This window comes from Streptomyces sp. 840.1, from assembly GCF_003751445.1.
Lineage (GTDB): Bacteria > Actinomycetota > Actinomycetes > Streptomycetales > Streptomycetaceae > Streptomyces.
On sequence record NZ_RJUU01000001.1, the window covers coordinates 4,887,374 to 4,942,579 of the forward strand.

At 71.4% G+C, this 55,206-nt stretch carries 57 protein-coding genes (2 of these 57 only partly in view); 37 read left to right on the forward strand and 20 right to left on the reverse strand.

Annotation, left to right across the window (positions count from 1 at the left end; genetic code table 11):
• Together EDD93_RS22325 and EDD93_RS22330 are read left to right on the forward strand one after the other, a co-directional pair.
• Positions 1-350 carry the 3' portion of an alpha/beta hydrolase gene (locus tag EDD93_RS22325; protein ID WP_123526834.1) on the forward strand. It extends 778 nt beyond the left edge of the window, so the window shows 350 of its 1,128 coding nt (coding positions 779-1,128); its start codon lies off the left edge, out of view; it ends in the stop codon at positions 348-350.
• A 185-nt stretch (positions 351-535) separates the two neighbouring features.
• Positions 536-1,846: a hypothetical protein gene (locus tag EDD93_RS22330; protein WP_123526835.1), complete on the forward strand. Its 1,311-nt coding sequence runs from the start codon at positions 536-538 to the stop codon at positions 1,844-1,846.
• 82 nt (positions 1,847-1,928) lie between these two features.
• Here EDD93_RS22330 and EDD93_RS22335 read toward each other — a convergent pair whose 3' ends face one another.
• The gene (locus tag EDD93_RS22335; protein ID WP_123526836.1) at positions 1,929-2,342 is read right to left on the reverse strand and encodes a VOC family protein; all 414 of its coding nucleotides are present in this window, start codon (positions 2,340-2,342) and stop codon (positions 1,929-1,931) included.
• Between the two features lie 106 nt (positions 2,343-2,448).
• On the reverse strand, positions 2,449-3,339 hold the full coding sequence (locus EDD93_RS22340; protein WP_123526837.1) for a neutral zinc metallopeptidase: 891 nt from the start codon (positions 3,337-3,339) through the stop codon (positions 2,449-2,451).
• Between the two features lie 331 nt (positions 3,340-3,670).
• Between EDD93_RS22340 and EDD93_RS22345 the strand changes: the two genes are divergently transcribed.
• The 3 genes from EDD93_RS22345 (at position 3,671) to EDD93_RS22355 (ending at position 6,783) form a co-directional block, all read left to right on the forward strand.
• Positions 3,671-5,269, forward strand: coding sequence for an ABC-F family ATP-binding cassette domain-containing protein (locus EDD93_RS22345; RefSeq protein ID WP_123526838.1), 1,599 nt, complete (start codon positions 3,671-3,673; stop codon positions 5,267-5,269).
• Between the two features lie 341 nt (positions 5,270-5,610).
• The gene (locus EDD93_RS22350) at positions 5,611-5,832 is read left to right on the forward strand and encodes a helix-turn-helix domain-containing protein (RefSeq protein WP_007263382.1); all 222 of its coding nucleotides are present in this window, start codon (positions 5,611-5,613) and stop codon (positions 5,830-5,832) included.
• Positions 5,833-5,991: 159 nt separating this feature from the next.
• Positions 5,992-6,783 carry an enoyl-CoA hydratase/isomerase family protein gene (locus EDD93_RS22355; protein WP_123526840.1) on the forward strand — a complete coding sequence of 264 codons (792 nt, stop codon included), beginning with the start codon at positions 5,992-5,994 and terminating at the stop codon, positions 6,781-6,783.
• A 4-nt stretch (positions 6,784-6,787) separates the two neighbouring features.
• Here the strand turns inward: EDD93_RS22355 and EDD93_RS22360 are convergent, their stop codons facing one another.
• Entirely contained in the window at positions 6,788-7,540 is a 753-nt protein-coding gene (locus EDD93_RS22360) for a hypothetical protein (RefSeq protein WP_123526841.1), read from the reverse strand.
• A gap of 93 nt (positions 7,541-7,633) precedes the next feature.
• Here EDD93_RS22360 and EDD93_RS22365 point away from each other — a divergent pair, with 93 nt between their 5' ends.
• From EDD93_RS22365 to amaP, 5 genes are read left to right on the forward strand one after another with little or no spacing between them, the layout of a single operon-like run.
• The gene (locus tag EDD93_RS22365; protein ID WP_123526842.1) at positions 7,634-8,110 is read left to right on the forward strand and encodes an Asp23/Gls24 family envelope stress response protein; all 477 of its coding nucleotides are present in this window, start codon (positions 7,634-7,636) and stop codon (positions 8,108-8,110) included.
• Between the two features lie 32 nt (positions 8,111-8,142).
• On the forward strand, positions 8,143-8,334 hold the full coding sequence (locus EDD93_RS22370) for a hypothetical protein (RefSeq protein WP_123526843.1): 192 nt from the start codon (positions 8,143-8,145) through the stop codon (positions 8,332-8,334).
• On the forward strand, positions 8,331-8,693 hold the full coding sequence (locus EDD93_RS22375) for an Asp23/Gls24 family envelope stress response protein (protein ID WP_123526844.1): 363 nt from the start codon (positions 8,331-8,333) through the stop codon (positions 8,691-8,693). Before EDD93_RS22370 ends, EDD93_RS22375 begins: the two co-directional genes overlap by 4 nt.
• A complete protein-coding gene (locus EDD93_RS22380; RefSeq protein ID WP_123526845.1) occupies positions 8,690-9,376 on the forward strand; it encodes a DUF6286 domain-containing protein in 687 nt (228 codons plus the stop codon). Before EDD93_RS22375 ends, EDD93_RS22380 begins: the two co-directional genes overlap by 4 nt.
• A gap of 5 nt (positions 9,377-9,381) precedes the next feature.
• Positions 9,382-9,960, forward strand: coding sequence for an alkaline shock response membrane anchor protein AmaP (gene amaP, locus EDD93_RS22385; protein ID WP_185092404.1), 579 nt, complete (start codon positions 9,382-9,384; stop codon positions 9,958-9,960).
• A 102-nt stretch (positions 9,961-10,062) separates the two neighbouring features.
• Here the strand turns inward: amaP and EDD93_RS22390 are convergent, their stop codons facing one another.
• The 6 genes from EDD93_RS22390 to EDD93_RS22415 form a co-directional block, all read right to left on the reverse strand.
• Complete coding sequence (locus tag EDD93_RS22390; protein ID WP_123526847.1) at positions 10,063-10,818, reverse strand: SDR family oxidoreductase; 756 nt, start codon at positions 10,816-10,818, stop codon at positions 10,063-10,065.
• A gap of 4 nt (positions 10,819-10,822) precedes the next feature.
• A complete protein-coding gene (locus tag EDD93_RS22395; RefSeq protein WP_123526848.1) occupies positions 10,823-12,634 on the reverse strand; it encodes a glycoside hydrolase family 15 protein in 1,812 nt (603 codons plus the stop codon).
• Between the two features lie 114 nt (positions 12,635-12,748).
• Positions 12,749-13,564 carry an SURF1 family protein gene (locus EDD93_RS22400; protein WP_123526849.1) on the reverse strand — a complete coding sequence of 272 codons (816 nt, stop codon included), beginning with the start codon at positions 13,562-13,564 and terminating at the stop codon, positions 12,749-12,751.
• A gap of 71 nt (positions 13,565-13,635) precedes the next feature.
• Positions 13,636-13,869 (reverse strand): hypothetical protein, encoded by a 234-nt coding sequence (locus tag EDD93_RS22405; protein ID WP_078852816.1) that lies wholly within the window; start codon positions 13,867-13,869, stop codon positions 13,636-13,638.
• 64 nt (positions 13,870-13,933) lie between these two features.
• Positions 13,934-14,941: a DEDDh family exonuclease gene (locus tag EDD93_RS22410; RefSeq protein ID WP_123526850.1), complete on the reverse strand. Its 1,008-nt coding sequence runs from the start codon at positions 14,939-14,941 to the stop codon at positions 13,934-13,936.
• A gap of 40 nt (positions 14,942-14,981) precedes the next feature.
• A complete protein-coding gene (locus EDD93_RS22415) occupies positions 14,982-15,626 on the reverse strand; it encodes a TetR/AcrR family transcriptional regulator (RefSeq protein WP_123526851.1) in 645 nt (214 codons plus the stop codon).
• A 124-nt stretch (positions 15,627-15,750) separates the two neighbouring features.
• Here EDD93_RS22415 and EDD93_RS22420 point away from each other — a divergent pair, with 124 nt between their 5' ends.
• The 5 genes from EDD93_RS22420 to EDD93_RS22440 are packed head-to-tail and all read left to right on the forward strand — an operon-like array spanning position 15,751 to position 20,721.
• Entirely contained in the window at positions 15,751-16,551 is an 801-nt protein-coding gene (locus tag EDD93_RS22420) for an acetoacetate decarboxylase family protein (RefSeq protein WP_123526852.1), read from the forward strand.
• Complete coding sequence (locus EDD93_RS22425) at positions 16,548-17,432, forward strand: SDR family NAD(P)-dependent oxidoreductase (protein WP_123526853.1); 885 nt, start codon at positions 16,548-16,550, stop codon at positions 17,430-17,432. Before EDD93_RS22420 ends, EDD93_RS22425 begins: the two co-directional genes overlap by 4 nt.
• A 10-nt stretch (positions 17,433-17,442) precedes the next feature.
• Positions 17,443-18,726 (forward strand): amidohydrolase family protein, encoded by a 1,284-nt coding sequence (locus EDD93_RS22430; RefSeq protein WP_123526854.1) that lies wholly within the window; start codon positions 17,443-17,445, stop codon positions 18,724-18,726.
• Entirely contained in the window at positions 18,723-19,982 is a 1,260-nt protein-coding gene (locus tag EDD93_RS22435; RefSeq protein ID WP_123526855.1) for an amidohydrolase family protein, read from the forward strand. The genes EDD93_RS22430 and EDD93_RS22435 overlap by 4 nt, the downstream gene beginning before the upstream one ends.
• Before the next feature lie 25 nt (positions 19,983-20,007).
• A complete protein-coding gene (locus EDD93_RS22440) occupies positions 20,008-20,721 on the forward strand; it encodes a VIT family protein (protein WP_123526856.1) in 714 nt (237 codons plus the stop codon).
• Between the two features lie 4 nt (positions 20,722-20,725).
• Here the strand turns inward: EDD93_RS22440 and EDD93_RS22445 are convergent, their stop codons facing one another.
• Entirely contained in the window at positions 20,726-23,812 is a 3,087-nt protein-coding gene (locus tag EDD93_RS22445) for an NACHT domain-containing NTPase (protein WP_185092405.1), read from the reverse strand.
• A gap of 158 nt (positions 23,813-23,970) precedes the next feature.
• Between EDD93_RS22445 and EDD93_RS22450 the strand changes: the two genes are divergently transcribed.
• Genes EDD93_RS22450 through EDD93_RS22460 form a run of 3 tightly spaced genes read left to right on the forward strand, consistent with a single transcriptional unit; the run spans position 23,971 to position 26,633 of the window.
• Complete coding sequence (locus tag EDD93_RS22450; RefSeq protein WP_123526857.1) at positions 23,971-24,864, forward strand: sterol desaturase family protein; 894 nt, start codon at positions 23,971-23,973, stop codon at positions 24,862-24,864.
• Positions 24,861-25,568, forward strand: a complete 708-nt coding sequence (locus EDD93_RS22455) for a lysoplasmalogenase (protein WP_123526858.1) — start codon at positions 24,861-24,863, stop codon at positions 25,566-25,568. The genes EDD93_RS22450 and EDD93_RS22455 overlap by 4 nt, the downstream gene beginning before the upstream one ends.
• 21 nt (positions 25,569-25,589) lie before the next feature.
• Positions 25,590-26,633, forward strand: coding sequence for a zinc-dependent alcohol dehydrogenase family protein (locus EDD93_RS22460; protein WP_123526859.1), 1,044 nt, complete (start codon positions 25,590-25,592; stop codon positions 26,631-26,633).
• A 315-nt stretch (positions 26,634-26,948) separates the two neighbouring features.
• Here the strand turns inward: EDD93_RS22460 and EDD93_RS22465 are convergent, their stop codons facing one another.
• Positions 26,949-28,484: a S8 family serine peptidase gene (locus tag EDD93_RS22465; RefSeq protein WP_123526860.1), complete on the reverse strand. Its 1,536-nt coding sequence runs from the start codon at positions 28,482-28,484 to the stop codon at positions 26,949-26,951.
• A 299-nt stretch (positions 28,485-28,783) separates the two neighbouring features.
• Here EDD93_RS22465 and EDD93_RS22470 point away from each other — a divergent pair, with 299 nt between their 5' ends.
• The 3 genes from EDD93_RS22470 to moaA all read left to right on the forward strand — a co-directional run bounded on the left by EDD93_RS22470 (position 28,784) and on the right by moaA (position 31,947).
• Positions 28,784-29,149 carry a DUF485 domain-containing protein gene (locus EDD93_RS22470; protein ID WP_123526861.1) on the forward strand — a complete coding sequence of 122 codons (366 nt, stop codon included), beginning with the start codon at positions 28,784-28,786 and terminating at the stop codon, positions 29,147-29,149.
• Complete coding sequence (locus EDD93_RS22475; protein ID WP_123526862.1) at positions 29,146-30,783, forward strand: cation acetate symporter; 1,638 nt, start codon at positions 29,146-29,148, stop codon at positions 30,781-30,783. The genes EDD93_RS22470 and EDD93_RS22475 overlap by 4 nt, the downstream gene beginning before the upstream one ends.
• A 174-nt stretch (positions 30,784-30,957) precedes the next feature.
• Entirely contained in the window at positions 30,958-31,947 is a 990-nt protein-coding gene (gene moaA / locus EDD93_RS22480) for a GTP 3',8-cyclase MoaA (RefSeq protein WP_123526863.1), read from the forward strand.
• An 18-nt stretch (positions 31,948-31,965) separates the two neighbouring features.
• Here the strand turns inward: moaA and EDD93_RS22485 are convergent, their stop codons facing one another.
• Complete coding sequence (locus EDD93_RS22485) at positions 31,966-32,205, reverse strand: hypothetical protein (RefSeq protein WP_123526864.1); 240 nt, start codon at positions 32,203-32,205, stop codon at positions 31,966-31,968.
• A 275-nt stretch (positions 32,206-32,480) separates the two neighbouring features.
• Positions 32,481-32,855 carry a DUF3099 domain-containing protein gene (locus tag EDD93_RS22490; protein WP_123526865.1) on the reverse strand — a complete coding sequence of 125 codons (375 nt, stop codon included), beginning with the start codon at positions 32,853-32,855 and terminating at the stop codon, positions 32,481-32,483.
• Between the two features lie 236 nt (positions 32,856-33,091).
• Here EDD93_RS22490 and EDD93_RS22495 point away from each other — a divergent pair, with 236 nt between their 5' ends.
• Complete coding sequence (locus EDD93_RS22495) at positions 33,092-33,370, forward strand: GlsB/YeaQ/YmgE family stress response membrane protein (protein WP_123526866.1); 279 nt, start codon at positions 33,092-33,094, stop codon at positions 33,368-33,370.
• Between the two features lie 140 nt (positions 33,371-33,510).
• Here EDD93_RS22495 and tyrS read toward each other — a convergent pair whose 3' ends face one another.
• The 3 genes from tyrS to EDD93_RS22510 form a co-directional block, all read right to left on the reverse strand.
• Positions 33,511-34,779, reverse strand: coding sequence for a tyrosine--tRNA ligase (tyrS, locus tag EDD93_RS22500; RefSeq protein ID WP_123526867.1), 1,269 nt, complete (start codon positions 34,777-34,779; stop codon positions 33,511-33,513).
• Between the two features lie 104 nt (positions 34,780-34,883).
• Positions 34,884-36,278: a metallopeptidase TldD-related protein gene (locus EDD93_RS22505; RefSeq protein ID WP_123526868.1), complete on the reverse strand. Its 1,395-nt coding sequence runs from the start codon at positions 36,276-36,278 to the stop codon at positions 34,884-34,886.
• 82 nt (positions 36,279-36,360) lie between these two features.
• Complete coding sequence (locus tag EDD93_RS22510) at positions 36,361-37,884, reverse strand: TldD/PmbA family protein (protein WP_123526869.1); 1,524 nt, start codon at positions 37,882-37,884, stop codon at positions 36,361-36,363.
• A gap of 244 nt (positions 37,885-38,128) precedes the next feature.
• Between EDD93_RS22510 and fabG the strand changes: the two genes are divergently transcribed.
• The 3 genes from fabG (at position 38,129) to EDD93_RS22525 (ending at position 40,248) form a co-directional block, all read left to right on the forward strand.
• The gene (gene fabG / locus EDD93_RS22515) at positions 38,129-38,848 is read left to right on the forward strand and encodes a 3-oxoacyl-[acyl-carrier-protein] reductase (RefSeq protein ID WP_123526870.1); all 720 of its coding nucleotides are present in this window, start codon (positions 38,129-38,131) and stop codon (positions 38,846-38,848) included.
• Positions 38,849-38,853: 5 nt separating this feature from the next.
• Complete coding sequence (gene fabI / locus EDD93_RS22520; RefSeq protein ID WP_123526871.1) at positions 38,854-39,621, forward strand: enoyl-ACP reductase FabI; 768 nt, start codon at positions 38,854-38,856, stop codon at positions 39,619-39,621.
• Between the two features lie 240 nt (positions 39,622-39,861).
• Positions 39,862-40,248 carry a hypothetical protein gene (locus EDD93_RS22525; protein WP_123526872.1) on the forward strand — a complete coding sequence of 129 codons (387 nt, stop codon included), beginning with the start codon at positions 39,862-39,864 and terminating at the stop codon, positions 40,246-40,248.
• A gap of 38 nt (positions 40,249-40,286) precedes the next feature.
• Here the strand turns inward: EDD93_RS22525 and EDD93_RS22530 are convergent, their stop codons facing one another.
• Positions 40,287-40,961, reverse strand: coding sequence for a FadR/GntR family transcriptional regulator (locus EDD93_RS22530; protein ID WP_123526873.1), 675 nt, complete (start codon positions 40,959-40,961; stop codon positions 40,287-40,289).
• 135 nt (positions 40,962-41,096) lie between these two features.
• On the opposite strand from EDD93_RS22530, the gene EDD93_RS22535 reads away from it, so the two are divergent.
• The 4 genes from EDD93_RS22535 (at position 41,097) to EDD93_RS22545 (ending at position 43,464) form a co-directional block, all read left to right on the forward strand.
• Positions 41,097-42,383, forward strand: a complete 1,287-nt coding sequence (locus EDD93_RS22535; protein ID WP_123526874.1) for an MFS transporter — start codon at positions 41,097-41,099, stop codon at positions 42,381-42,383.
• Between the two features lie 26 nt (positions 42,384-42,409).
• Entirely contained in the window at positions 42,410-42,520 is a 111-nt protein-coding gene (locus EDD93_RS40310) for an SGM_5486 family transporter-associated protein (protein ID WP_260147507.1), read from the forward strand.
• A 144-nt stretch (positions 42,521-42,664) separates the two neighbouring features.
• Complete coding sequence (locus EDD93_RS22540) at positions 42,665-42,871, forward strand: hypothetical protein (protein ID WP_123526875.1); 207 nt, start codon at positions 42,665-42,667, stop codon at positions 42,869-42,871.
• 74 nt (positions 42,872-42,945) lie between these two features.
• Positions 42,946-43,464, forward strand: a complete 519-nt coding sequence (locus tag EDD93_RS22545; RefSeq protein WP_123526876.1) for a histidine phosphatase family protein — start codon at positions 42,946-42,948, stop codon at positions 43,462-43,464.
• 183 nt (positions 43,465-43,647) lie between these two features.
• Here the strand turns inward: EDD93_RS22545 and serB are convergent, their stop codons facing one another.
• Positions 43,648-44,904, reverse strand: coding sequence for a phosphoserine phosphatase SerB (gene serB / locus EDD93_RS22550; protein WP_123526877.1), 1,257 nt, complete (start codon positions 44,902-44,904; stop codon positions 43,648-43,650).
• Positions 44,905-45,192: 288 nt separating this feature from the next.
• Here serB and EDD93_RS22555 point away from each other — a divergent pair, with 288 nt between their 5' ends.
• Entirely contained in the window at positions 45,193-47,850 is a 2,658-nt protein-coding gene (locus EDD93_RS22555; protein ID WP_123526878.1) for an FHA domain-containing protein, read from the forward strand.
• Between the two features lie 97 nt (positions 47,851-47,947).
• On the opposite strand, the gene EDD93_RS22560 is transcribed toward EDD93_RS22555, so the two are convergent.
• On the reverse strand, positions 47,948-48,685 hold the full coding sequence (locus EDD93_RS22560) for a transglycosylase SLT domain-containing protein (RefSeq protein ID WP_123526879.1): 738 nt from the start codon (positions 48,683-48,685) through the stop codon (positions 47,948-47,950).
• 450 nt (positions 48,686-49,135) lie between these two features.
• Here EDD93_RS22560 and EDD93_RS22565 point away from each other — a divergent pair, with 450 nt between their 5' ends.
• The 3 genes from EDD93_RS22565 to EDD93_RS22575 all read left to right on the forward strand — a co-directional run bounded on the left by EDD93_RS22565 (position 49,136) and on the right by EDD93_RS22575 (position 51,322).
• Positions 49,136-50,287, forward strand: a complete 1,152-nt coding sequence (locus EDD93_RS22565; protein WP_123526880.1) for a GAF domain-containing sensor histidine kinase — start codon at positions 49,136-49,138, stop codon at positions 50,285-50,287.
• Positions 50,280-50,924 (forward strand): response regulator transcription factor, encoded by a 645-nt coding sequence (locus EDD93_RS22570; RefSeq protein ID WP_123526881.1) that lies wholly within the window; start codon positions 50,280-50,282, stop codon positions 50,922-50,924. The genes EDD93_RS22565 and EDD93_RS22570 overlap by 8 nt, the downstream gene beginning before the upstream one ends.
• A 146-nt stretch (positions 50,925-51,070) precedes the next feature.
• Positions 51,071-51,322 carry a chaplin family protein gene (locus EDD93_RS22575; protein WP_123526882.1) on the forward strand — a complete coding sequence of 84 codons (252 nt, stop codon included), beginning with the start codon at positions 51,071-51,073 and terminating at the stop codon, positions 51,320-51,322.
• A 221-nt stretch (positions 51,323-51,543) separates the two neighbouring features.
• On the opposite strand, the gene EDD93_RS22580 is transcribed toward EDD93_RS22575, so the two are convergent.
• Complete coding sequence (locus EDD93_RS22580) at positions 51,544-52,323, reverse strand: hypothetical protein (protein WP_123526883.1); 780 nt, start codon at positions 52,321-52,323, stop codon at positions 51,544-51,546.
• Positions 52,324-52,522: 199 nt separating this feature from the next.
• On the opposite strand from EDD93_RS22580, the gene EDD93_RS22585 reads away from it, so the two are divergent.
• From EDD93_RS22585 to EDD93_RS22600, 4 genes are all read left to right on the forward strand, one after another.
• Positions 52,523-53,320 carry an ABC transporter ATP-binding protein gene (locus EDD93_RS22585; protein ID WP_123526884.1) on the forward strand — a complete coding sequence of 266 codons (798 nt, stop codon included), beginning with the start codon at positions 52,523-52,525 and terminating at the stop codon, positions 53,318-53,320.
• A gap of 115 nt (positions 53,321-53,435) precedes the next feature.
• On the forward strand, positions 53,436-53,867 hold the full coding sequence (locus tag EDD93_RS22590; RefSeq protein WP_123526885.1) for an NfeD family protein: 432 nt from the start codon (positions 53,436-53,438) through the stop codon (positions 53,865-53,867).
• A 155-nt stretch (positions 53,868-54,022) separates the two neighbouring features.
• Complete coding sequence (locus EDD93_RS22595) at positions 54,023-54,964, forward strand: SPFH domain-containing protein (RefSeq protein ID WP_123526886.1); 942 nt, start codon at positions 54,023-54,025, stop codon at positions 54,962-54,964.
• Positions 54,965-55,026: 62 nt separating this feature from the next.
• A protein-coding gene (locus EDD93_RS22600; protein WP_123526887.1) for a sulfite exporter TauE/SafE family protein crosses the window boundary here: on the forward strand, positions 55,027-55,206 show its start. The gene runs 588 nt beyond the window's last position; the window shows 180 of its 768 coding nt (coding positions 1-180); the start codon lies at positions 55,027-55,029; its stop codon lies beyond the right edge, outside the window.

Below are 55,206 nucleotides of genomic sequence, written 5' to 3' on the forward strand. Positions count from 1 at the left end.
ACTCCCCGGTCATGGACTGGGCCACCACCCTGCGCGCCCTGGCCGCCGCCCGGGGGGTGCCGTCCGCCCTGCTCCCGCTCGCCGTCCGGGCCGCACAGGGACAGACCGGGCTGAGCGGCGCCCGGCTCCTGGAAACCTCACTGCCCCGGACCCTGCACGTCCCCACCCTGATCTTCCACGGCCCCGACGACACCCTGGCACCCTGGCAGCCCTCCAGGGTGCTCGCCGCCCGGCGCCCCGACCTGGTCGCCCTGCACCCCGTGGCGCAGGCTCCGCATGCGGCGATGTGGAATGCCGACCCGGCCTACTACGAGGAGACGCTGCGACGCTTCCTCACGCCCCTGATGTGAGCTGATGTGCCGCTTCGGCCCGTTGGTACCGGACGGTGCGCACGCTTCGGGACACCGGTGATCCGGGTTCCGTTTGGGCTTTCGGGCTGTCAGAGGCAAGACTGCTCCCCGTGACGTCCCGTACCCCGCGCGACTCCAGGCTGCGACTTGTCCGCCCGCGACCCCTCGCCACCGCTCACAAGGCCGTGATCACCCGGCGCACCAGGCCGGCACCCCGCCCGCCCGAGGGCACCCCGCCCAGGGCGGAACTGGCCCGCCAGGCCAGGGCCGCGCTCGCCGACGCCGTGCGGATCGCCCGCTGGGCCGCCGGCGGCTCCCGTCCCGGCACCCCGCCGCTGGCCGCCACGGCCCTCGAACGGGCCTCCTCCGAGCTGCAGTTGTCCCCGGGCCAGGTGCGGTCCGGCTGGGACCGGGCCCGGCTGGCCGGCCTCGTCGAGCTGCACGGCGACACCGCACGGCCCGGCTGGCGGCTGCGCGCCTGGGACCGCGACGACTCCGCCGTGCTCCGCGGCTGGGTGGCGCTCTTCGACGCCTGGTCCCTCGTCCACCCCGCGCCGCGGGACATCGAGTCCACCGCGGTCGCGGAGGCCGTCGAGGCCGTGCCCCAGGTGCTCTCCCTCCTCCAGCTCTCGGCGGGTCCGGTCACCGTGCCCGCCCTGCTCGACCTGCTGGGCCAGCGCGTCGCCGAACTCCACGAGGAGCGCTGCGAGGTGCCGTACGGGCCGCAGCCGCTGCCCGTCCCCGCCGAGGCCGCGCCCCCCGCCCACCCGGAGGCGCTGGTCGCCCTCCTCCTCGACTGGGCCCTGGAGGGGCTGGCCGCCGTCGGGGCGCTCACCCTCGGCTCCGGGCACGCCACCCTCACCCCGCTCGGCAACTGGGCGGTCTGGGTCAAGCTGGAACAGATCTGCGTCGCCGCCCAGAGCCCGGCCGGGAACATCGAGCAGTCCGCCGCCGACATGCTGCTCGGCTGTGCCCGGCTCACCCCCGGACCGGCCCGTGCCGAGTACCGCGCCTGGCTGGCCGCCCGGCCCGTCGGCAGCGCCGTCGCCGAACTCCTCGCGGTGGCCCGCGGCGAGGACGCGCTGCTGCGCGGGCTCGCCTTCGAGGCGCTCCGGGTGGTCGGCGCACCCGCCGAGCCCGAGGTGCGCTCGGTGGTGGCCGACCCGTCGCTGCGCCCCTACGCGCTGCTGTGGCTCGCGGAGTACGACGGCGCCGACCCCGAGGACGCCCAGGACGTCCTCAGCCGCGAGGAGGCCACCTGGCTCTGGGTCGACACCGCGGCGGCCGTGGCCGACCACGGCGAGACCGCGCTGCTGGTCCGCCACCTCGACTCGGCCGTACAGGGCAGCGTCCCGGCCCTCCTCGACGAGGTACGGGCCGTCGGCCATCCGCGTACCGTCCAGGTCCTGGTGGCGCTGGCCGCGGCCCACCCCGACCCCGCGCTCGCCAAGGCGGTCCGCAAGGCGGCCTTCCAGGTGCACACCGGCGGCGCCTGAGCGAATGGTCCGGCCGGCCCGGGGGAGACCACCCCCGCCGGCCGGACCGCCCCGGACCGCCGGTGGCGCTCCGGGGCCCGGGTCAGCCCGGCGTCCCCGGGGAGTACGTACCGAAACTCCACACGTTGCCCTCCGCGTCCCGCGCCATGTAGTCCCGCGAGCCGTAGTCCTGGTCGGTGGGCGGCATCAGGATCTCCACCCCGTGCTCCACCGCCCGCGCGTGGTGCGCGTCGATGTCGTCGACCGTCACGTAGACACCGGCCGGCCCCGAACCCCGCATGGCCTTCGCGAAGACCCCCTCGCGCCCCTTGGAACCCAGCATCACCCTGCCGTTCCCGCAGGACAGCTCCGCATGCATCACGGTGCCGTCCTCGTCCTCGTACACCGCTTCCTCGGTGAAGCCGAGCGCCTCCGTCAGCATCTTGACCGCGGCCTTCGCGTCGTCGTAGAGCAACGTCGGAAAGACCGACGGAACACCTGTCGCCGAACCCGCCATCGTGCTCACCCCTTCTCGCCCGCTCAGGACCCCGCGCCTGGCTCGTGTGTGATCTGCGTCTCAGTTTTCCACCGGGCACTGACAACGCCCTCCCGTGCCGCCCGCGTCAGCGGAAGGTGTCGCAGCGGGCCGGGTCACCGCCGGTGAATCCGGTGGTGAACCACTGCTGCCGCTGCGCCGCCGAGCCGTGCGTCCAGGACTCCGGGGCGACCCGGCCCTGGAAGCGCTCCTGGATCCGGTCGTCCCCGACCGCCGCGGCCGCGTCGAGGCCGTCCCGGATGTCGGCTCGGGTCAGCTCGGTGACCAGCGGCCGGCCCGTGGGCCCGTCGGGCGTCGTCGTCGCGTGGTGCGCCCAGACCCCGGCGTAGCAGTCCGCCTGCAGCTCCACCCGCACCGCGTTGCTGTTCTCGCCGGTCCGCCCGTCCTGCGACCGGCCCAGCGTCCCCAGCTGGTTCTGCACGTGGTGCCCGTACTCGTGCGCGACGACGTACGCCTGGGCGAAGGGCCCGCCGCTCGACCCGAACGTGGTCCGCAGCTCGTCGAAGAAGCCCAGGTCGAGGTAGACCTGCCGGTCCCCGGGGCAGTAGAACGGCCCCACGGCCGAGGTCGCGGACCCGCAGGCGGTGCCGATCCGGTCGGTGAACAGCACCGTGCGTGCGTTGCCGTACGCCGCCCCGCGCCGGGCGAACTCCTGTTTCCAGTAGTCCTGGACGCTGTTGACCACCGCGACCGTCCGGCAGTCGTCCTTGGTGTTGGCGTCCCGGCCGGTCCGGCACGACTGCTCGACCTGGGCGGCCGACGACGCGGTCGCCGTCGTCCCCGAGTCGCCCGAGGAGAGGCCGAGCTCGTCGGGGCCCACGCCGAACAGCAGCCCCAGGATCAGCGCGATGACCGCCGCGATGCCGCCGCCCACGGTGGCCCGGCCGCCCGGGACGCGGCTCCCGCGCACATCCCGGACCTCGGACGTGTCCAGATCGGCGTCGTCGTCGAACTGCATGGCACCACCCTCCGCTCGGCGCGCGGCCGCGTACCGCCCTGCGCCGAGTATCAGATAGTTCACACCTCTATGCCCCTTATCTGCTACGGAGTGGAGCCGGTCGGCAGCACACGGCGAGACTTCGGCGGCCGGGGCGGGAGCAGGCGGAAAAGCGATTGGACACCGCCAGTAGACTGGTCCTCATGGCAACTCTCCTTGTGCGTATGCGTGAGTAGCGGCGTCCGAGTCGTGAATCGCTAGAGCCTGCTCGTCTGCATCAGGCCGGGCTCGCGTGCAAACGACAGGCCCCCTTCCGTACCTCCGCCGTCCATTCCGCCCTGGAGTTTTTCCCGTGATCACCGCCTCCGGCATCGAGCTGCGCGCCGGCGCCCGCATGCTTATCGAATCCGCCTCCTTCCGCATCGCCAAGGGCGACCGCGTCGGCCTCGTCGGCCGCAACGGGGCGGGCAAGACCACCCTCACCAAGTGCCTCGCGGGCGAGGGCACCCCCGCAGGCGGCACCATCACCCGCTCCGGCGAGGTCGGCTACCTCCCGCAGGACCCGCGCACCGGTGACCTCGACGTGCTCGCCCGCGACCGCATCCTCTCGGCCCGGGGGCTCGACGAGACGCTGCGCAAGATGCGCGAGAACGAGGAGCGGATGGCGAACGGCAAGGGCGCCACCCGCGAGAAGGCGATGAAGAAGTACGAGCGCCTGGAGACGGAGTTCCTCACCAAGGGCGGGTACGCCGCCGAGGCCGAGGCCGCCACCATCGCCGCGGCCCTCAGCCTGCCCGACCGGGTGCTCGGCCAGCCGCTCCACACGCTCTCCGGCGGTCAGCGCCGCCGCGTCGAGCTGGCCAGGATCCTCTTCTCGGACGCCGACACCCTGCTCCTGGACGAGCCCACCAACCACCTCGACGCCGACTCGATCGTCTGGCTGCGCGACTACCTCAGGAGCTACCGGGGCGGCTTCGTCGTGATCTCCCACGACGAGGAGCTGGTCGAGACCGTCGTCAACAAGGTCTTCTACCTCGACGCCAACCGGTCGCAGATCGACGTCTACAACATGGGCTGGAAGCTCTACAAGCAGCAGCGCGAGGCCGACGAGAGGCGTCGCAAGCGCGAGCGGCAGAACGCCGAGAAGAAGGCCGCGACGCTCAACGCCCAGGCCGACAAGATGCGCGCCAAGGCCACCAAGACCGTGGCCGCCCAGAACATGGCCAAGCGCGCCGACCGGCTGCTCTCCGGCCTGGATGCCGTACGCGTCTCGGACAAGGTCGCCAAGCTGCGCTTCCCCGACCCCTCCCCGTGCGGCAAGACCCCGCTGATGGCGGAGGGGCTCTCCAAGTCCTACGGGTCGCTGGAGATCTTCACCGATGTCGACCTCGCCATCGACAAGGGCTCCCGGGTCGTCATCCTCGGCCTCAACGGTGCGGGCAAGACCACCCTGCTCCGCCTCCTCGGCGGCGCGGAGAAGCCCGACACCGGCGACGTCATCGAGGGCCACGGGCTCAAGCTCGGCTACTACGCCCAGGAGCACGAGACCCTCGACCCGAACCGCACCGTCCTGGAGAACATGCGCTCTGCGGCCCCCGACCTCGACCTGGTCGCGGTCCGCAAGACGCTCGGCTCGTTCCTCTTCTCCGGTGACGACGTCGACAAGCCCGCCGGCGTGCTCTCCGGCGGCGAGAAGACCCGGCTCGCCCTGGCGACGCTGGTGGTCTCCTCCGCCAACGTGCTCCTGCTCGACGAGCCCACCAACAACCTCGACCCGGCCAGCCGCGAGGAGATCCTCGGCGCGCTGCGCACGTACAAGGGCGCCGTCGTCCTGGTCACGCACGACGAGGGCGCGGTCGAGGCGCTCCAGCCCGAGCGCATCATCCTGCTGCCCGACGGGGTCGAGGACCTGTGGGGTGCGGACTACCGGGACCTGGTCTCGCTGGCCTGACCCGGCGCGGCCGTCCATTGATCCACTCCCACTGGATCATTCGGCCTACGCGTGATCCATCATCTGCGTGAGTACGTCTCGTACCTCGGCGCGGCGCCCGGCAGATACCTGCCGGGCGCACCCATTTCCGGGCGGAAAACCCGCGCGGCCCTGACCTGGACGTTTTTCCCGGGGCGATCCCCGCAGGCCCCCCGTGGCCCGGCGGAATGCGAGATTCCGATCAGTCCGGCGCACTCCCGGGGCGTGAATCCGGTTGCACAGACCTTGCCGAATGGGTGGCCAGGAAGCGCGGGAGGGGTGATCATGAGAGTCCAGAGCGCACTTCCCACGAGGAGGCACGGGTGGCCGAGACTCTGAAGAAGGGCAGCCGGGTAACCGGCGCCGCGCGCGACAAGCTCGCGGCAGACCTGAAGAAGAAGTATGACTCCGGTGCGAGCATCCGGGCGCTGGCCGAGGAAACCGGCCGCTCCTACGGGTTCGTCCACCGGATGCTCAGTGAGTCCGGAGTGACGCTGCGGGGACGCGGCGGCGCGACACGAGGCAAGAAGGCCGCAGCGGCCTGACAGCCGTCGGCGGACCGGCGCGGATCGCCTGATCCGCTCCGGGGCCCACCGGTTCGGTGGTGGCCACCCGGTCGATCGTGCGGTCGATCGGGTGGTTACTGTTCAGTCACTTAGCTCTCTGCTGACTGCACTGACTGCACCCCGATCCGGAGGCGCTCCATGACCTCGCTCGACACTGTGCTCGACAAGGACGGCGTACGACTCACCGTCGACGACGCGGTTGCCACGGTGACCCTCACCAATCCGGCCAAGCGCAACGCTCAGTCCCCCGCTCTGTGGCGGGCGTTGACAGAGGCCGGACGGGCCCTGCCCGGCAGTGTGCGGGTCGTCGTGCTGCGCGGCGAAGGTGTGTCCTTCTCCGCCGGGCTCGACCGGCAGGCGTTCACCCCCGAGGGATTCGACGGCGAGCCGTCCTTCCTCGACATGGGGCGTGGCCCCGAGGCCGAGCTCGACGCGGTCATCGCCGAGTACCAGGACGCGTTCACCTGGTGGCGTCGCAACGACCTCGTGTCGATCGCGGCGGTCCAGGGGCACGCCATCGGTGCGGGCTTCCAGCTCGCCCTCGCCTGCGATCTGCGGATCGTCGCCGAGGACGTGCAGTTCGCCATGCGCGAGACCAGCCTCGGTCTGGTGCCCGACCTCACCGGCACGCACCCCCTGGTGCACCTGGTGGGGTACGCGCGCGCGCTCGAAATCTGCGCCACCGGACGCTTCGTGCACGCGGCGGAGGCCGAGCGCACCGGCCTGGCCAACCTCGTGGTGCCCGCCGGGGATCTCGACGGAGCCGCCTGTGATCTGGCCGGCGCCCTGCTGGCCGCCCCGCGCGACGCCCTCGTCGAGACCAAGGCGCTGCTGAGCGGCGCCCTCTCGCGGACGTACGAGGAGCAGCGCACCGCCGAACGGGCCGCGCAGGGCCGTCGGCTGCGCGATCTGGCCGGCAGCTCGGACTGACCCGTCACCCGGCCGGGGGCACGCCGCCTCCGGCCTTCGGGCCCCCCGGCGCACCCGGACCGGCCGGAGCGCCCGTCACCGCCGTGACCAGCACCGCGACCGGCGGATGCCCGTCCACCGCCTCCGTCACCGCCGCCCGCACCGCCAGCGCCACGTCGAGCGCGCGGTGTCCGTCGTCCGTGGCCAGCTCGACCCGGACGTGATCCGCACCCGTGTGCACCGCCGCGCCGAGCACCCGGGTCAGCGTGGAGACACCGGCCACCCCCGCGGCCGCCAGGCCCGCAGTCCCCTCGGGCTTCGCCGCGCGCACCCCGGCCGGCTCCGGCTCGGCCCGTTCAGGCTCGGTGTCCAGCAGCTCCGTCACCTGGAGGTCCACCTCGCCGACCACCAGCCCGAGCCGCCGCGAGGCCGCCGCCAGCAGTGCCGCGCGCAGTGCCGCCGCGGCGGCGGGCAGGGGCTGGTCGGCCGTCGCCGCCATGGTCGCCTCGATCCGCAGCGGGCCCGGCGGCAGCGCACTCGGCGGCGACGGCACCTGCGGAACGGGGGCCGCCCCCGGGTCGGCCACCGCGATCCTCAGCTCACCCAGCACCGGCCCCGGGCCGCGTACGGCCCGGCGGAGCACCGCTACCGCGGCCCGTTCCGAGATCCAGGCCCCGTCCGCCGGACCGCCCAGAGGGAGCAGTCGGCCCAGGCCGAGTCGTTGCCGAACCGCAGCCGTCCATCCATCGGCCCTGTTCGGGCTGTCAGCCGTCGTCATGGCCTCAGCCTGCCGCATCCACGGCGCGAGACGGGGCAAGCGCACTTAATGTGGGCAATGAAGTCCAATCCTGCCCCGAAGGGAAGAACGGCGATGACCGAGACCCCACAGCGGAACCGGCCCGAGAACCCCGACACGGACTCGGGCACGCCTCTGACCAAGCGTGGCGGGGGAGACCCCGCCACCCGCGGTCGCACCACGATCGCGGACGGTGTGGTCGAGAAGATCGCCGGAATGGCGGCACGCGACGTGGAGGGCGTGCACGCGATGGGCAGCGGCCTCTCCCGCACCTTCGGCGCGGTGCGCGACCGGGTGCCCGGCGGCGGCAAGTCCGTCACCCGGGGCGTGAAGGCCGAGGTCGGTGAGTCGCAGACCGCCCTCGACCTGGAGATCGTCGTCGACTACGGCGTGTCGATCGCCGATGTCGCCCGTGACGTACGCGAGAACGTCGTCGCGGCGGTGGAGCGGATGACGGGTCTCGAAGTCGTCGAGGTCAACATCGCGGTGAGCGATGTGAAGCTGCCCGACGAGGACGACGACGACGATCAGCCCGAGCCACGTCTCCAGTAGTCCTCCGGTCCGAGGTAGTTGAGGAGCGCACGATGAGCATGGCTGTGGTCGGCATGGTGGCGGGCATGGCGCTCGGATTCGCCGGATATTTCGGCGGGTTCGGTGCCTTCCTGCTGGTGGCCGCGTTGGGGGCGATCGGCTTCATCGCCGGTCGCTTCCTGGACGGTGACCTGGAGCCCGGCGACTTCTTCCGGAGTCGCGAACGCGGCGACCGACGGCGGTGACGGCCGTGTCGGGGGCGAGCGGCCCGGTCGCCGCCGCGGAACGGGGAGAGACCCGGATCGCCGACCGGGTGGTCGCGAAGATCGCCGCCCAGGCGGCGAAGGAGGCCGTCGACGAGCCGGCCGAGGAGGGCGCGTCGCCGCGCGCCACGGTCACGGTGCACCGTGACACGGCCCGGGTGCGGGTGAGCCTCGAGCTCGGGTATCCCAGCGACATCGGCCGTCAGTGCGGCGCGGTGCGTCAGCGGGTCGCGATGCGGGTAAAGGCGTTGGCGGGGATGGAGGTGCCCGAAGTGGCCGTACAGGTCGAGCGCCTGCACCCCACAGGAGCGAGCCTCGCGGCGCAGGGGAGGATCCGATGACCGAGCCCCAGAACCCGGAACACAGCACACAGCGCCTGCCCACGGTCGAGCCGGTGGAGCGCGGCGACGTACTCGAACTGGACCAGTCGGCGTCGTCCGCCGCCTACGACCCGGTCCCCGACAAGGAGCGGGGCGAGGGCGGCGGCGGGCGCTTCTGGTCGGCCCGCCGCGTTCCGGCGGGCATCCTCGCCCTGGTGGTACTCGGCGGCTCCGGGCTCCTGCTGTACGACGTGGCGGCGGTCCGGGCCGGGCACCCGGCGATGCAGTGGCGCCGCACGCTCGCCGACGAGCTGGCGCGGCGGCCGCTGGACGACGTCTGGGTGCTGACCGGTGCGGCGGTCGCGGCCGCGGCCGGCCTGTGGCTGCTCGTCCTCGCGCTCACGCCCGGACTCCGCGACCTGCTGCCGATGCGCCGCGACCGCCCGGATGTCCGGGCCGCGCTCGCCCGGACAGCGGCCGCGACGGTCCTGCGCGACCGGGCCGTCGAGGTGTCGGGCGTGCAGTCGGTCCGGGTCCGGATGGGCCGGAGGAAGGTGGGGGTGCGGGCCGTCTCGCACTTCCGTGAACTCGACGACGTACGGGCCGACCTGGACACCGCGCTCTCCACGGGGATCGGGGAACTCGGACTGTCCAGGCCGCCGCGCCTGTCCGTCCATGTCCGCCGTCCGGCGAAGAAGGGGTGAGCGGCATGATCGGGACCGTCAACCGGGTACTCCTCGGCCTCGCCGGACTGGTGCTGGTCTGTGTGGGCGGCGGAGTGCTGGCCGCCGCCACCGGGCTCTCCGTCCCGTCCTGGTGGCCCTGGTCCGGCAAGAACGACGTACTGCTCAGCGAGGCCGACCGGGAGCGCTGGCGCTCGGACGGCTGGTGGTGGCCGACGGTGATCGCGGTCCTCGCCGTCATCGTCGTGCTCGCCCTGTGGTGGCTGCTGGCCCAGCTGCGCCGGGCCCGGCTCTCCGAAGTGCTGGTGGACAGCGGCGACGGCGAGGGCGCCCTGCTGCGCGGGCGGGCCCTGGAAGGTGTGCTCGCCGCGGAGGCGGGCGGCCTGGACGGTGTGGCCCGCGCCCAGGTCGTACTGACCGGGAAGCGCAGCGCACCGCAGGCCAGGATCCGGCTGCTGATGGAGCCGCACGCGGCGCCGGACGAGGCGCTGGGCCGGCTGTCCGACGAGGCGCTGGCCCATGCCAGGGACTCCGCGGGGCTGGCCCGGCTCCCCGCCGAGGTGCGGCTGCGGGCGGTCAAGCACCGCGCGGCGCGGGTGAGCTGACGGGCGGCAGGAAGCAGGAACCCGAGGGCGGGCCGGAGACGAGGTCTCCGGCCCGCCCTGCGCGTGTCCGCGCCGTGTCTGCCACCCGTCCGGCCGTACGGGTCAGAAACCGTGCCGGGAGCCGCCGTCGACCGGGACCATGATGCCGGTCAGATACGAGGCGGCGGGCGAGAGCAGGAAGGCCGCCGTCCGGCCGAACTCCTGCGGGGTGCCGTAGCGGCGCAGCGGGATGTTGGCCTCGTTGGCCGTGCGCGAGGCCTCGGCGTTGCCCGAGAGCGCGTCCAGTTCACGGACCCGGTCCGTGTCGATCCGGGCCGGCAGCACGCCCACGACCCGGATGCCGCGCGGGCCCAGCTCGTTGGCCAGCGACTTGGCGAACCCGGCGAGGCCGGGGCGCAGGCCGTTGGAGATGGTCAGCCCGCCGATCGGCTCGTGGACGGAGCCGGAGAGCACGAAGCCGATGACCCCGCCGTCGCCCAGCGCCGCGGCGGCCGCACGGGCGAGGCGCACCGCGCCGAGGAAGACCGACTCGAAGGCCGACTGCCACTGCTCGTCGGTGTTGTCCGCTGCCGAGCCGGGCGCCGGACCGCCGACGCTGATGAGGATGCCGTCGAGCCGGCCGAACCCCTCCTGCGCGGCGTCCACCAGCCGCTGCGCCACGGACGGGTCCGCGTTGTCGGCGGCGAGCCCGACGGCGTCCGGGCCCAGGTCGTCGGCGGCGGCCCGGACGCTCGATTCGTCCCGGCCGGTGATGATGACCTTCGCGCCGTCGTCCACCAGCGCCTGCGCCGTGGCGTTGCCGAGCCCCCGGGTCGCCCCGGTGACGATGTACACACGGTCCTTCAGTCCAAGATCCATGGCTCTATCCTGCCGCCTCGCCCGCGGCCGTGTCCTCGGGGGGCAGCCCCTCGGCCAGCGCGACGGCCGTCCCCACCAGGCCGATGTGGCTGAAGGCCTGCGGGAAGTTGCCGAGCTGGCGCATGGCGGCGGTGTCGTACTCCTCGGCGAGCAGCCCCACGTCGTTGCGGAGCGTCAGCAGATGCTCGAAGAGTTCGGTGGCCTCCTCGGTGCGCCCCGTCATCCGCAGCGCGTCCGCCAGCCAGAACGAGCAGGCCAGGAAGGCGCCCTCGCCGCCCGGCAGGCCGTCGATCGAGGCGCCGTCGGTGCTGTAGCGGCGCACCAGCCCGTCGCTGCCCAGCTCGGCGCGGACCGCGTCCACCGTGCCGACGAGCCGAGGGTCGTCGGGCGGCAGGAAGCCGGTCCTGGCGATCAGCAGGGTCGAGGCGTCCAGGTCCCGCGATCCGTAGGACTGGGTGAAGGTGTTGCGCACCGGGTCGTACCCCTTCTCGCAGACCTCCCGGTGCACGGCGTCCCGCATCGCTCGCCAGCGGTCGGCGTCGCCGGTCAGCGACGGGTCTTCCTCCAGGCTGCGCACGGCCCGGTCGGCCGCCACCCAGGCCATCACCTTGGAGTGCACGAAGTGGCGGCGCTGGCCGCGGATCTCCCACAGACCCTCGTCCGGCTCGCGCCAGGTGGACTCCAGGAAGCCGAGCAGGCTGAGCTGGAGGTTCCAGGCGTGCGGCTTGTCGCCCAGTCCCGCGTCCCGGGCCAGCCGGAGCGAGTCGATGACCTCCCCGTACACGTCGAGCTGGCGCTGGCGCACCGCGGCGTTGCCGATCCGGACCGGGGCGGAGTTCTCGTAGCCGCGCAGCCACGGCAGCTCCGACTCGGGCAGTCTGCGCTCGCCCGCGAGCCCGTACATGATCTGCAGGTCGGCGGGGTCCCCGGCGACGGCGCGCAGCAGCCAGTCCCGCCAGGCGCCCGCCTCTTCCAGATAGCCGGCCGAGATCAGGGCGCCGAGGGTGAGCGTGGAGTCCCGCAGCCAGCAGAAGCGGTAGTCCCAGTTCCGTACGCCGCCGATCTCCTCGGGCAGCGAGGTGGTGGGAGCCGCCACGATGCCGCCGGTCGGGCCGAAGGTGAGCGCCTTCAGGGTGATCAGGGAGCGGATCACGGCCTCCCGGTAGGGCCCCTGGTACTTGCAGCGCGCCGACCAGGTGGCCCAGTCGGTCAGGGTGTTGTCCAGAGCCTCGAACGGATCGACCAGATCGGGGCGGGGCGAGTGCGAGGGATGCCAGGTCAGCACGAACGCCACCCGCTCCCCGGCGGAGACGCTGAAGGAGGAGCAGGTGGAGAACTGCTGGCCCCAGGTCTTGACCGGCGGCTCGCTGCGCAGCCAGGCGGAGTCGGGCCCGGCGACCGCCACCCGGTGGCCCTGCGAGCGGCGCACCCAGGGCACCACCGAGCCGAAGTCGAAGCGCAGCCGGAGCACCGAGGTCATGTCGACGGTGCCGCTGACCCCCTCGACGATCCGCATCACATCGGGTGACTCGTCGCGCTGCGGCATGAAGTCGATGACCTTGACCGTGCCGGTGCGGGTCTCCCAGAACGTCTCCAGTACGAGGGAGTCACCGGCGTAGGCCCGCCGGGTACAGGTGTCCGCTCCCTGCGGCGCGATGCGCCAGTGGCCGTTGTCCTCGTCACCGAGCAGGGCCGCGAAGCAGGCGCCCGAGTCGAAGCGGGGCAGGCAGAGCCAGTCGACAGAACCGTTCTTTCCGACCAGGGCGGCTGTCTGGAGATCGCCGATGAGGGCGTAGTCCTCGATGAGTGGTGTCACGTTCTGGCGTGTTCCCGAACATGGCCCCGGCTAAGCAGCCGTTGTGCGACGTGAGGCGGGAGTCACCCCGCCGGACGACGGCCCCGGTACGGGCCGACACCGGCCGACACCTCGTCAGGCCTTCGCGGGCTCGGGCTTCCCGGGCTCCGCCGCGGTGTCCTGCGCTTCGGCCGCCTCGGCGGCGGCCGCCACCAGGTCGCGCTTCTCGCGGCGGGCCAGCACCACGTAGCCGACCGGCACCCCGCCGGCGAAGAGCCACCACTGGACGGCGTAGGCCATGTGCGGGCCGATGGAGCTGTCGTCGGGGGCCTCGATCAGCTCCGGCCTGTCGCCGGAGGGCACCGGTCCGGTCTGCTCCAGGTAGCCGCCGAGCACCGGCCGGGAGAGCAGCTTGGCCTGCTGGGCGCTGTTGATCAGCATCACCTGGCGGTCCGGCAGGTCGGAGAGGTCCTTGATGCCGCTGGCGCCGGTCGTCTCGTCGGCCTTGAGCCGGCCGGTGACCGTCACCTCGCCCTTGGGGGCGTCCGGTACGTCGGGGAAGGCGTGCTGGTCGTCGGCGGTGGGGATCCAGCCCCGGTTGATCATGACGGTGCCGCCGCCCTTGAGGTCGAACGGGACCAGCACGTGGAAGCCGATGCTGCCGTCGGTGGACGTCCTGCGCCGTACCACGACCTCGTGCTTCTCGTCGTACGTCCCGGTGGCCTTCACCGCACGCCAGTAGTCGGAGCGCGGAACGACGTGGCCGGGGGAGGTGAGCGCGGCGACCGGGACCGGCTTCGCCTTGAGGTTGTGCGAGATCAGGGCGTTCTGCGCGACCTTGTGCTCATGCCGGTGCAGCTGCCAGAAGCCCAGCTCGATCATCGTGGGGATCATGACGAGGGCGAGGAGGGCGAGGATCAGCCACTGCCGGGTCAACAGGAAGCGGTACACCCCATGACGGTACAACCGTGGCATGGGGTGCATCGCGCAGGGGGTGGGGGAAGGGGTGCGGCGCCCGGTGCTCAGACTTTGTCGATGATGCCCACCTTCCCCTCCGCGCGGGCGCAGTGGCCGCCGCAGAACCAGTGCCCGTCGACCTCGACCCCCTGGCCGATGACCTGGACCCGGCAGTGCTCACAGATCGGCGCCATCCGGTGGATGGCGCAGGAGAAGCAGTCGAAGACGTGCACCGCGCCCTGCGCGTGCACCTCGAAGGACATCCCGTAGTCGTTTCCGCATACCTCGCAACGTGCCATGCGCCACAGGGTGGGACGCGAGAGCGCCGGCGGGCGAGCGGTGGGCGGGCGAGTCGCCCCCGGTTCACTCCGATGACGGCGCGGCCGGGGAGCCCTTCGGCGCGGCGGCCACGTCCCGCAGGAGATGGGTGAACGCGCTCTCCTCCAGGATCGGGGTGCCGAACGACTTGGCCTTCACCGTCTTCGACGTCGCCGCGTCCGGATCGTTGGTGACGAGCAGGCTGGTCAGCCGGGAGACGCTGGTCGCCACATGCAGCCCGGCCTCCACCGCCCGGTCCTCCAGCAGCTCGCGGTCGATCGAGGTGTCCCCGGAGAACGCCACCCGCATGCCCTGCATGAGGGGTTTGTCCTTCTCGTACCGTCCCGGGTTGGGGTACGGGCAGGCCGGGCGCCTGCGCGCGGGACGCCAGCTCGCCTGGCCGCCGCCGTACGGGGCCTGGCGGCCGATCCGGGGAGTGACGGGGGAGTCCGACCACTCGGTCAGCGGCCGGCACTCCAGCAGCGGCAGCCGGAGCCCGCCGCCGGCCGCCGCGTGCAGGCTCGGGCGGAAGGCCTCGGCCAGCACCCGGGCGTCGTCGAGCGCGTGGTGCGCGTGCTGCTGCACGACGCCGAAGTGCGCGGCCAGCGACTCCAGCTTGTGGTTGGGCAGCGGCAGCCGCAGCTCCTTGGAGAGCGCGATGGTGCACAGCCGCTGCTGGACCGGGGCGATCACCGAGGCGCGCGCGTACTCCCGGGCCAGCATCGACCAGTCGAAGGCGGCGTTGTGCGCGACCAGGACACGTCCGGCGAGCCGTTCGGAGAGCTGGGCGGCGATCTCGGGGAAGAGCGGGGCGCCTTCGAGCACGTCACTGGTCAGCCCGTGGATCCATACGGGGCCGGGGTCGCGCTGCGGGTTGACCAGGGTGTACCAGTGGTCCTCGACGTTGCCCTGCGCGTCCAGGCGGTAGACGGCGGCGGAGATTATCCGGTCGTCCCGTGCGAGGCCGGTGGTCTCCACGTCGACGACCGCGTACCCCTGCGGGTAGGCGGTCGGCCACGGTGCTGCGGTCTGGCGGTCGTCGAGCATGGTCACAGAGAATACGGGCCACGACCGACAGTCCCCTATTCGGCCGTCACCCCCGGTCCCCGTCCGACGCGTCGCAACCCGCCAGGAGCCCGTCCACCAGCGCCCGCACGGAGCCGGCGAACAGCCGGTCCGGGTCGGCCGGCCGGGCCAGTGCACGGGCCAGTGCCGGATCGCCCCCGGCCGTCGACCCGCTCCACAGATCGCCCTCGCCGGGCGACTGGACGGGGGACCGCTCCCGGTTGCGCTCCACCAGCAGGAAGCCGACGGTGTGGATCTGCACCGCCCGCACCGCGGCCGCCGCCCGCGCGCCGCGCAGCCCGGCGGCGTGCACCTCGTGGACGAGCGCCTGCTGCGCCGGCAGGAACATCCGTTCCGTCAGCCCCCTTTCGTGGACCATCGCGATCAGATGCGGCCGGGCGCGCAGTTCGCGGCGCAGCCCGCGGGCCACCGAGACGATCCGGGCGGCCGGGCCCCGTCCGCTGGGGCGCAGGGTGCCCATCTCCTGCACGGTGCGCTCGACGAGGGCGTCCAGCAGCGACTCGCGGTTGCCGACGTGCCAGTAGATCGAGGTGACGGCGGTGCCCAGTTCGGCGGCCAGCTTGCGCATGGTGAGGGTCTGCGGACCGTGCTGCCGCACCAGTGCGGCGGCGGCCACCAGGACCTCGTCGCGGGTCAGCGCCGATCGCGCCACAGCTCCTCCAGTTCCAGAACTCCGTTACACGCACGGCTATTTACCCTTCATCGTCTCCGGTGTAACTGTGTTACAGGGCCCGGCGGAGAGCCGGGCCGCGGACGAGAGAGAAGGGTGGCACCGCATGGCACGGGTACGGTACGGCGCGCGCACCGAGGCCGAGATCGCGGCATCCCGCGAGGCCCGCTCCAGGCTCCCCGACATCTGGTCCACCGGCGTGAGCGCCGTCTGGGAGAGCGACCCCGACGCGGTGGCGGCCGTCCTCCCGCCGCCCCTGAAACCGGCCGGGCGCCCGCTCGTCCGGGCGAGCATCAGCAAGGTCGACCTGCCCGGCTATCCGCTCGGCGCGGGCTCCGTCGCCGTCGCCGCCGTCCACGACGGGCACGAGGGCTGGTACCCGCTGGTCATGCCGATGACCCACGAACGGGCGCTGACCGGCGGCCGCGAGGTGTTCGGCGAACCGAAGAAGCTCGGTGAGGTGCGCGTCGAGCGCGAGGGCCTCGTCGTCCGGGCCGCCCTCGTCCGCCACGGCATCGCGTTCGTCGAGATCCGGGGTGCGGTCGACGGACCGCTGCCGCTGCCCGAACCGGCCACGAAGCTCGACTTCTACTTCAAGTTCCTGCCCGCCGTGGACGGCGACGGCTTCGACTCCGGCCCCGTGCTGATCCACTGCACCCGCCACGAGAAGGTCCGCAAGCTGGAGCGGATCACCGGCGACGTGGTGCTGCGCGAGTCGATGTACGACCCGGTCGCGGACCTGCCCGTGCGCAGGCTGGTCGAGGTCACCATCGGGGAGAAGACCAGCGACCAGCAGGGCCGGGCCGTGGAGCGGGTCAGTGCCGACGCGCTGCTGCCGTACGTCCACCAGCGCTACGACGATCCGCAGCAGATCCACGACGGACCGCCCGAGGGGAGCGTCCGATGAGGCTGGAGGAGGGCCAGACCGCCGTCGTCACCGGGGCCGCCAGTGGAATCGGCCTCGCCATGGCCCGCCGGTTCGCGGCCGAGGGGCTGAACGTCGTCCTTGCCGACGTGGAGGAGGGCGCGCTCGCCAAGGCCGCCGGTGAACTGCGCGAGGACGGGGCGCGGGTGCTGGCCCGGCCCGTCGACGTCAGCGAACGCGACTCCGTGCAGGCGCTCGCCGAGGCCGCGTACGACACCTTCGGCGCCGTGCACGTGCTGTGCAACAACGCCGGGGTCGGATCGGGCGCCGAGGGCCGGATGTGGGAGCACGAGCCGAACGACTGGAAGTGGGCCTTCGCGGTCAACGTCTGGGGCGTCTTCCACGGCATCCAGGCCTTCGTGCCGCGCATGCTCGCGGGCGGCGCCCCCGGCCGTGTCGTCAACACCTCCTCCGGCGACGGCGGGATCGCCCCGCTGCCCACCGCCTCCGTGTACGCCGTCACCAAGTCCGCCGTCGTCACCATGACCGAATCGCTGTACGCGCACCTGCGGGCGGAGGGCGCGGCCGTCGGCGCATCCGTCCTCTTCCCCGGCCCGCACATGCTCCGCACCGGACTGTGGGAGTCGCACCGCAACCGCCCCGAGCGGTACGCCAAGGAACGCCCGCGCCGCACCCCCTACCGCAGCCTCGACCAGTGGGAGGGCGCGATGAGGGCGGCGGGCCACGAGGTGGAGTTCACCCCCGTGGAGGACGTCGCCGCGACCGTCGTGGACGGCATCCGCGCCGACCGCTTCTGGATGCTCCCCGACAGTGAACGCAGCGACAGCCAGATCCGGGCCAGGTCGCAGTCGATGCTCGACCGGGCCGATCCGTCCTACCTGGAGAACTTCATACTCGACTGAGGAGTGAGCGATGACGACCGATGACGACCCGTACCTGATCATCTCCTCCGACTGCCATGCCGGACTGCCCACCGAGGAGTACCGCCCCTACCTCGACAGCCGGTTCCACCGCGAGTTCGACGAGTTCCTCGCCGGCCGCGACCGCCGCCGCGAGGAGATGACCCGCCTCGGGGTCCGCAACGAGGCCTTCGCCGACAAGTGGTTCCAGGACAACGAGGAAGGCCTCAGGGGCGGCTGGGACGCCACCCAGCGGCTCAAGGAACTGGACGGCGACGGGGTGGCTGCCGAAGTCGTCTTCCCGGACGCGGACGCCGTGGACAGCCGCACCGCGGCGCCCTTCGGCGTCGGCCTCGGCCTCTCCGGCGACCAGGACCCCGAGCTGGGGATGGCCGGGGCGCAGGCCCACAACCGCTGGCTCGCGGAGTTCGTCTCCCAGCACCCCGAACGCCACTGCGGGGTCGCTCTGCTGCCCGTGACCGGCGACACCGGCCGGGTCGTCGCGGAGATCCACCGGGCCAGGGAATCCGGCCTCGGCGCCCTGATGATCCCCTCCATGTGGGTCGACAAGGCCCCCTACCACGACCGGCGTTACGACCCCGTCTGGGCGGCCGCCGCCGAGACCGGGATGCCGATCGTCACCCACTCGGGCGCCGCACCGCGCCACGAGTACGGCGACCACCTCGGCATCTACGTCTCCGAGGTCACCTGGTGGCCGTCGCGCCCGCTCTGGTTCCTCCTGTGGTCCGGCGCCTTCGAACGCCACCCCGGGCTGAAGTTCGGCGTCGCCGAGTCCGGCTGCTGGTGGCTGCCCAACCTGCTCTGGTTCATGGACCGGCTCTACCTCGGCGCCCACGGCGGCAAGAAGCTCTCCCCGTTCGCCGAACTGAAGCGGCCCCCGCACGAGTACCTCGACCGCCAGGTGTTCATCTGCGCCACCAACACCAAACGCCGCGAGCTCGCCCAGCGGTACGAGATCGGCGTCGACAACATCCTCTGGGGCAGCGACTTCCCGCACCCCGAGGGCACCTGGCCGAACACCGCGAACTGGCTGCGCAACACCTTCCACGACATCCCCGTCGACGAGACCCGCCGGATGCTCGGCCTGGCCGCCGCCGAGGTCTTCGGCTTCGACACGGACAAGCTCGCGCCCGTCGCCGCCCGCATCGGCCCCACCCCCGCCGACCTAGGCCAGAGCGCCGACCAGAGCGCGGTCCGGGCCTCCTGGGCCCGCTCGCGCGAGGTCGGCAGGCACTGGCTGACCGACCACGACTTCCCGGTCCTGGGGGCGTCATGACCGATCCCCGCCCCGCACACCCCGTGCGGGACACGGACCGCTACACCGTCATCTCCGCCGACTGCCACGCCGGCGCCGACCTCCTCGACTACCGGCCGTACCTGGAGTCGGCCCACCACGACGACTTCGACGCCTGGGCGGCCACCTACGTCAACCCGTACGAGGACCTGGTGGCCGACACCGCCGACCGCAACTGGAACTCGGCGCGCCGCCTCGCGGACCTGGAGGCGGACGGCATCGTCGCCGAGGTCGTCTTCCCCAACACCATCCCGCCCTTCTTCCCCTCCGCATCCCTGATGGCGCCCGCACCCTCCCGGGCGGAGTACGAACAGCGCTGGGCCGGTCTGCGCGCCCACAACCGCTGGCTCGCCGACTTCTGCGCCGCCGCGCCGGGGCGTCGCGCGGGCGTCGCGCAGATCCTCCTCAACGACCCGGCCGAGGCGGCCCGCGAGGTCCGCCGCACCAAGGAGGCCGGACTCACCGGCGGCATCCTGCTGCCCGGCGCCCCGCCCGGCTCCGGCGTCCCGGAGCTGCACTCCCCGGCGTACGACCCGCTCTGGGCGGTCTGCGCGGAGCTCGACGTACCGGTCAACCACCACGGCGGCTCCGCGTCCCCGCCGCTGGGCGACGAACCGGCGGCCCGCGCCGTCTTCATGGTGGAGACCACCTGGTTCTCGCACCGCGCCCTGTGGCACCTGATCTTCGGCGGCGCGTTCCGCCGCCACCCCGGGCTGCGGCTCGTCCTCACCGAACAGGGCTCGGGCTGGATCCCGGGCATCATGGAGATGCTCGACTACTACCACGGCCGGCTCGTCGCGTCGGCCTCCCGGGCGGCCACCGCGGAGTCCAAGTTCGGTGCGGGACTGGCCGGTTCGATGGGCGCGAGCCCCAGCGAGGTCTGGCGCGACAACTGCTACGTGGGCGCGAGCTTCATGCGCCCGCACGAGGTGCCGCTGCGCGACCGGATCGGCCTCGACAAGATCATGTGGGGCAGCGACTACCCGCACGACGAGGGCACCGCCCCCTACTCGCGGGAGGGCCTGCGGATCGCGTACGCCGGGCTGCCGCCCGCCGAGGTCGCGGCGATGACGGGCGGCAACGCGGCCCGCGTCTACGGCTTCGACCTGGCCGCCCTGGACCGGATCGCCGCCACCGTCGGCCCGACGGTCCAGGAGATCGCCGAACCCCTGAAGGAGGTCCCCGAGGGCGCGACCAGCCCCGCGTTCGCGCCGGGCGGGTCGGTACGCGTCTGGTGACGCCGCGAGGTGAGACCATCCCCGGATGAGCGATCCCCAGGCGCACCACGAACCGCACGGCACGGGCATGGGCGCACGGCTGAACTGGCTGCGCGCCGCCGTGCTCGGCGCCAATGACGGTGTGGTCTCCACCGCCGGTCTCGTCGTCGGTGTCGCCGGGGCCACCGACGACCGCAGCACCCTGCTGACCGCAGGCCTGGCCGGGCTGCTGGCGGGGTCCATGTCGATGGCCGCGGGCGAGTACGTGTCGGTCTCCACCCAGCGCGACTCGGAGAAGGCAGCACTCGCCACGGAGAAGCGCGAGCTCCAGGAGATGCCGGAGGCGGAACTCGCCGAGCTCACCGGACTCCTGGAGGGCAAGGGCCTCAGCCATGAGGTCGCCCGCGAGGCCGCCGTCCAGCTCACCGAACGCGACGCGCTGCGCGCCCACGCGGAGGTGGAGCTGGGCATCGACCCGGACGACCTGACGAACCCCTGGCACGCGGCGGGCGCCAGCTTCCTCGCGTTCACCGTGGGCGCGCTGCTGCCACTGCTTGCCATCGTGCTGCCCCCGATGTCGCTGCGGCTGCTGGTGACCGTGCTCTCGGTGCTCGCCGCGCTGGCCCTGACCGGCTGGTGGAGCGCCCGGCTGGGCGACGCGGCGGTGGGGCCGGCGCTGCTGCGGAACATGGGGGGCGGTGCGCTGGCGATGGCGGTGACGTACGCGGCGGGGGAGTTGCTGGGGGCGGCGGGGGTGTGAGCCCTCAGTCCAGGCGGATGATCCGCTCGGGCGGGAAGAGCTCGGTACCGGTGGCCGGTACGTCGTCGGCGAGGGCGATCGTGAGGCCTTCGAGACCGGCGAGGGGGGCCAGGTCGTAAGGGCCCGACTTGGACTGGGCGTACAGATCGAGCCGGGTCAACGCCGACAGCTCCCGAAGCGGCGCCAGCCCCAAGGGCAGCTGGCAGCGGAGGATGGTGAGCCGGCTCAGCCCGGGGAGCCCGGCGAGTACGGTCAGGTCCAGGGCGTCCAGCCAGTCGAGGGCCAGCCAGGGAATCCTGGGCGAGTCCGGTGACCCGCAGAGTTCCTGAAGCTGAGTCACACTGGTCAGGCTGAGCCTTTCCAGCTCGCTCAGGCATTCGAGTCCCGCCAGGCTCAAGTCACCGGCCTCCCCGAGAAGGTTCAGGCGCTTGAGCCGACGGTTGAGTGGCAGTTCACCGATGCTGCCGACCCGGAAGCGGTTGCCCAGCGTCAGCGTGCTTACATCCGTGAGCGGTTCGAGGTGCTCAGCGGCCACATCGGCATGCAGCTGGTTCAGGGTGAGCCAGGTCAGTGGAAGGCCGGCCAGTGGGCTCAGATCCCGGACTCCTGGGCACAGGCTGAGTCCCACTTCCGTGAGGGAATGCATCGAGGCCACCGGGGTGATGTCGCTCAAGTCCTTGTTGTCGAAGACGAAGAGTTTCCTCGTCGCGCGGCGGTGGATCAGTGGGGAGAGGTCCGCGTGCGCGCCCTGCAGACGGATCGCGTGCGCTTGGGGCACGTAGCTGAGAGCCGCCATCTGTTGAGCCGTCGCCGCCGACACGTAGGCCTCGTCCCAGTCCCTCGCCGCAAGAATCTCCCTGGCATAGGAGTCGGTATCGAAAGAGCCCCAGGCTTCGCACAGTTCCGTGCCCACCGAGACCCGCTCGTCGTCCCGGTACCGCTTGATCACCTCGTACGCCGCCTCGCCGCCCACGAGCCCGGCCGTCATTACCACGTACCCCGCCGGGAACCCGCCCGGTACCTCCTCCGGCCCCGGCAGCAGTTCCAGGACCACTTCCCCGAGGGCGGCCAGCCCCTCCGCCTCCTCGCGGCTGCGCGGCGGCAGCAGGTCCGCCGTCTGCCGCTGGACCTCGGCCCGCACGGCGGGATCCAGCTCGGGGGCGTGCTCCAGGCTCGCCGCCGCCAGCAGCACCAGCCGGTTGTGGTGCTTGCGGGTCTGGGCCGCCCGCTTCAGCAGCTGCCGCAGCATCCGGGCCCGTTCCTCGGCGCGGGCGTGGCCCACCGCCATCTGCACCACGTCGTGCCACTGGTCGTCGTGCGCGTGCCTGACCAGCACGCCGAAGTCCCGGGCCTCCACCGCCGCCTTGGCCCCCAGGTAGTCCTGGAACGTCCGGTGCACGAACCCGACCGCCCCCGGCGCGGGTTCCCGCAGCAGCCCGCTCCTGATCAGGAGGTGCGCGAACACGTCCTGCGGGCTGCCCTGGACCTGTGACATCGCCGTCAGCCACTCGGTCACCATCGCCAGGGCCTCTTCGCGGTCGGCCTCCGCCTGCCCGTTGCGGATCAGCCAGTACGCCAGCCGCTGGAGCAGCGCCGTCTGCTCGTCCCGGGTCAGGTCGACGCCCTCGACCCCGACGATGTCGCGTTCCGTATCGCGCCGCACGAGCAGCATGTCCAGCGCCGCGTCGTACAACTCCTTGCGGGCGCGCGGAAGTTGTGTGCGACGGTCCCGGTTCAGCGCGCACAGCAGCGCGCACATGAGCGGGTTCGTCGCGAGCCTGCCCAGGTCGCGCCGCGTCCCCACGGCGCGCCACAGGGAGGCCTCGTACGCGTCGAGTTGTTCGCGCTCCTCGTCGGAGACGCACTCGGACCGCGCTGCCGTGTGCCAGTGGTCGATGAAGGCGCGGATGTCCTTCTTCCCCATCGCCATCAGGGAGTGCGCCTCGAATCCGGAGCCGGACAGCCAGCTCTCCGGAACGGCGGACGGCCGGGTCGTCACCACGTAACGGGATTCCGGATACGCGGCGATCAGGTCCTTCAGCCACTTCTCGGTACGCTGACGCAGCCGCATCGGGACCTCGTCGACCCCGTCCACCAGCGCCAGGCCGCGCCCTTCAGAGAGCAGCCGGTCCGCCCAGCCCGAGGGCGCCGCGCCGTGCATCGGAACGCCCGCCGCGCGCAGGAAGTCCTCCGGGCCCGGCAGCTTCTCGTCCGAGGTGAACGCGCGCAGCCGCAGGACGAAGGGCACACAGCGGTTCCAGTCCGCCAGCTCACTGCCGAACGTCCGCCGGGCGGTGTTCACCGCGAGCCACTGCACCAGGGTGCTCTTGCCCGACCCGGCCGGACCGCGCAGCAGCAGTCGCCTCGTCCCGGACAGCGCCTGCTCGACGGAGACCGTCACCGCGGCCGGGTGCTCCACCCCGTCCTGCCGGACGGCCTCGCTGCTCACCGACAGACTGAGGTACGCCGTCTCCAGCGGCCATTCGCCCGCCGACCGCCCCAGCGTCAGCCCGAACAGCCCCATCCGGCTGTGCGTCGTGGCCACGAACTCCGTGTACCGCCGCTCGAAGTCCAGTGCCGCAGCGTCCGGGCGCGGGCCGAGCCGGTCCCGTACGTCCTCCACCAGCGCCCGGGTCCGTCCGGCCTCGCGCACCTGCTCCACCGCCGTCCGGGCCATGAACGAGGGCGCGGCGCTCAGCTGCTCCACCACATGGGCGCAGCACCGGCCCAGGAGCTCCCCGTACAGCCCGTTCGCACGCTCCGAGAGGCCCGCCGGGGGCGCCGGGAGACCGGCCGCGAGCCGCACAGGATCGAGGTCCACCGCGAACAGCCGGTCCGCCGTCAACGGGCCCGCCGCCGCGAAGGCGTCCTGGACCGCCTCCACGGCCGCCAGCCGCTCGTGCTCCGGGAGGCCGGTGTACGACGCCTCCAGCCGGCCTCCGAGCACCCTCGCCAGCCGGTCCGGCTTCGCCTGGCGGGGGAGCGGGCGCACCGGGTCCGGGACCAGTCCCGCGCCGGGCTTCGGCGTGAGCAGCGACTTGGCGACCGTGCCGAGCACCGTCGTCGCGAGCCGGACCAGCGCAACTTCCATACCCGCCACCGCAGTTCCTCCCCCTGTCGGACCCTGGTGGAGGGATCGTACGACGGGCGCACTGTCAGAAGTCACCAAAGATTGCTGACAACGCGTCTCGCATACTTGTTGGTAACAACGTCTGGTCCTGGGCCGACCTGCGGCTCTACGGTGCTGGAATGCCGACGAACCTGCCCGATGTAGTGCTCTGGTCCATACCGGCCTTCGTCCTGCTCACCGTCCTGGAGATGGCGCTCCACCACTTCCACCCCGACGAGGACGCCGCCGGTTACGAGGCGAAGGACGCCGCCACCAGCATCACCATGGGGCTGGGCAGCCTGGTCTTCGACCTGCTGTGGAAGGTGCCCATCGTGGCGGTCTACACGGCGGTGTACGAGCTGACGCCGCTGCGCGTGCCCGTCCTGTGGTGGACCGTCCCGCTGATGCTGCTGGGGCAGGACTTCCTCTACTACTGGTCGCACCGGGGCCACCACGTCATCCGGATCCTCTGGGCCTGCCACGTGGTCCACCACTCCAGCCGGAAGTTCAACCTCTCCACCGCGCTGCGCCAGCCCTGGACCTCGCTGACCGTCTGGCCGTTCTACCTCCCCCTCATCGCCTGCGGCGTCCACCCGGCCGCCCTCGCGTTCTGCTCGTCGGCCAACCTCGTCTACCAGTTCTGGGTGCACACCGAACGCGTCGACAAGCTGCCCCGGCCCTTCGAGTACGTACTGAACACTCCCTCCCACCACCGGGTGCACCACGCCTCCCAGGGCGGCTACCTCGACCGGAACTTCGGCGGCATCCTGATCGTGTGGGACCGCTGGTTCGGCTCCTTCAGGGCGGAGACGGAGCGGCCGGTGTTCGGGCTCACCAAGAACATCGACACCTTCAACCCGCTGCGGGTCGCCACCCACGAGTACGCCGCCATCGCCCGCGACGTGCGCGCGGCGGGCAGCTGGGGCGAGCGCGCCGGGCGGATCTTCCGCGGGCCCGGCTGGCAGCCGGCCGGCGGGGCCGTGCGCAGGGCCAAGGCGGCCACCGCCGTTCCCGCGCCGGAAAGCACCGGATGAACGCCGGACCGCTGACGAACGCCGGACCGTTCCCGGACCGGCGGGAGCGTTTCGTACGCCCCCTGCTCATCGCCTTCCTCGTCGCCTGCGCCGTCGACCTCGTCGGGGTGCTCACCGACACCGGGGCCGCGCACCTCGTCGCCAAGCCGCTGCTGATGCCGCTGCTGGCCGGGTACGCCGCCGCCCGGCGCGGGCCCCGGCTGCTGATCGCCGCGCTGCTCTGCGGCTGGCTGGGCGACGTGTTCCTGCTGGCCGACGCCGATGCCGCCTTCCTCGTCGGGATGGGCGGCTTCGCGGCCGGGCACCTCTGCTACCTCGGCCTCTTCGGCCGGGCCCGCGGCCCCCTGCTGCCCGCACTCCTGTACGCGGCCGTCCTGGCGGTCTTCATCGCGCTGCTCTGGGACGGGCTGCCGGCCGGACTGCGGTTGCCGCTGACCGGCTACAGCCTGCTGCTCACCGCCATGGCCTGCCGGTCCGGGGTGCTCGGCCGGTACGCGGCCACCGGAGGCGCGCTCTTCCTGCTCTCCGACGCGCTGATCGCCACCGGCATCGCCGACCGGCCGCAGCCCCCCGCCCCCGACTTCTGGGTCATGCTCACCTACGTCGCCGCCCAGCTCCTGCTGACCCTGGGCGTGCTCGCCCCAGGGGCGAAAGGGGCTGGTGTGGTCAGTGGGGCGTACCGTGAACGGAGTACCAGCATCTGAGATGAGCAAGGACCCCCACGCATGCGCGCCACCGTCATCCACGCCCCGCACGACATCCGTGTGCAGGAGGTCCCGGACCCCACGATCCAGCAGCCCACCGATGTGGTGCTGCGGGTCCTGCGGGCCTGCATCTGCGGCAGCGACCTGTGGGCCTACCGGGGCGAGTCCGCCCGGCAGCCCGGCCAGCGCATCGGCCACGAGTTCCTCGGGATCGTCGAGGAGGCCGGTGCCGGCGTCAACGGCTTCGCCGTGGGCGACCTGGTCGTCGCACCCTTCGTCTGGTCCGACGGCACCTGCGCCTACTGCGCCGAGGGCCTGACCACCTCCTGCCCGCAGGGCGGGTTCTGGGGCTCGGTCGGCTCCGACGGCGGACAGGGCGAGGCCGTGCGCGTCCCGTTCGCCGACGGCACGCTGATCAAGCTGCCGGCCGCCGCGGCCTCCGACGACCGCCTGCTCACCGCGCTGCTGGCCCTCTCCGACGTCCTCGGCACCGGCCACCACGCGGCCGTCGGCGCCGGTGTGAAGCCCGGCAGCACGGTCGCCGTCGTCGGTGACGGCGCCGTCGGCCTGTGCGGCGTCATGGCCGCCAAGCGGCTCGGCGCCGAGCGGATCATCGCGCTCGGCCGCCACACCGCGCGCACCGACATCGCCCGCGCCTTCGGCGCCACCGACGTCGTCGCCGAGCGCGGCGACGCGGCCGTCGCAGCCGTCCGGGAACTGCTCGGCGGCGAGGGAGCGCAGGCCGTGATCGAGGCCGTCGGCACCGAGCAGTCGATGCGCACCGCCGTCGACATCACCCGCGACGGCGGCTCGATCGGCTACGTCGGCGTACCGCACGGCAGCGGCACCGGACTGGACCTCGGCGTCATGTTCGACCGGAACATCGCCCTGCGCGGCGGCGTCGCCCCCGTACGCAGCTACATACCGGAGCTGCTCCCCGACGTCCTGTCCGGCGCCATCGACCCCTCGCCCGTCTTCGACCTGGCCATCGGCCTCGACGACGTCCCGGCCGGTTACAAGGCGATGGACGAGCGCACGGCGCTGAAGGTCCTCATCACGCCGTGAGCCAGGCGGCCGCGTCCGCTCCCAGCACGCCGGGCGGACGCTGCCGGCCGGCGGTGCGGTCAGCCAGGCGGCGGTGCGGGCGAGTGAGAGGGTGACCAGCCGGGAACCGCCCTCGTCGTGCTGCTCGGTCAGTGCCCGCAGCACGTCGGCGCCGAGCAGCGCGAGCGTACGGGTGCCGACCGGGCCCGCGAAACTATGGCACCGGGTGCCGGCCGCGGGACAGGACCCCGGACGGCTCGGGAGCGCCGGGCGCCACGATGACCGGCCGGGCCGGTACGGGGGCCGGCGATCGCACCGGCCCCCGTACCGGACCCGCTACCAGCGCACCGCGTCCAGGGCGTCGACCACACCGGCCCCGTAGAAGCCGTTGCGGTTCTTGCCGCCCTCGCAGACCGCGTCGACGGTGCCGTCACCGTCGATGTCGTACGGCTCGCCGCACGCCTTGGCATCGGCCTCGAGCGTCAGCAGGGCCTTGACCGCGGCCGCCGAGGCGTACGGGTGCCTCGACTTGATCAGGGCCACCACACCCGCCACGTGCGGGGAGGCCATCGACGTACCGGCCATGTAGCCGTACTTGCCGCCCGGCAGCGTCGACAGGATCAGCCCGTTCGTCGCGGGCGGCTCCGGCGGCTGGTAGGCCGTCGAGTCGCCGCCCGGCGCCGCCACGTCGATGACGCCGTTCCCGTAGTTCGAGTACGAGGCCTTCAGGCCCTTCGCGCCCGTCGCCGAGACCGTCACGACACCCGGCAGCATCGTCGGGATGTCGAAGCACTTCTTCGGGTCGATCGTCCGGGTGGACGTGTCGCCGTCGTTCGGGCTGCCGGTGTCCTCGATCGAGTCGGCCGCCAGGTCCTCGGCCGAGTTGCCCGCGGCGGCGACGTTGACCGTGCCCCGGCGCTCCGCGTACCTGGTGGCCCGTGCGACGGCCTCGACCAGTGCGCCCTGGTCCGGGTCGTCCTTGCAGTTGTACATCCACGGGTCGGTGTAATAGCTGTTGTTGGTGACGTCGACCCCGTGGTCGGCCGCCCACATGAAGCCGCAGACGACGGACTCGGTGTAGAAGAACCCGTCCGGGTTCGCCACCTTGATGCCGGCGACCTTCACCCCCGGAGCGACACCCGTCACCCCGATGCCGTTCTTCGCCGCGGCTATGGTGCCCGCGACATGGGTGCCGTGCGGACTCTCACCGGCGTTCGGCCGCCAGGAGCCGGCCGTGGTGTCCGGCGCACCCGTCACACAGTTCGCCGAGGCGGACCGGTCGAAGTTCGGGGCGATGTCGGGATGCGTGTCGTCCACGCCCGTGTCGATGACCGCGGCCGTGACCTGCCGGCTGCCCAGTGACTTCTCGTGCGCCTTGTCCGCCTTGATGGCGGGCAGGTCCCACTGCAGCGGCTCCATCGGATCCTGGTCCGCAGTCGCCCGCGCCGCCGCGGCCCGCTCCTGCTGGGAGGTGAGCGGCTGCTCGACCCCGATGTCCTTGGTGCCCTGCGGGACGATCGGGTTGGTGCGGGTGGCACCCACCGAATCCACGCCCCTGACCCCGCGCACCGACCGCGCGAAGTCCGGGTTCTGCGAGTGGACGACGAGGACACCGATCCGGTCGTAGGCGATCACCACCGTGCCGCCCGCCCGCTCCACCGCCTTGCGCACCTGCTTGGCGGTGCCGGGGCCGCCCCGCGAGTTGACCACGTACGACAGCTTCGGTCCGTCCGCCGGCACCGCCGCCGAGGTCCGGCCGTCCACCGCCGAGGCGGACGCGGAACCCGTCGGCAGGAAGCCGAGCGAGACGGTGAGGGCCAATCCGACGGGCAGCGCCAGTGCGCGGGCACGTCCGGATCCCAGATGAGCCATGGGGTCTCCACTTCATCCGTGTCAGTCGACCGGACACGGCGTGTCCAGTCGCGTACATGACGAGTGAAGCTATCGCTGATCATCCCTGCTCATCAATGAGTTCACGAGAACCCGTCCCGGCCGCGGCGGCCGAAGGGGTGACCCGGACCCCGGCGGAAGAGTGCGCAAGTGCGTTGAACCGCTTCGCCGCGGGCCGCGTGCCGTTGTCAGGGGAGGCGCACCATCACCCCCCGATACCGAGGTTCCCAGTGAAATCCACCGTCCCCACCACCACCGCACCCGCGTCGCGAGGAGATTCCGTGGCTACCGATGCACCGCCGCCCGAGGGCAGTACGGAGACAGGGCCGGCCCAGCCCACGACCGAGGCCTTCCTCGCGGAGCAGGAGAGCGCGGAATTCGGCGAACTGCGCCGCGCGCACCGTTCGTTCGCCTTCCCGCTGACCATCGCCTTCGTCCTCTGGTACCTGCTGTACGTACTGCTGTCCAACTACGCCGGCGGCTTCATGGGCACCAAGGTGTACAGCAACTTCAACGTGGCCTTCGTCTTCGGTCTCGCCCAGTTCCTCACTACCTTCCTCATCGCCTGGTTCTACTCGCGGCACGCCAACGCGAAGCTGGACCCGAAGGCCGAGGCCATCAAGTCCCGTATGGAGGCCGACGTATGAGCGCCGCGTACCACTCCCACACCGCCGTACTCGCCGCCTCCTCCACCACCGAGCACCGGCCGCTGATCATCACGCTCTTCGCGGTCTTCGTCGCCGCGACGCTCGGCATCACCGTCTGGGCCGGCCGGCAGACCAAGAGCGCCTCCGACTTCTACGCGGGCGGCCGCCAGTTCACCGCCTTCCAGAACGGACTCGCGGTCTCCGGCGACTACATGTCCGCCGCCTCGTTCCTCGGCATCGCCGGAGCCATCGCCCTTTTCGGCTACGACGGCTTCCTCTACTCGATCGGCTTCCTCGTCGCCTGGCTGGTCGCGCTGCTCCTGGTGGCCGAACCGCTGCGCAACTCGGGCCGCTACACCATGGGCGACGTCCTCGCCTACCGGATGCGGCAGCGCCCCGTACGCACCGCGGCGGGCGTATCCACGATCATCGTCTCGATCTTCTACCTGCTGGCGCAGATGGCGGGAGCGGGAGTTCTGGTCTCACTGCTCCTCGGCATCACCAGCGACGCCGGAAAGATCCTCATCGTTGCGCTGGTCGGCGTACTGATGATCGTGTACGTCACCATCGGCGGCATGAAGGGCACCACCTGGGTGCAGATGGTCAAGGCCGTACTGCTCATCGCGGGCGCCATCCTGATGACCTTCATGGTGCTGTGGAAGTTCGACTTCAACGTCTCCGACCTGCTGGGCACCGCCGCGGAGAAGAGCGGCCACGGCGCCTCGTTCCTGGAGCCCGGACTCAAGTACGGCGCCACCGGCACCTCGAAGCTGGACTTCCTCTCCCTCGGCATCGCCCTGGTACTGGGCACCGCGGGCCTGCCGCACATCCTGATCCGCTTCTACACGGTGCCGACGGCCAAGGCCGCCCGTAAGTCGGTCAACTGGGCCATCGGCATCATCGGCGCGTTCTACCTGATGACGATCGCGCTCGGATTCGGCGCCGCGGCCCTCATCGGCCCGAAGGAGATCATCGCGAAGAACCCGGCGGGCAACGCGGCGGCCCCGCAGCTCGCCGAGTACCTCGGCGGGGTCGGCTCCACCGGCGGCGCCGTCATGCTCGCCGTCATCTCCGCCGTCGCCTTCGCCACCATCCTCGCCGTCGTCGCGGGCCTCACCCTCGCCTCCTCGTCCTCCTTCGCGCACGACATCTACGCCAACGTCATCCGCAAGGGAAAGGCCACCGAGAAGGAGGAGATGAGGGCCGCCCGCTGGGCCACCGTCTTCATCGGCGCCGCCGCGATCCTGCTCGGCGCCTTCGCCCGCGACATGAACGTCGCCGGTCTGGTGGCGCTCGCCTTCGCCGTCGCCGCCTCGGCCAACCTGCCCACGCTCCTCTACAGCCTCTTCTGGAAGCGCTTCACCACCCAGGGCGCGCTGTGGTCGATCTACGGCGGTCTGGCCGCCTCGGTGATCCTCGTGCTGTTCTCGCCGGTCGTCTCCGGAAACGAGAAGACCTCGATGTTCAAGGGCGTCGACTTCGCCTGGTTCCCGCTGGAGAACCCCGGCCTGATCTCGATCCCGCTGGGCTTCCTGCTCGGCTGGATCGGCTCCCTGCTGTCGAAGGAGGAGCCGGACAAGGGCAAGTACGCCGAGCTGGAGGTCAAGTCCCTCACCGGCATCGGAGCCCACTGAGAGCAGGAGTTCGTCTTTCGCACCGGTCCTTTACCGCGGCCGCGTCGTAGAGTCCTACGACGCGGCCGCGTCGTACCTCGTGTCAAACGGGCCCCTGTGATGTCACATGGGGCGCGTACTCTCGGAAGAGTCAGTAACCGCAACCGGGAATTCAGCCGGAGGAGGGGGCCCAACATGCTCATCGACACCTATGACCGGGTCGCCACCGACCTGCGCGTATCACTCACCGACCGGTGCAACCTGCGCTGTACGTACTGCATGCCCGAGGAGGGCCTGCAGTGGCTGGCCAAGCCGGACCTGCTGAGTGACGACGAGATCGTCAGGCTCGTCCGCATCGCCGTCACGCAGCTCGGCATCACCGAAGTCCGCTTCACCGGCGGGGAGCCGCTGCTGCGCCCCGGACTCGTCTCCATCGTCGAGCAGTGCGCCGCCCTGGAGCCCCGCCCGAAGATGTCGATCACCACCAACGGGATCGGGCTGAAGCGCACTGCCGCCGCGCTCAAGGCCGCAGGCCTTGACCGGGTCAACGTCTCGCTGGACACCCTGCGCCCCGACGTGTTCAAGGCCCTCACCCGCCGCGACCGGCACCACGACGTGCTGGCCGGCCTCGAAGCCGCCCGGGAGGCCGGGCTCACCCCGGTCAAGGTCAACACCGTCCTGATGCCGGGGCTCAACGGCGACGAGGCACCCGACCTGCTCGCCTGGGCCGTGGACAACGCCTACGAGCTCCGCTTCATCGAGCAGATGCCGCTCGACGCACAGCACGGCTGGAAGCGCGACGGAATGATCACAGCAGGTGACATCCTGGAATCGCTGCGCACCCGCTTCGAGCTCGCCCCCGAGGGGCGGGACGAGCGCGGCTCCGCCCCCGCCGAGCGCTGGCTGGTCGACGGCGGCCCGCACCGGGTCGGCGTCATCGCCTCCGTCACCCGGCCGTTCTGCCGGGCCTGCGACCGTACCCGGCTCACCGCCGACGGCCAGGTGCGCACCTGCCTGTTCGCCCGCGAGGAGACCGACCTGCGCGGCGCCCTGCGGTCGGAGGCTCCGGACAAGGAGATCGCCCGGATCTGGCGGCTCGCGATGTGGGGCAAGAAGGCCGGATCGGGCCTGGACGACCCCTCCTTCCTCCAGCCCGACCGCCCGATGTCGGCGATCGGCGGGTAGCGCGCCGGGGCGGGCCCGTCAGGAGGGCGACTCCCATTCCTCCAGCGTCACCACGTCCTTCAGGAAGCCCCGCACTCCGAGGAACGAGGAGAGATGCTCCCGGTGCTCGTCGCAGGCCAGCCAGGTCTTGCGCCGGTCCGGGGTGTGCAGCTTCGGGTTGTTCCAGGCAAGCACCCACACGGCGTCGGCACGACAGCCCTTGGCGGAGCAGACGGGGGCTTCGGCAGCGTTCTCGGCCGCGGATTCAGGGGAGTTCACGGACTCAACCCTAGATCCTCCGCAGCCTCCCACGAGGCGCGGGGCCGACCGCCGATGCGGCCGGCCCGACGCATCCCCTGCCGGAGAAAAGGCGACGCCGAGCAGCCACGGGGGGAGCTGCCCGGCGTCGGTCTGTCGCTCCGACGGGGGATGCGGAGCGCTTTTGAAGTATGTCACGCAGACAGGGGTGCGGGGCACTGGAACTTCATGATTGATCTGAGCTTTTCTTGAGCTTCGACCGGCCGTGAAACCGGTCGATATCCGGGCGTACCGGATCAGCTGTGGCCCTGTGGATCAGCGGCACGGAAGGCCTGGTCGGCCGCCGGGCCCGGCTCGGCGTGCCCGGCCACCGGGGCGGCGCCGAGCGCCGGCCGCGCCGGGGCCGGCACGAAGGTCGAGGGCAGCGAGGGGGTGTTCTCCCGGCCCGCGTTGGCGATGACGACGGCGATGTACGGGAGCAGAACGCCCAGCGCCAGCCCCACGATCGCCACATAGCGTTCCACGTTCCACAGGGCCGCCGCGGCGATCACCGAGACCGTGCGCACGGACATCGAGATCACATAGCGCCGCTGCCTGCCGCGCACGTCCTCCGCGAGTCCCTGCCGGGCCCCGGTGATCCGGAAGACCTCCGCACCGCTCTGCTTGCCCATCCCGTCTCCACCCATCTTCCCCGCGCTCGTGCCGAACCGGGGGAGACCCCGTTCCCGTGCCGGACACCCCCCGGATCCGGACCGCTCCCACGGTACGCCCGGCGCCCGCCGGGTTCGAGACCGGGGCGCGCCACGAACCCGGCGGCCGCCCGTACGGACCTGCCCGGCATGCGGTGCGCACGTCCAGGGCCGAGACTGATCGGACATCGCGACACCGCGTCGCACGAGGAGGCGGTATGAGCTGGTTGTGGGCAATCATCGTGGGCCTGGTCCTCGGTCTGATCGCGAAGGCGATCCTGCCGGGGAAGCAGGAGATCCCGCTCTGGCTGACGGTCATCTTCGGCATGATCGGCAGCATCCTCGGCAACGCTGTCGCCACCTGGCTCGGTGTCAACGACACCAAGGGCATCGACTGGACACGGCACGTTCTCCAGCTGATCGGTGCAGTGGTGGTGGTCGGCGTCGGGGACATGGCGTGGACATCGATCCGCGGCAACAGGCGGCAGAAGACCTGAGCACCGCCCCCGGGCCCAGGCCGACAGGGAACGGCAGCGGCCGGGTACGCGTGATGACGCGTACCCGGCCGCGGTGCTGACGGTGACGGGCCCAACGGCCGGCCGGCTCCCCGCCGGACGTGACCTTGAACAGTCGGCTCTCAGCCGGCCGTGACCTCGATGGCCGCGAGGTTCTTCTTGCCCCGGCGCAGCACCAGCCAGCGCCCGTGCAGCAGCTCCTCGCGGGCCGGTGCCACCTCACCGTCGGTGACCTTGACGTTGTTCACGTACGCGCCGCCCTCCTTGACCGTGCGGCGCGCGCCCGACTTGCTCGGTGCCAGGCCGACCTCCACCAGGAGGTCCACCAGCGGACCCAGCTCGGTGACCCGGGCGTGCGGCACCTCGGAGAGCGCGGCGCTCAGCGTCGCCTCGTCCAGCCCGCTCAGCTCACCCTGGCCGAACAGGGCCTTCGACGCGGCGATGACCGCGGCGCACTGGTCCGCGCCGTGCACCAGCGTCGTCAGCTCCTCGGCCAGCGCGCGCTGCGCCGACCGGGCCTGCGGCCGCTCCTCGGTGACCTTCTCCAGCTCCTCCAGCTCGGCGGGGCTCCGGAAGCTGAGGATGCGCATGTAGCGCGAGATGTCCCGGTCGTCCACGTTCAGCCAGAACTGGTAGAACGCGTACGGCGTCGTCATCTCCGGGTCGAGCCAGACGGCACCGCTCTCGGACTTGCCGAACTTGGTCCCGTCCGCCTTCGTCATCAGCGGCGTCGCCAGCGCGTGCACCTCGGCGCCCGGCTCCAGGCGGTGGATCAGGTCCAGGCCGGCGGTGAGGTTGCCCCACTGGTCGCTGCCGCCCTGCTGGAGGGTGCAGCCGTGCCGCCGGTACAGCTCCAGGAAGTCCATGCTCTGGAGCAGCTGGTAGCTGAACTCGGTGTAGCTGATGCCCTCGTCGGACTCCAGCCGCCGGGCGATGGACTCCTTGGTGAGCATCTTGTTGACCCGGAAGTGCTTGCCGATGTCCCGGAGGAACTCGATCGCGGACATGCCCGCGGTCCAGTCCAGGTTGTTCACCATGACCGCGGCGTTGTCGCCCTCGAAGGACAGGAACGGCTCGATCTGGGACCGCAGCCGCGACACCCAGGCGGCGATGGTCTCCGGGTCGTTCAGCGTGCGCTCGGCGGTCGGCCGGGGGTCACCGATCTGGCCGGTGGCCCCTCCCACCAGGGCGAGCGGCCGCAGACCGGCCTGCTGGAGCCGGCGCATGGTGAGCACCTGCACCAGGTGGCCGACGTGCAGACTCGCCGCGGTGGGGTCGTAGCCGCAATAGAACGTGACGGGACCGTCCGCGAGAGCCTTGCGCAGTGCGTCCTCGTCAGTGGACTGGGCGAACAGCCCGCGCCACTTCAGCTCGTCGACGATGTCCGTCACGGTTCCGTGTCTCCTCAGCAGCTACGTGTATCGATACGGGTCAGCTGTGTGTCCGCCGCGTGCATCGATACGTGGATCGAAAGGCACCGGCCAGTCTAGGCGGGTCACACGCCCCGGCTCACCGAGCTCATGTTGAAGTCCGGGATGCGCAGTGCGGGCATCGCGGCCCGGGTGAACCAGTCGCCCCACTCGCGCGGCAGCGTCTTCTCGGTGCGCCCCGCCTCGGTGGCCCGCGACAGCAGGTCCACCGAGGACTCGTTGAAGCGGAAGTTGTTCACCTCACCGACCACCTCGCCGCCTTCCACGAGGTACACCCCGTCGCGGGTCAGCCCGGTCAGCAGCAGCGTCGCCGGATCGACCTCGCGGATGTACCACATGCAGGTCAGCAGCAGGGCGGGGCCGGTCGTGGCGGCCACCATCTCCTCCAGCGAGCGCTCGCCGCCGCCCTCCAGGACCAGGTTGTCGATCGCCGGGGCGAGCGGCAGCCCGGTCAGGCCCGCCGTGTGCCGGGTGGTGGTCAGCCGGTCGAGGCGGCCGTCCCTGATCCAGTCGGTGCGGGTCAGCGGCAGCCCGTTGTCGAAGACCGAACCGCCGTCCCCGGAGGAGTGCGCGACGACGAAGGGCGCCGATTCGAGGCCCGGCGCGTGCGGGTCGCTGCACAGCGTCAGCGGCAGCGGGGACAGCGTCTCGCCGAGCCGGGTGCCGCCGCCGGGCCTGGAGAACACCGTCCGGCCCTCGGCCGCGTCCCGGGCGGTCGAGGACCACAGCTGGTAGATCAGCAGATCGGCGACGGCGGTCGGCGGCAGCAGCGTCTCGTACCGGCCGGCCGGCAGCTCGACCCGGCGCTCCGCCCAGCCCAGCCGACGGGCCAGCTCGGCGTCCAGCTCCGCCGGGTCGACGTCCTTGAAGTCGCGGGTCGCCCGCCCCGCCCAGGCCGAGCGCGAGCGGTCGGGCGACTTGGCGTTCAGCTCCAGCGTCCCGTTCGGCTGGTCGTGCCGCAGCCGCAGCCCGGTCGACGTACCGAGGTAGGTCGAGGTCATCTCGTGGTTCGCGAAGCCGTACAGCTCCCGGCCACCGGCCCTGGCCCGCGCGAAGGCGTCACCGAGCGCGGGGGCGAACGCCGCGAACACATCGGAGTCCGTCTCCGCCGGCGCGTCCGTGAAGTCGGGGGAGGCCGCCACCCCGGTGACCAGCGGCTGCGCGTCCTCGGCAGGACCGGCGCCCCGCGCGGCGGCCTCGGCGGCCCGCACCAGCGGCTCCAGGTCCGCCGCGGTGACGGCGGTCCGGGACACGACCCCGGACGCGGCGCCCTCGGCCCCGTCGACCGTGGCGATGACGGTCAGGGTCCGGCCCCGGGTCACCCCGTTCGTGGTGAGCGCGTTGCCCGCCCACCGCAGATTGGCCGACGACTCCTCGTCGGCGATGACCACACAGCCGTCGGCGGTGGACAGTTCGAGAGCGCGCTCGACGATCTCGTGCGGCTTGCTGACGCGGCTCATCGTCCGGCCTCCTGCGTCGTGTTGAGACTGTGCCGGCCCGGGGGACGACCCCCGGACCCCCGGCCGGTTCCGTGCGCGCGGCTCATCGTCCGGCCTCCTGCGTCGTGTTGAGGATGTTCACGCCTCGGAAGAGGGCGGAGGGGCAGCCGTGCGAGACGGCCGCGACCTGGCCGGGCTGGGCCTTGCCGCAGTTGAAGGCGCCGCCCAGGACGTAGGTCTGCGGACCACCGACCTTCTCCATCGAGCCCCAGAAGTCCGTCGTCGTCGCCTGGTAGGCGACGTCGCGCAGCTGTCCGGCGAGCCTGCCGTTCTCGATCCGGAAGAACCGCTGCCCGGTGAACTGGAAGTTGTACCGCTGCATGTCGATCGACCAGGACCGGTCGCCGACCACGTAGATCCCGCGCTCGACGCCGCCGATCAGGTCCTCCGTGGACAGTCCGCCGGGATCGGGCGCCAGCGACACGTTCGCCATGCGCTGCACGGGGACGTGGCCCGGCGAGTCCGCGTAGGCGCACCCGTTGGACCGGCCCAGATCCGTCAGCTTCGCGATCCGGCGGTCCAGCTGGTAGCCGACCAGCGTGCCGTCCTTCACCAGGTCCCACGACTGGGCCTCGACGCCCTCGTCGTCGTAGCCGATCGTCGCCAGCCCGTGCTCGGCCGTCCGGTCGCCCGTCACGTTCATCACGGGGGAGCCGTACGCCAGCTTGCCGAGCTTGTCGAAGGTCGCGAACGAGGTCCCCGCGTACGCCGCCTCGTAGCCCAGCGCCCGGTCCAGCTCCGTGGCGTGGCCGATCGACTCGTGGATGGTCAGCCACAGGTTCGACGGGTCGACGACCAGGTCGTAGGTGCCCGCCTCGACGCCCGGCGCCCGCATCTTCTCGGCCAGCAGCCCCGGAATCCGCTCCAGCTCCGCGTCCCAGTCCCAGCCGGTGCCGGTCAGGTACTCCCAGCCGCGCCCGGCCGGCGGCGCGATCGTGCGCATCGAGTCGAACTCACCGCTCGTCGCGTCCACCGCCACCGCGGTGAACTCCGGATGCAGCCGCACCCGCTGCTGCGTGGTGACCGTGCCGGCCGTGTCCGCGTAGAACTTGTTCTCGTGGACGGTCATCAGTGAGGCGTCCACATGCGCCACGCCCTTCGCGGCCAGCAGCCGGGCGCTCCACTCGGCGAGCAGCCCGGCCTTCTCCCCGGCCGGCACGTCGAAGGGGTCGACGTCGTACGCGGAGACCCAGGTCCGCTCCCCGTGCACCGGCTCGTCCGCCAGCTCCACGCGCTCGTTCGAACCCGCCGCGGCGATCACCTTCGCCGACAGCTTCGCCATGGCGACGGCCTGCGAGGCCACCCTCGCCGCCGCGTCCATCGTCAGATCCACCCCGGAGGCGAACCCCCAGGCCCCGCCGTGCACCACCCGCACCGCGTACCCGAGGTCGGTGCTGTCCGACGCCCCGGCCGGGCGGGCGTCCCGCAGCCGCCAGGTGGCGCTGCGCACCCGCTCGAAGCGGAAGTCGGCGTGCACGGCCCCGAGCGCCCGCGCGCGGGCGAGCGCCGCGTCGGCGAGGGGCCTCAGCGGAAGGGCCAGGAACGACTGATCTACCTCATGGGGCACGAGCGGCCTCTCCTCTGTGTCACATACCCTCGGTTCGTTTACGAGGCAGTGAAGCATGGCCGAAGAGGTGCCACAGCCGAATTGCGGCCGGGGGCACTGCCGGGCGGAGCCGGGCCGGGGCCGAACGTCACTGTAGGAACCCGACAGCACCCGGGGGAAGGCGCTGTCAGAGGCCGATTCCTCGGTAAGCGGCTGGTACCGATAGGTTTTCGAGGTACCAGACAGCTATGGAAAGGGTGATCCGTTGAGCCGCTCGGTTCTCGTCACCGGAGGAAACCGGGGCATCGGCCTCGCCATCGCCCGCGCTTTCGCCGACAACGGCGACAAGGTCGCGATCACCTTCCGCTCCGGCGAGCCGCCCCAGGCCCTCACCGAGGCCGGTGTTCTCGCGGTGCGCTGCGACATCACCGACGCCGAGCAGGTGGAGCAGGCCTACAAGGTGATCGAGGAGCAGCACGGCAACGTGGAGGTGCTGGTCGCCAACGCCGGTATCACCAAGGACCAGTTGCTGATGCGGATGAGCGAGGAGGACTTCACGTCCGTACTCGACACCAACCTCACCGGGACCTTCCGGGTCGTCAAGCGTGCCAACCGGGGGATGCTGCGCGCCAAGAAGGGCCGCGTCGTCCTCATCTCCTCCGTCGTCGGCCTCCTCGGGTCGGCGGGGCAGGCGAACTACGCCGCCTCCAAGGCCGGCCTGGTCGGCTTCGCCCGGTCGCTCGCCCGTGAGCTGGGCTCGCGGAACATCACCTTCAACGTCGTCGCACCCGGTTTCGTCGACACCGACATGACGCAGGCGCTCACCGAGGAGCAGCGCAAGGGCATCGTCGCCCAGGTGCCGCTCGCGCGTTACGCGCAGCCCGCGGAGATCGCCGCCGCGGTGCGCTTCCTCGCCTCCGACGACGCGTCGTACATCACTGGAGCCGTCATCCCTGTTGACGGCGGATTGGGCATGGGTCACTGATCACCATGAGCGGAATTCTCGACGGCAAGCGCATCCTCATCTCCGGGGTGCTGATGGAGTCGTCCATCGCGTTCCACGCCGCCAAGGTGGCCCAGGAGCAGGGCGCGGAGATCATCCTGACCGCCTTCCCCCGGCCCACGCTGACCGAGCGCATCGCCAAGAAGCTGCCCAAGCCGGCCAAGGTCATCGAGCTGGACGTGACCAACAACGAGCACCTGGACCGGCTGGCCGGTCTGGTGCGCGACGAGCTCGGCTCGCTCGACGGCGTCGTCCACTCCATCGGCTTCGCGCCGCAGGACGCGCTCGGCGGCAACTTCCTCAACACCCCCTTCGAGTCGGTCTCCACGGCGATGCACGTCTCGGCGTTCTCGCTGAAGTCGCTCGCCATGGCGTGCAAGCCGCTGATGAGCGAGGGCGGTTCGATCGTCGGCCTCACCTTCGACGCGCAGTTCGCCTGGCCGCAGTACGACTGGATGGGCCCGACGAAGGCCGCGCTGGAGGCCACCTCCCGCTACCTCGCTCGTGACCTGGGCAAGGACAACATCCGCTGCAACCTGGTCTCGGCCGGGCCGCTCGGCTCCATGGCCGCCAAGTCCATCCCGGGCTTCGGCGAGCTCGCCGAGGTGTGGAACACCCGCGCACCGCTGGCCTGGGACATGTCGGACCCGGAGCCGGCCGGCCGCGCCATCGTCGCGCTGCTCTCGGACTTCTTCCCGAAGACGACGGGCGAGATCATCCACGTCGACAGTGGCGTGCACATGATCGGCGCCTGATTCCAGGCCCGTACGACAGCGCTCTGGAAACGGCCGCGCACCACTTCTCCCGAGGTGGCGTGCGGCCGTTTCCCGTGTCCCGCCCGGCCTCTCGGCGCTCAGGTCGAAAACCTGGTCGATCCACCGCAGAATGTGGAGGAACCGGACTTCTGGTCAGGCCGAGTGCCTTCCGTCCGGGGCGTGACGGGCCCGTGAGCCCGCCCGGCCCCGGGACGGGAGGCCCCAGGGGAGGAGATCGCTGTGCGCGGCACACGTCACCGAACCCGGTCCCTGCTGGCGGCCTGCGCGGTCGTCGCCGGACTGCTCGTCCCGGGCGCCCTGTACGCCGCGGGCCACGTCGGGGCCGCCGAAGCGGGTGCACCGCCCGCCCCGGACCCCGAACCCTCCGGCGCCGAATGCCGTACGGCGGTCCACGGCTCCCGGGTCGTCGCCTACTGCCACAACCCCTACCCGTCCACCGACCGGGTGCAGCTGCACACCGACTGCGCCCGCTGGTGGGACATCGACGCGGACTCGAAGCCGGTCGCCGTCGGGCCGGGCCGGACCGTACGGATCGACGACCGCTGCTGGAAAGAGGTCGGGTCCGCCTGGGTCACCCACTCGAACGCGACCCGCCCGGCCTCCTGACCCCGGCCGCCGCGCCCGGCGCCCCCGCGGGACGGGCCTCAGACCCGGTCCACCAGGCAGCTCAGCGCGTGGCTCGCGGCCTCGGCCGCCGCCGTCTCCGCGTCACCGGCGCGGATCGCCTCGACCAGCCGCCCGTGGTCCATGTGGTTCTCCGGACGCAGCTCATGGCCGACGTCGTCCCGGACGTGTTCCCGCAGCAGGTCACCCAGGTCGGCGTAGAGCCCGGTCAGCACGTCGTTGTGGGAGGCGGCCACGACGGCCAGGTGCAGCGTCGCGTCCGCCGCCACGAACGCCTCGGCGTCCCCCGCGTTCCACGTCTCCTCCCGGCGCCGCATGAGCGCGTCCAGCTGCTTCAGGTCCCGGTCGGTGCGCCGGACGGCGGCCAGTCGCGCGGCCGACGACTCCAGTGTCGAGCGCAGCTCGGCGACGTGGCGCGGATCGGCGGCGGCGAACCGGCGGTGCATCACCCCGGCCAGCTCGCTGGTGGCGGCCACATAGGTGCCCGAACCCTGCCGGATGTCGAGCAGCCCGTTGTGCGCGAGCGCGCGCACCGCCTCGCGGACGGTGTTACGGGCCACCCCCAGCTGCTCGACCAGCTCGGGTTCGGTGGGAATGCGCGAGCCCACGGGCCACTCGCCCGAGGTGATCTGGTTCCTCAGCTGGGCAATCACCTGGTCGGCGAGAGCCGAACGCCGCGGGGACGTCAGCGCCATGGTGCTCCTTGCTCGGGTGTCCGGGGCCGGGACAGGGGCCGGGACCGCGTCCCGCTGTTCTCGGGTTGTCCGCATGCTCTCAGAGGATCGGAGAGGATTGGACAATCAATCATCCCATGATTCTATGATGGCCCCATGCGTGACGACGAAACCCCTCCCCAGACCCCGACCGGGACGCTGAGTCCCGCCACTCCGGCGGCCCCCGGGACCGACGCCCCCACCGCCGCGGCCGGCCCCGCGCCGTGGCTGCTCCGCCTGGTCGTCGTCGGGCTCGTCCTCACCGCACTCAACCTCCGCCCCGCCATCACCAGCCTCGGCGCCCTCCTCGAAGAGGTGCGCGACGGGCTGCACATGAGCGGGAGCATCGCGGGCGTCCTCACCTCCGTGCCGCCCCTGTGCTTCGCGGTCTTCGGCATCATGGCGCCGCGCCTGGCCCGCCGCTTCGGCCCCGGCGCGGTCGTCTGCGCGGGCATGACCGCGATCACCGCGGGGCTGGTGATCAGGCCCCTCGTCGGCGGCACCGCCGGATTCCTCGCGGCGAGCGCGCTCGCCCTGATGGGCATCGCCGTGAGCAACGTCCTGATGCCGGTGATCGTCAAGCGCTGGTTCCCGGACCGGGTCGGCTCCATGACCGGCCTCTACTCCATGGCCCTGGCCCTGGGCACCTCGCTGGCCGCCGCCGTGACCGTCCCCATGACCGAGGCGATGGGCGGCAGTTGGAAGGCCGGCCTCGGCATCTGGGCCGTGCTCGCCGCCGCCGCGATCCTGCCCTGGATCCCGCTGGTACGGAACCGCAGCGGCGCCCCCGGGCAGGCCTCCGCCCAGCAGGCACGGGTCCCGGAGCTCAGGATCACCCGCAGCCGGACCGCCTGGGCCCTCGCCTGCTTCTTCGGCCTCCAGGCCACCGCCGCGTACATCACCATGGGCTGGATGCCGCAGATCTTCCGCGACGCCGGGGTCTCGGCCGGCACCGCGGGTGTCCTGCTCGCCGTCACCATGGCGATGGGCGTCCCGCTCGCCTTCGTCATCCCCCGGGTCGCGGCCCGGATGCGGAACCAGGGCCCGATCGTGGTCTTCCTCGGCGCGTGCGGCCTCATCGGCTACGGGGGCCTCTTCCTCGCGCCGTCCGGCGGGGCCTGGGCGTGGGCGGTGCTCCTGGGCATCTCGAACTGTGCCTTCCCGCTCGCCCTCACGATGATCAGCATGCGTTCGCGCAGCGGTGCCGGAGTGGTCCGGCTGTCCGCGTTCGCCCAGTCCTGCGGTTACCTGATCTCGATCCCCGGCCCGCTCCTGGTGGGCGTGCTCTACCAGCACAGCGGCGGCTGGGGGCTGCCGATCGGCCTGATGGCGGCCCTGATGGTGCCGCAGATGGCGGCGGGCATCCTGGCCGGCCGGGACCGGACGATCGAGGACGAATGCTGAGATGCGAGACTGTGTCCATGTCTCCTGTGCTCGACCCGAATCCCCAGAACGGTCAGAAGAAGCTCCTGCTCGTCTTCGGGGCGATGGTGCTGATCTCGATCGTCATCGCGGTCATCGCCACCCTCGCCTCCCCGTAGCCCGCGCGGGAGCGTGGTGGGGCTAGCCCCACCATCCCCTAGGGGGTCAGGGTCAGGGTGAAGTGGGTGGGTCACCGGATGGGCCGGGCGAGGCCGGATCCGTAGGTTCTCAGGTACCAGACCTGATGACCTCCGGAGGCGGACATGTCGGCCCGTACACACACCCGGTCCACCCGCCCGGATGCGGGCGGTGTCGAGATCCGGCTGCCCTGGTGGGCCGTCGCGCTGCCCGCTGTCGCCTTCGGCGCGCTGCTGCTGCTGATCCTCGGACCGGGGGAGGCGCACGCGGCCATGGGCGATCCGGCGGTGGGCCGGTTGCTCGAGCGAATCGTGGACCTGCTGACCCGCTGACGGCTGCGGACCGTGGCGGAGCAGCACTCCAACACCCTGCGCCAGCTGGCACGATTCGTGCGAAGCTGAGGTGTATGAGCGTCGATACACCTCGCAGGATCGTCCTTCTCAGGCACGCAAAGGCGGAATGGTCGCAGGACTCCGACCATGAGCGGCCCCTCGCGGAACGCGGCCGCAAGGACGCCCCCGTAGCAGGCCGCAAACTCGCCGATTCCGGGATCGCCTTCGATCTGGCTCTCTGCTCCACCGCCGCCAGGACGCGCGAGACCTGGAAGCTGGCCGTGCACGAGATGCCGGAGCGCCCCAGGACCGTGTACGAGGAGCGGTTGTACGAGGCCTCGCTCGGCGAACTGATCGCCCTGGTCAACGAGACCCCGGACGAGGTCCGCAACCTGCTGGTGATCGCCCACAACCCGGGTATGCACGCGCTCGCCGACGCACTCTCGGGGGCGTCCGAGGGCGATGCCCTGGCCCGGATGACCCGCGGCGGCTTCCCGACCGCGGCGTTCGCCGTGGTCGAGTTCTCCGGCAACTGGAAGGGCGTGGAGCACGGTATCGGCAAGCTCACCGAGTACTGGACTCCGAACGACTGACGACCGACGACTGGCGACCGACGGTCGATGACTGACCACCGGCGGTCGGCGGTCGATGGCTGACGACCGGCGGCGGGCAACCTGCCGCACCGGCTCATGAAGAGGGCCCCGGCGCGCGAGCTTCCGCTTGCGCACCGGGGCCCTCCGTGCTGTCCGGGGCGCACCGCCCCCGACGCCGTATCCCTACTCGACGAGACCGTCGGCGGCCTCGACCTCCTCGCGGGTGATGCCGAGCAGATAGAGCACGGTGTCCAGGAACGGCACGTTCACCGCCGTGTGCGCGGCCCTGCGGACCACCGGCTTGGCGTTGAAGGCGACGCCGAGCCCCGCGGTGTTCAGCATGTCCAGGTCGTTGGCCCCGTCACCGATCGCCACGGTCTGCGCCAGCGGCACCCCGGCCTCCGCGGCGAAGCTCCGCAGCAGCCGGGCCTTGCCGGCCCGGTCGACGATCGGCCCGGTCACCCGGCCGGTGAGCCGCCCGTCGACCACCTCCAGAGTGTTGGCAGAGGCGAAGTCGAGCCCCAGCCGCTCCTTGAGATCGTCCGTCACCTGCGTGAACCCGCCGGAGACGACGCCTACTTGGTAGCCGAGCCGCTTCAGCGTACGGATCAGGGTGCGGGCGCCCGGCGTCAGCCGTACCTCGGCGCGCACCTTCTCCACCACCGATGCGTCGAGGCCCGCCAGCAGCGCCACCCGTGCGTGCAGCGACTGCTCGAAGTCGAGTTCGCCGCGCATCGCCTGCTCGGTGACCGCGGCGACCTCCGCCTCGCAGCCGGCATGGGCCGCGAACAGCTCGATGACCTCGTCCTGGATGAGCGTCGAGTCGACGTCCATCACGACGAGCCGCTGCGCACGGCGGCTCAGCCCGGCCGAGACCACCGCCACGTCGACGCCGATCTCGGCGGCCTCGGTGGCCAGCGCGGTCCGCAGCTCCTCGGTCCCGGTGCCGGACACCGCGAACTCGACGGCCGTGACCGGATACTTGGCCAGCCGGAAGATCCGGTCGATGTTCCCGCCGGTCGAGGTGATGCTTGCCGCTATGGCGGCGGTCGACTCCGCGGTCAGCGGGTGGCCGAGCACCGTCACATGGGAGCGGCCGTCGCCGCGGGGACGGTTGTCGCCCGTGCCGGAGATGATCTCGGCCTGCAGTTTCAGCGACTCGGCCCAGCTGTGCACGGTGGCCCGCAGATCGCCCTCGGTGGTACCGCCCGCGACCGGCGAGGTGACCAGGACACACAGGACGATGCGGCCACGGGTGACGACCTGCTCGATGTCGACGACATCGACGGAGTAGGCGGCGAGGGTGTCGAACAGCCCGGCGGTGATGCCGGGACGGTCCTTCCCGAAGATCTTCACGAGAAGGGTCGGTGCGTCGATGCCCTGACGTGACTCAGGGGACTCAGGAGACGGCGAGGACTGAGGTGGCTGAGATGCGCTCATGGTGCCCCCCACCGTATCGGTCCACGACGCGCCACCGGCGGTCCGTCCCGAGGGCCGGACAGTCCGCACCGATACCCCCAACCAGATAATTCAGCACGATCCGCAATCGTTCATGGCCAGTTGTGTCGGTAGATGACCGTTTTGTTGGCGTCAAAGCCATAACAGTGCAGGTCTCGGCAGGGTCAAACCCCCGCCCGGCTTTCGTATCGGGGACTGCTCCTGGAATAGTTCCCCACGATGTTCAGCATCCCTAGACTCCCTGCGACGGGGGTAATCGGGGGACAACTAGTGGGGCGCGGAGTGCCGGAACTCGTACTGGAATTGAATGGCAGGACCTGGACGCTCGATCCGTCCAGGTCGTACACCCTCGGACGTGATCCGCAGGGGGACATGACGATCGACGACGCCAGGGTGTCGTGGCGGCACGCCACGATCAGCTGGAACGGCCGGGGTTGGTCCATCGAGGACCACGGCAGCACCAATGGCACCTACGTGCAGGGCCAGCGAATCCACCAGATGGAGATCGGGCCCGGCTCCGCCGTGAATCTGGGCAACGCCACCGACGGGCCCCGGCTCGGTCTCAGCGCCGCCTCGGCCGGCGCCGGTGTGCACAGCGGGCAGGCCGCCTCGGGCGCTCAGGCCCCGGCCCAGCAGCAACAGCAGGCCCCGCCGCAGCAGCCGCAACAGCAGCCGCAACAGGGCGGACCCGGCTGGCCGGGCCAGCAGAACCCCGGCCAGCAGCAGAACCCCGGCCGACAGCAGGTTCCCGGCCAGGGACAGCACCAAGGCCAGCACCAGGGACAGGGCCAGCAGCCGCAGGCCTGGCAGCAGGCGCCCCAGGCGCAGCAGCAGCCCCACGTTCCGCAGCAGGGCATGGCGAACAACCCCGGGAGTGGCGGGGCCGGCGGCGCGGCGGGGGCGTCACCGGTCTACGGCGACCGCAGTCCGACCACGTTCCACCAGATGGCGCTCGGCCGGGTGATGCGTATCGGCCGTGCGCTGGAGAACGAGCTGGTCGTCTCCGACCTCCAGGTCTCGCGCAACCACGCCGAGTTCCACGCGATGCCGGACGGCCGCTTCGAGATCCGTGACCTCGGATCCCACAACGGCACGTACGTCAACGGCCAGCCGCTCTCCAAGTCCGGCTCCGCGCTCATCGGCGCGAACGACATCGTCGGTGTCGGTCACTCGACGTTCCGGATCGTGGGCGACCGGCTCGAGGAGTTCGTCGACACCGGTGAGGTCTCCTTCGCCGCCCGCCACCTCACGGTGACGGTCGACGGCGGCAAGCAGATCCTCAAGGACGTCTCGTTCGGCGTCCCGGAGAAGTCGCTGATCGGCGTCATCGGCCCGTCCGGCTCCGGCAAGTCCACCCTGCTCAAGGCGCTCACCGGCTACCGGCCCGCCGACCAGGGCGACGTCCTCTACGACAACCGGAACCTCTACAAGCAGTTCGCCGAGCTGCGCCAGCGCATCGGCCTCGTTCCGCAGGACGACATCCTGCACAAGGAACTCACGGTCACCAAGGCCCTCAAGTACGCGGCCAAACTCCGCTTCCCCGCGGACACCACCGAGGCCGAGCGCCAGTCCCGGATCCTGGAAGTCCTCGCCGAGCTCAAGCTCGACATCCACAAGGACAAGAAGGTCACCTCGCTCTCCGGCGGCCAGCGCAAGCGGGTCTCGGTGGCCCTGGAGCTGCTCACCAAGCCCTCGCTGATATTCCTGGACGAGCCGACGTCCGGCCTCGACCCGGGCATGGACCGCGACGTCATGCAGCTGCTGCGCGGTCTGGCCGACGACGGCCGTACCGTCCTCGTCGTCACGCACTCCGTCGCCGAGCTGGCCATCTGCGACAAGCTCCTGGTGATGGCGCCCGGCGGCGCCGTGGCCTACTTCGGCCCGCCGGAGGAGGCGCTCAACTTCTTCGGCTACAGCACCTGGGCCGACGTGTTCTCCGCGTTCGAGAACTACCGCGACTACGACTGGGCGGGCCGCTGGCGCGGTTCGCAGCACTACCAGATGTACGCCGCGGACATCGACTCCGTCGCCGCGCAGTCCGTGCACATGCCGCCGCACCAGCAGATGCGTCCGCCGAAGCCGCAGGGCTGGGGGACGCAGCTGTGGACGCTGATGCGCCGCTATCTGTCGGTGATCGCGTCCGACAAGGGCTTCATGGGTCTGATGGTGATCCTGCCCGCGGTGCTCGGTGTGGTGAGCGTGGTCATTCCGGCCGACTTCGGCCTGGCCCCGCCCAAGCCGCCGTCCCGGTTCAACAGCGACGCCGGAACGATCATGCTGATCCTGGTGATCGGCATGACCTTCTCCGGCGCCGCCAACTCCGTACGAGAGCTGATCAAGGAACGGGTGATCTACGAACGGGAACGGGCCACCGGCCTCTCCCGTTCCGCCTACCTGATGTCCAAGGTGATCGTGCTCGGCATGATCACGGCCGTCCAGGGCGTCATCATCTGCGGCATCGGCTTCGCCACCCGCGATCTGCCGGCGGAGGGCCTGATCATGCCGCCGGCCGTCGAGCTCTGCGTGACGATCATCGCGCTCGGCTTCACCTCGATGATGTTCGGCCTGGTCATCTCCTCGCTGGTGAAGACCTCCGAGAAGACCATGCCGCTGCTGGTCATGTTCGCGATCGTCCAGGTCGTCTTCACCGGCATCCTCTTCCAGGTCTACGGATCGCTCGGCCTGGAACAGTTCGCCTGGCTGATGCCGTCCCGCTGGGCCATCGCGGCCGCGGGCTCGACACTCGACCTCGCCCACCTCATGCCGCCGTGGGACCAGAAGAACCCCACCGACCTGGACCCGCTGTGGGAGCACACGGCGAGCCAGTGGGGGATCAACATCGGGGTGCTGGTCTTCCTCGGTGTCATCTGCGGCTTCGCGGTCGCGCGGCTGCTGCGCCGCCACGAGCCCGAGGTGATGCGCAAGTAGCCGCCCGCCCCGCGGCCGCGCACCGTACGACGCCGAAGGGCGGCACCCCGCACGGGGTGCCGCCCTTCGGCATGTGTCACGGCGTACCGGAGTGGACTCAGTACGCGCTGTTGACGTTGTCGATCGAGCCGTACTTGTCGGCGGCGTAGTTGGCCGACGCGGTGATGTTGGCGACCGGGTCGTACTGGTCGTGGGGGGTGCCGCCGACGTGGTAGGCGTCGAAGGTCGGCTTGATGATCTGCAGCAGCCCCTTCGACGGGACACCGTTGACCGCGTTGACGTCCCAGTCGTTGATGGCCTTCGGGTTGCCGCTGGACTCGCGGATGATGTTGCGGTGCAGGCCGTCGTAGGTGCCCGGGATGCCCTTGGACTTCATGATGGCCAGGGACTCCTTGATCCAGCCGTCCAGGTTGTTCGAGAAGACCGGGGTACGGGACTCGGAGCGGCTGGCGCCCTGCTTGCCACGCTTGGCCGCGGCCTTCTTGGCCTTCGCCTTGGCCTTGGCCTTGGCGTGAGCCTTGGCCTCGGCCTTCTTGGCCTTCGCCTTCGAGGCGGCCTTGGCCTTCGCGGCGTCGGACGCCTTGATCAGCTGCGCGGCGGTGGAGTGCTGCTCGATGACGCTGGCCTGGATCGTCTTGGCCTGCGAGGAGCCGGCGGCCGACGCGAAGACGACAGGGGCGCCGGAGATGGCCTGCGGCTCGGTCTCGGCATCGGCGTTACCGGGCACCAGCGACAACGAGAGCGCAGCGGCGGCGACGGCGGATATACCGGCGACGGAGAGCTTCTGGGTCTTGTTCATACGACGGAGACGGCCGGGAATGCTGGACGCGGACATGCAGGTACCTCTTCGAATCGCGGAAGTCCTCACGGAGGACGAAGACGGGAGGCGGCATCGCATCTCCGTCGGGGACGATTGCAATTCTTAGCGACCGCAAAATGGTGTGGCAAAGGTGTGACGTACGAAGCCGGGTAGTGGTCCCGGGCGCGGTTCGCAGGTCTCGATCCGGGCTCGTTCCTGCCCATATAGCGCCCATATCGCCCTTATTTGTCCACTAGGTGACTTCGTAAGTGACCCAGGTCCTATGCGCGGCCTCACATCGGCCGTGTATCAATCTCACCAACCGTTGCTGCAGCAATTCGGAGTGTGAGGCTCCACGCCCCGTTCTCCGCACCCGGCACCGTGGGCGCGGCACGATCCGACCCGGAGGACCTAGTCCCTGCGCCCTAATCGGCGGCCGTCCACAGGCCGATACGGGGGCTGTGACCCGCCGGTACGGTGAGCCCCATGAGTCATCGCCCACCGGCGGGCGGCCTTGCGGCAGTGAGTGCCGCACTGCTCGCCATGAGCCGGCACCTGGAAACGCGGGACGTCCTGAAGACGATCGTCGCCTCGGCCCGTGAGCTGCTCGACGCCGAGTACGCGGCGCTCGGGGTCCCGGACGACCACGGCGGCTTCGCCCAGTTCGTCGTCGACGGCGTGAGCGACGAACAGTGGAAGGCCATCGGCCCGCTTCCCCGGCAGCACGGCATCCTCGCCGCGATGCTGCACGAGGCGGGGCCCGAGCGTCTCGCCGACGTCCGCGAGGACCCGCGCTTCGGGGGCTGGCCGTCCGCCCACCCCGACATGTCCGACTTCCTGGGCCTGCCCATCAGGGACGGCGACGAGACCATCGGCGCCCTCTTCCTCGCCAACAAGCGCTGCCCGAAGCCCGAGGGCAGCTGCGGGTTCACCGCCGACGACGAGGAACTGCTGGGGATCCTCGCCCAGCACGCGGCGATCGCCCTGACCAATGCCCGGCTCTACGAGCGCAGCCGCGAGCTCACCATCGCCGAGGAGCGCTCCCGCCTCGCCCACGAGCTGCACGACGCGGTCAGCCAGAAGCTGTTCTCCCTGCGGCTCACCGCGCAGGCCGCCGCCACTCTGGTCGACCGTGACCCGGTCCGCGCCAAGGGCGAACTGCAGCAGGTCGCGGCCCTGGCGGCGGAGGCGGTGGACGAGCTGCGGGCAGCGGTGGTCGAACTGCGCCCCGCCGCACTCGACGAGGACGGCTTGATCGCCACCCTCCGTACCCAGATCCAGGTCCTGGACCGCGCCCACACGGCCCGGGTCACTTTCGAGAGCCTGGGCGTGCGGGCACTGCCCGCCTCACAGGAGGAAGCGCTGCTCAGGGTCTCCCAGGAGGCCCTGCACAACGCCCTGCGCCACTCGGGGGCCGCCCGCGTCGACGTCACGCTCGTACGGGGCAGCGGCGGCGGCACGGTGCTCCGGATCGCCGACGACGGCTGCGGCTTCGAGCCGGCGGCCACCCGCCGGGCGGGACGGCATCTGGGCCTCGTCTCCATGCGGGACCGCGCGAGCGGCGTCGGCGGAAAGCTCACCGTTGAATCGGCGCCCGGCAAGGGCACCACGATCGAGATGGAGGTACCCGGTGGCTGACAGGATCATCAGGGTGCTGCTGGTCGACGACCACCAGGTGGTCCGCCGCGGTCTGCGTACGTTCCTGGAGATCCAGGACGACATGGAGGTCGTGGGAGAGGCCTCCGACGGAGCCGAGGGAGTGGCCAGGACCGAGGAGCTGCGCCCCGACGTGGTGCTCATGGACATCAAGATGCCCGGCACCGACGGCATCGAGGCGCTGCGCAGGCTCCGGGAGCTGGAGAACCCGGCCAAGGTGCTGATCGTCACCAGCTTCACCGAACAGCGCACCGTCGTTCCCGCCCTGCGCGCGGGCGCCTCCGGGTACGTCTACAAGGACGTCGACCCGGACGCGCTGGCGGGCGCCATCCGCTCGGTGTACGCGGGCCATGTCCTGCTCCAGCCGGAAGTGGCGGGAGCGCTGCTCGCCCAGGACGACCCGGGCAGCGGTACGGGCCGGGGGAGCACCCTCACGGAACGGGAGCGCGAAGTGCTGGGCCTCATCGCCGACGGCCGCTCCAACCGGGAGATCGCGCGGGCCCTGGTGCTCTCCGAGAAGACGGTCAAGACGCACGTCTCGAACATTCTGATGAAGCTGGATCTCTCGGACCGCACCCAGGCCGCGCTCTGGGCGGTCCGGCACGGGGCGGCGGGCTGACCGGGCGGCCGCACCGGCCACGCGCCACCGGGCTGAGATTCATACTGTCGGGTGTATGTCACTCGAACGGCGCATCCTCCCCGGCGGCGGGGCGTTCTCCACGGTGCTGCGGCGGCTGGCCGCAGCGACGCTAGGAGGATCCTGAAGTGAAGAACCTGAAGAAGGCCGCTGCCGTCACCATGATCGCCGGTGGCATCATCGCTGCCGGTGCCGGCGCGGCCTCCGCCACCGGTCACAGCGGTGCGGGCGCCCACGGTGTCGCGACCCACTCCCCGGGCGTTGCCAGCGGCAACCTCGTGCAGGTGCCGGTCCACGTGCCGGTGAACGTGGTCGGCAACACCGTCAACGTGATCGGCCTGCTCAACCCGGCGTTCGGCAACTTCGGCCTGAACGGCTGACGCCACGCACACTCTGCGACACCACCGGGCGGGCCCGGGCCTTCACGAAGGCCCGCCCGGCGGCACAACAGGACCCGTCGCAGCACCTGAGGACGACGCGCGACGGGGAATGCACACCGGGCCGCGCACCGGCCAGGCCCCTTACACGCAGGGCCGTCCCGCAGCCTCTCGATCGAGCGTGCTGTCAACCTCCGTAGAGCCCGTGTGCGCAGGGCCGTCCCCTACCGCGCCCGCTCCTCCACATACGCGTTGTACGCCGCCACCTGCGCCCGCCGGGCCACCCGCTCCACCGGCCGCAGCACCTCCCCCCGCGCCGCCATCTCCGACGCGCTCACCGCCCCGCCGTGCCCGTGCTCGTACGCCAGCGAGACCAGCAGCCCCACCCGCTGCGCCAGCTCCAGCACCCGCACCGCCCGCGGCGGATACCCCGGGGCCAGCACCTCGCGCCCCCGCTCCGCCCGCGCCCGGTACGCGTCCAGCGCCGCTTCGGCCACCGGCCCCGACCCCGCCACGTCCAGCCGCGACAGCGCCGCCGTCGCATCCCGCAACGCCTCCGCGAGCTCCCGCTCCGCCTCGCCCAGCGACGGCACATCGGCGGGCGGCGCCTCCCGCACCGCCAGGCAGTGCCACGCCACCGCGACGTGGAGATCCCCGGCCGGGCCCGACTCACGCACCTCGGGCACCAGCCCGTAGGGCGCGCCGTAGGTCACCACAGCCTCCTCGGCCTCCAGCGCCCTCGCGTTGAACTCCGGGGGACCGCTGAGCCCCAGCGGATGCCCGGGAACCGGCAGCGCGACCCGGAAACCGGTCACACCGAGCCCCCGCAGCCGTCCCAGGGCGAGCGTGAGACCGACCGGCCCCGCCTCGCCCGGCAGCCCCTCGACGCGGTGCACCGCGTCCTCCCCGACGATGGCGACGGCGGCGTCGTCCGGAGAGACGAGTCCGGCCAGCAACGCGTTGCCCCAAGCGGCCAGCAGCCCTGAGCGTGGTTCCGAAAGCATGCCGACAGCCTAGGGAACGGACCCGGCCCCTGTCTCACCCGTCCCGGACCCGGGCCCAGGACGGGCGGGGGACCCTGCGACAACCGTGCGACGACGGGCCCAGCGCCCGAAGCTCTCGTGCGGTGGCGTAGGTTTTCCCTGGGAGCTGTGCCCACAGGCACGCGACGATCACGAAACTGCATGGGGAGACAACGCGCTCATGAGCGATGTACTGGAGCTGGTGGACGTATCCGTGGTCCGCGACGGACGCGCTCTGGTGGAAGACGTCTCCTGGTCGGTCAAGGAGGGGGAGCGCTGGGTCATCCTCGGCCCCAACGGCGCCGGCAAGACCACCCTCCTCAACGTCGCCTCCAGCTACCTCTTCCCGAGCAAGGGCAGCGCCACGGTCCTCGGCGAGCAGCTCGGCGGCGTCGGCACCGACGTCTTCGACCTCCGCCCCCGCATCGGGATCGCGGGCGTCGCCATGGCGGAGAAGCTGCCCAAGCGCCAGACGGTCCTGCAGACGGTGCTCACCGCCGCCTACGGCATGACCGCCACCTGGAACGAGAACTACGACAAGGTCGACGAGGACCGCGCCCGCGCCTTCCTCGACCGGCTCGGCATGACCGACTACCTGGACCGGAAGTTCGGCACCCTGTCCGAGGGCGAGCGCAAGCGCACCCTGATCGCCCGCGCCATGATGACCGACCCCGAGCTGCTGCTCCTCGACGAGCCCGCCGCCGGTCTCGACCTCGGCGGCCGCGAGGACCTGGTCCGCCGCCTCGGCCGGCTGGCCCGCGACCCGTACGCCCCCTCCATGATCATGGTCACCCACCATGTCGAGGAGATCGCCCCCGGCTTCACCCACGTCCTGATGATCCGACAGGGCAAGGTGCTCGCCGCAGGACCCATGGAGACGGAGCTCAGCTCCCGCAACCTCTCCCTCTGCTTCGGCCTGCCGCTCGTCGTCGAGCACCAGGGCGACCGCTACACCGCCCGCGGACTGCCGCTCGGCTGAGGGGCGTTCGCCGGCACCGGCCCAGGGCCCCCCGGCCCCTGACGGACCCGTGGTGCACGCGCCCGCCCCGCCTGCGCCCTGTCGGCGGAGGTGCTCGCGGTCATACGATGACCGGGTGGACATCATCGACGCATGGGTGTGGTGGCTGATCGGCGCGGTGGGACTGGGCATCCCGCTCGTCCTGACCGCGATGCCCGAGTTCGGCATGTTCGCCGTCGGGGCGGTCGCTGCGGCGGTGGTCGCGGCTCTCGGCGGCGGAGTCGTGGCCCAGGTACTGGTCTTCGTGATCGTCTCGGTGGCACTGATCGCGGTGGTCCGGCCGATCGCCAACCGGCACCGCTCGGACCGGCCCCATCACGCCACCGGCATCGACGCCCTGAAAGGCCGCCAGGCCGTCGTCCTGGAACGGGTCACCGGCGAAGGCGGCCGGATCAAGCTGGCCGGGGAGATCTGGTCGGCGCGCGCCCTGGATGCGGAACTGAGCTACGAACCCGGCCAACAGGTCGATGTCGTCGAAATCGACGGAGCCACCGCCGTCGTCATGTGACCGAACAGCCCACACGGCAGAGCCCGTTCTGTCAGACTCGATGTCGATCATCGTGAGAACCGGACCGGCAGGACAACCGACTGGCTCCGGCCCCTCACACGATCTCGACCTCGATCATCGCGATCCGTCGGCAACCGAAGGGCACGAGGAAAACGATGCAACCGATCATCATCGTCCTGATCATTCTGGTGGTGCTCGTCTTCATCGCTCTGATCAAGACGATCCAGGTCATCCCACAGGCCAGCGCCGCCATCGTGGAGCGTTTCGGCCGGTACACCCGCACCCTCAACGCAGGCCTGAACATCGTCGTCCCGTTCATCGACTCGATCCGCAACCGGATCGACCTCCGTGAACAGGTCGTGCCCTTCCCGCCGCAGCCGGTGATCACCCAGGACAACCTGGTCGTCAACATCGACACGGTCATCTACTACCAGGTGACCGACGCACGGGCCGCGACGTACGAAGTGGCCAGCTACATCCAGGCCATCGAGCAGCTCACCGTCACCACGCTCCGCAACATCATCGGCGGCATGGACCTGGAACGGACGCTGACCTCCCGCGAGGAGATCAACGCCGCCCTGCGCGGAGTCCTCGACGAAGCCACCGGCAAGTGGGGCATCAGGGTCAACCGCGTCGAGCTGAAGGCGATCGAGCCGCCCACCTCCATCCAGGACTCGATGGAGAAGCAGATGCGCGCCGACCGTGACAAGCGCGCCGCGATCCTCCAGGCCGAGGGAACGCGCCAGTCCGCGATCCTCACCGCCGAGGGCGAGAAGCAGTCCGCGATCCTGCGCGCCGAGGGTGAGGCCAAGGCCGCCGCCCTGCGCGCGGAGGGCGAGGCCCAGGCGATCCGTACGGTCTTCGAGTCCATCCACGCCGGCGACCCGGACCAGAAGCTCCTCTCGTACCAGTACCTCCAGATGCTGCCGAAGATCGCCGAGGGCGACGCCAACAAGCTCTGGATCGTGCCCAGCGAGATCGGCGACGCGCTCAAGGGCCTCAGTGGCGCCTTCGGCAACCTCGGAACCGGCGGCATGCCCGGCTTCAACACCGGCGACTCGGGCAAGGAGCGCCGCGAGCAGCCCCCCGTCGACTGACGTGTACACCCCCTCGGGCATGATCAGTGCACCAAGCACCGATCAGCCACGGGGGATTCGGGATGACCATCTGGGAGATGCTCGCCGTCTTCGCCGCGGGCATCAGCGCGGGCACGATCAACACGATCGTCGGTTCGGGAACGCTGATCACCTTCCCGGTACTGCTCGCCACCGGCCTGCCCCCGGTCACCGCCACGGTCTCCAACGCACTCGGCCTGATCCCCGGTTCCATCAGCGGTGCG

Excerpts from the sequence above, each read along its gene's own strand:
- EDD93_RS22440 (WP_123526856.1), top strand. The coding sequence starts at position 20,008 with ATGAGCGATCCCCAGGCGCACCACGAACCGCACGGCACGGGCATGGGC.
- serB (WP_123526877.1), bottom strand. The coding sequence starts at position 44,904 with ATGAGCGCATCTCAGCCACCTCAGTCCTCGCCGTCTCCTGAGTCCCCT.
- EDD93_RS22355 (WP_123526840.1), top strand. The coding sequence starts at position 5,992 with ATGACCTCGCTCGACACTGTGCTCGACAAGGACGGCGTACGACTCACC.
- EDD93_RS22530 (WP_123526873.1), bottom strand. The coding sequence starts at position 40,961 with ATGGCGCTGACGTCCCCGCGGCGTTCGGCTCTCGCCGACCAGGTGATT.
- EDD93_RS22585 (WP_123526884.1), top strand. The coding sequence starts at position 52,523 with ATGAGCGATGTACTGGAGCTGGTGGACGTATCCGTGGTCCGCGACGGA.
- EDD93_RS22340 (WP_123526837.1), bottom strand. The coding sequence starts at position 3,339 with ATGCAGTTCGACGACGACGCCGATCTGGACACGTCCGAGGTCCGGGAT.
- EDD93_RS22405 (WP_078852816.1), bottom strand. The coding sequence starts at position 13,869 with ATGGCACGTTGCGAGGTATGCGGAAACGACTACGGGATGTCCTTCGAG.
- EDD93_RS22335 (WP_123526836.1), bottom strand. The coding sequence starts at position 2,342 with ATGGCGGGTTCGGCGACAGGTGTTCCGTCGGTCTTTCCGACGTTGCTC.
- EDD93_RS22460 (WP_123526859.1), top strand. The coding sequence starts at position 25,590 with ATGCGCGCCACCGTCATCCACGCCCCGCACGACATCCGTGTGCAGGAG.
- EDD93_RS22595 (WP_123526886.1), top strand. The coding sequence starts at position 54,023 with ATGCAACCGATCATCATCGTCCTGATCATTCTGGTGGTGCTCGTCTTC.
- EDD93_RS22540 (WP_123526875.1), top strand. The coding sequence starts at position 42,665 with ATGTCGGCCCGTACACACACCCGGTCCACCCGCCCGGATGCGGGCGGT.
- EDD93_RS22450 (WP_123526857.1), top strand. The coding sequence starts at position 23,971 with ATGCCGACGAACCTGCCCGATGTAGTGCTCTGGTCCATACCGGCCTTC.
- EDD93_RS22360 (WP_123526841.1), bottom strand. The coding sequence starts at position 7,540 with ATGACGACGGCTGACAGCCCGAACAGGGCCGATGGATGGACGGCTGCG.
- moaA (WP_123526863.1), top strand. The coding sequence starts at position 30,958 with ATGCTCATCGACACCTATGACCGGGTCGCCACCGACCTGCGCGTATCA.
- EDD93_RS22435 (WP_123526855.1), top strand. The coding sequence starts at position 18,723 with ATGACCGATCCCCGCCCCGCACACCCCGTGCGGGACACGGACCGCTAC.
- EDD93_RS22565 (WP_123526880.1), top strand. The coding sequence starts at position 49,136 with ATGAGTCATCGCCCACCGGCGGGCGGCCTTGCGGCAGTGAGTGCCGCA.
- amaP (WP_185092404.1), top strand. The coding sequence starts at position 9,382 with ATGATCGGGACCGTCAACCGGGTACTCCTCGGCCTCGCCGGACTGGTG.
- EDD93_RS22370 (WP_123526843.1), top strand. The coding sequence starts at position 8,143 with ATGAGCATGGCTGTGGTCGGCATGGTGGCGGGCATGGCGCTCGGATTC.
- EDD93_RS22505 (WP_123526868.1), bottom strand. The coding sequence starts at position 36,278 with ATGAGCCGCGTCAGCAAGCCGCACGAGATCGTCGAGCGCGCTCTCGAA.
- EDD93_RS22560 (WP_123526879.1), bottom strand. The coding sequence starts at position 48,685 with ATGTCCGCGTCCAGCATTCCCGGCCGTCTCCGTCGTATGAACAAGACC.
- fabI (WP_123526871.1), top strand. The coding sequence starts at position 38,854 with ATGAGCGGAATTCTCGACGGCAAGCGCATCCTCATCTCCGGGGTGCTG.
- EDD93_RS22535 (WP_123526874.1), top strand. The coding sequence starts at position 41,097 with ATGCGTGACGACGAAACCCCTCCCCAGACCCCGACCGGGACGCTGAGT.
- EDD93_RS22580 (WP_123526883.1), bottom strand. The coding sequence starts at position 52,323 with ATGCTTTCGGAACCACGCTCAGGGCTGCTGGCCGCTTGGGGCAACGCG.
- EDD93_RS22380 (WP_123526845.1), top strand. The coding sequence starts at position 8,690 with ATGACCGAGCCCCAGAACCCGGAACACAGCACACAGCGCCTGCCCACG.
- EDD93_RS22390 (WP_123526847.1), bottom strand. The coding sequence starts at position 10,818 with ATGGATCTTGGACTGAAGGACCGTGTGTACATCGTCACCGGGGCGACC.
- EDD93_RS22465 (WP_123526860.1), bottom strand. The coding sequence starts at position 28,484 with ATGGCTCATCTGGGATCCGGACGTGCCCGCGCACTGGCGCTGCCCGTC.
- EDD93_RS22445 (WP_185092405.1), bottom strand. The coding sequence starts at position 23,812 with ATGGAAGTTGCGCTGGTCCGGCTCGCGACGACGGTGCTCGGCACGGTC.
- EDD93_RS22545 (WP_123526876.1), top strand. The coding sequence starts at position 42,946 with ATGAGCGTCGATACACCTCGCAGGATCGTCCTTCTCAGGCACGCAAAG.
- EDD93_RS22425 (WP_123526853.1), top strand. The coding sequence starts at position 16,548 with ATGAGGCTGGAGGAGGGCCAGACCGCCGTCGTCACCGGGGCCGCCAGT.
- EDD93_RS22420 (WP_123526852.1), top strand. The coding sequence starts at position 15,751 with ATGGCACGGGTACGGTACGGCGCGCGCACCGAGGCCGAGATCGCGGCA.
- EDD93_RS22495 (WP_123526866.1), top strand. The coding sequence starts at position 33,092 with ATGAGCTGGTTGTGGGCAATCATCGTGGGCCTGGTCCTCGGTCTGATC.
- EDD93_RS22365 (WP_123526842.1), top strand. The coding sequence starts at position 7,634 with ATGACCGAGACCCCACAGCGGAACCGGCCCGAGAACCCCGACACGGAC.
- EDD93_RS22490 (WP_123526865.1), bottom strand. The coding sequence starts at position 32,855 with ATGGGCAAGCAGAGCGGTGCGGAGGTCTTCCGGATCACCGGGGCCCGG.
- EDD93_RS22430 (WP_123526854.1), top strand. The coding sequence starts at position 17,443 with ATGACGACCGATGACGACCCGTACCTGATCATCTCCTCCGACTGCCAT.
- EDD93_RS22455 (WP_123526858.1), top strand. The coding sequence starts at position 24,861 with ATGAACGCCGGACCGCTGACGAACGCCGGACCGTTCCCGGACCGGCGG.
- EDD93_RS22475 (WP_123526862.1), top strand. The coding sequence starts at position 29,146 with ATGAGCGCCGCGTACCACTCCCACACCGCCGTACTCGCCGCCTCCTCC.